The following is a 45,101-nucleotide window of genomic DNA, read 5'->3' as shown; positions in this document are numbered from 1 at the left end:
CCACCCACCACAGCACCACCGACAGTCCCGCCGTATCCCGGACCCACCGGCGAACGCGCCCAATGGAAGTGGTACACCCCCTACCAATCACCACCCACCACAACCAACAACTAGCTGATCAGAGCCCGAGGAACTCCCGGGTCGGTCCTAGTCCGCTGATCTCGATGTCGTTGCGGTGCACTTTCTCCCACCGCGCACGCGTCATCGAGAACGACAGCATGGTGTCGACGTGGTCGCGCCGCGGCTCCTTGCCCGCGCCGTCCTCGGTGTACGGCAACGACCGCGTGACCCGCAGCGAGGCGATGTTGTCGTGCCACGCCCGGGTGGTGGCACGTTCGCCGTCGAGTCCGGCGAAGATCAGATGCAGCGCGGCCTGGCGCATTTCGCGCCCCAGCCCGCGGCCCTGGTAGCGCCGACCGAGCCACGACCCGGTGCCCGCCGTACGGATCGACGGGAACTGCGTGCCGTCGACGGTGCAGGTACCGACGACGTTGCGGTGCTCGTGCACGGCGAAGTTGAGATGCCAACTCTCGAAGGTGGTTTCGGCGCGGCACCGCCAGAAGTAGCGCAACGAGTTCCATTGCAGTTGCGGCGGTGCGACGTCGGTCCAGGGCTCAGAGAACGGCATGGTCGCAGGATCGTGGATGCCCTCGGCGGCGAGCTCGGCGATCTGCTCGGCGAGACCGTCGTCGACGTAGCGCAGCGTCAGACGGGGTGTCGACACCGCGAGTTCGTCGAGCGGCCAGAGTGCAGCGGGCATGGGGCCCATGTCACCGCAGACGCGACGTCAGCTCAACGCATTTTTCTGCTCAAGGCGCCGGGTCGCCAGCACCGATCCGGTCAGGATCAGCGCCAGACCGGCGAGGTGCCAAGGGGTCAGCGGTTCGTTCAGCACGATGACCCCCGCGGCGAGCGCGACCGCCGGGTTGACGTAGGTGAAGACCAACGCCCGCGGCGCACCGACCTCACGGATCAGCGCGAAGAACACGATGAAGGCCAGCGCGGTACAGACCACCGCGAGAAGCGCCACCGCGATCATCACCCGCGGCGCGGGAACGTCGTCGGGCCACGTCACCGCCGCCGGGCCGGCGTAGATGACCGCGGCGAGGCCGAGGCAGGCGGCCGTCAGCGGCATCGTCGGCACGTCACCGAGATAACGCGCGGCGACCAGCGGTGCGATCGCGTAGCAGACCGCCACCATCAGCACCTCCGAGACCGGCCATGCGCTACCGCCGGTCAGCTCGGGGCCGGCGAGCACGGCGACCCCCGACAGCCCGACCCCGAGCCCGGCCAACCGCTTCACCGTCAGCGGCTGACCGCCCCCCGTGAGTCGGTCGAGCAGCGCCGCGACGATGGGCGAGGCCGCAATCAACAGGCCGGTCAACGAGCTGGAGATGAGCCGTTCGGCGTCGGACAGCAGCAGCCAGGCGGCGATGATCTCGAAAAACGCGAACACTGCCACCGGCTTCCAATGTGCCAGCACCGGCGCCCACGCGGAGCGCCGCAGCGTCAGCGGGATCAGCACCAGCGCACCGACCGCAGTACGTGCGAACACCAGCACGGGGGCTGAAAGTCCCTCTACCGCAACCTTGATGAGCAGATATGGGATGCCCCAGATGACGCTCATCGCAGCGAAGAGCAGCCATCCGCGAATGCTCACCCGGCAAGGTTAGCCAGTCGGCACGATGCCCCGGGGCAGCGGTAGTGGCAGATCGTTGTAGGTCGCGATGCCCGGCGCCGCGGCGACCACGGCCGGGATCGCGTGGATCGGGGGTAGCGCGGTCATGATGTGGCCGAGAACAAAGAAGTCCTCGAGCGTCTTGGCGTTCTCGATCATGTCCTGCGGTGGCAGGAAGCCGACCGTCATGTTGACCGTCGGCCGGCCGTCGATGGTGATCTTCCAGCCGTCGCCGTCGAGCTGCCAGTCCGGCTCCAGGGTTTGGCCCTTCTTCCAGCGGACGTTGATGTCGATGACGGTCTTGCCGTCGACGATGCCCTGCCAGCTGGCGAAGACGCCCGCCACACGTCCGGCTTTGATGGTCCAGGACGCCATCGGCAGATCCTCCGTCGTCTGGGCGTACTCGGAGATGCAGGTGATGTCGTCGAGCTCGATGCCCAGCGCGTCCGCGACCAGTTGCACGGCTTCGGCGAACACCGCGGTGCCCTTGGCGGCCATCGGCTGCAGGTCCGGATCATCGATGGCCATGTCGAAGCCGACGGGTCGCTCGGTCTCGGGGGAGTCGTAGAGCGTGGTGTCCGCGGATTCGGCGATGGTGACCTTGTCGATGCGGTCGCACGCGGTGCCGGCCACGATCGCCAGCATTTCGGCGAAGCCGGGGCTGACGCCTGAGCCGAAGAGGGTCGATCCTCCGCGCGAGCACGCGTCGGCGAGCCGGTCCCGGTCGTCACCCAGGTTGTGTCCGGTGATGAACGATGCGGACGCCACGACGTTCACCCCGGCTTCCAGGATCCGCACCAGCTCGTCGACGTTGATCCACATCGGGTTGTAGACGACCACATCGGGCTTGAGCGCCAGTAGGGCGTCCACGTCGTTGGTGGCCGTCACCCCGAGAGGGTCGATGCCGACCAGCTCACCGACATCACGACCGGCTTTGTCGTCGGACCAGGCGTAGCAGCCGACCAATTCCAGGCTCGGGTGCTTCGCTATCGCGGCGACCGAGCTCTTTCCGACGTTTCCCGTCGTCCACTGGATCACCCGGTACGAAACATTGTTGTGCACTCGCTCAGCATAGGGTTCCGTGGGGTCACGCCCGACGGGTTTGAATCAATTCACTCCGGGGGTCAGCACCGCGACGCTGGTGCGCGTCTGTCCCGCGCGGTCGATCCACACCAGCTCCAGCGCGTCTCCCGGGTAGTGCCGGTCGAGCACCGAGGTCAACGTGTTCGTCGAGTCCAGCGTGGTGCCGTCGAGGGCGATCAGGATGTCGCCGTCCAGCAGTCCTGCCAGGTCGGCGGGGCCGCCCCGCATCACCTCCTGGACGAACACACCGGGCTCGTCGCGGGGAGTGGTGCGGACGCCGACACCGAGGAGTACGGGCGGACCGATGTGGACCGTGTCGGAGCGGATTCCGGCGCGGATCTGGTCGGCAACGCCCATCGCGTCGTTGATCGGGATCGCGAACCCCTTGCCGCCGGGACCCATCCGGAAGTTCACCGATGCCGCGGTCGTGAGGCCGACGACCTGACCGGCTCCGTTGACCACCGGGCCGCCGGAGTCGCCGGCGCGCACCGGTGCGGCGATCTCGATGAGGCCGGTCAGCTCGTCGGAGATGCCGGTCAGGGTGTCCTCGGCGTTGACGGTGCGGCCGAATCCGGTCACGGTGCCGACCTCGCGGGTCAGCGGTCGGTCCGTGCCCATGGAGTTGCCGAGCGCCACCACGGGCTCGCCCGGTACCAGCACGTTCGCGTCGCCGATGGCCGCCGCGGGCAGTCCGGCGGCACCGATCAGCTGGATGACCGCGACGTCGCGCCCGCGGTCGTAACCGACCAGGGTGGCCGGGTAGGGCCGTCCGCCGACGGTGCCGGTGATCCGGTCAGCACCCTGGACCACGTGGAAATTGGTGAGTACCTGCCCGCCGGGATCGAGGACGATCCCGGTGCCGAGTCCGATCACGCCCTGGTAATCGACTGCGGTGTCGATGCGGACCACCGACGGCTCGGCCTGTGACGCCGCCGCGAGGACATCGCCCGGTGCGGCGGCCGCGGGTGCCGCGGGTGCCACGAGCGCCAGGACCGCGACGAGCGCGATGAGCAGGCGTCTGAGTGAGGGATACGGGCCCATACCCATCAATAGTGGCTGCGCTGACGGCCGCTGTCGATGTCGTGCCGGTCCCTCAGTCCTCGACAGCAACGCCGCCACGGGTCCGTTTACGTCTACCCGGGGACTTTTCCTTGCCGGTCGGCCGCCGATTCCGGAACGTGCCGTTGGTGCGTTCGGCGTCCACATCGTCGGCATCATCCGAGGTCTGCGGGCTGGTCTGGGCGTCGGCGGCCGGTTCGTCGGATGCCTGACCGGCCGTGACCGGCTCCTCGTCGGGGGTTTGCGGGACCTCAGGAACCTCAGGGGTCTCGACATCGTCCGCGGATTCGGAATCCCCTGACGATTCGGTGACCTCCGAGGCATCCTCGGCCGGCTCGTCGTCGTCCGCGGTGGCCGTGACCGATTCGTCCCCAGCCGATTCGTCCTCGGCCGATTCGTCCTCGGCCGATTCGTCCACCGCCGCGTTCTTGCGGCCCAGCCGGCTTCTGCGTTTCTTGGCCTTCAACGGTTTGGGCGGTGGCGGCGGCAACTCGGCGACGAACGCCAGGTAGAAGGCGAACATGCCCAGCAACGCCATGGCGGCTGCCGCGCCATAGATCCCGAACAGCCACTGTCCGGCGTCGTCGAGGGAGAGCCAGATCTCGCTGATCGCGGTGCCGATGATGAGCAGTCCAGCGGCGGCATGCAGACCGATCGACGCCGTGCGCAGGTTCAGCGCCAGCGCCGGGGTGCCGAATTCCGGCCGTCGGGTGCGCAGCAGCGTGAACACCACGGGCAGCGCCGCCAGGCCGATCAGCGCACCGGTGACGATGCGCAGCACTGTGCCCAGGGTGGGTGAGGTCTGCCCGAGAAGCTCGGGCGTGCGCGGGAGCACGAAGAAGAAATAGAGGACACCGGCGGCGATGCAGAACGACGCGTGCCAGATCACCGCGACGGTGCGACCCATACCCCTCCTCGTTCTTTGTTGTCCGGGGTGCGACCGTGCTCTCGGTGATTGCCGGTCGCACCCCGGACTGAGTGCGGAGGATAGGGGATTTGAACCCCTGAGGGCTATTAACCCAACCCGCGTTCCAGGCGAGCGCCATAGGCCACTAGGCGAATCCTCCGTCGGCCATGGTAGCCGACCCGCATGGTGGCTCCGCAAAGCCGCTCGGCGGTCGCACCCCGGCGGACGACCGCGGCGAGGTACTACACTCTCCGTGGACCCCGCGCGGCGTCCATCCTGTGAACTCCCCCAGGGCCGGAAGGCAGCAAGGGTCAATGGGCTCTGGCGGGTGCGCGGGGTCCCCTTACGTTCCGGAGAATCCACGCACGACGGTGAAAGGCGCGCGGTGTCGTTTCAGTCGCTGGGCCGTGACGAACTGCTCGCAGAGCTTGATCAGCAGCAGCGCAACTATGCCGACCTGCAGGCCCGGGCGCTGCAGCTGGACCTCACCCGCGGGAAGCCGGCTCCGGAGCAACTCGACCTGTCCAACGGGCTGCTCGCGCTGCCGGGCGATGGACCCGACTCGTACCGGGACGGGTCGGGCACCGACACCCGCAACTACGGCGGCCCGCACGGCCTGCCCGAACTGCGGGAGATCTTCGGCGAGTTGCTGGGCATCCCGGTGCCGAATCTGATCGCCGGCAACAACGCCAGCCTCGAGCTGATGCACGACGTCGTCGTGTACTCGTTGCTCCACGGAGGTGTCGACTCGCCGCGCCCGTGGATCGACGAGCTACGGGACGGCCCGGGCGTCAAGTTTCTGTGCCCGGCGCCCGGCTACGACCGCCACTTCGCGATCACCGAGAGCCTGGGCATCGAGATGATCGCTGTGCCGATGCTCGAGGACGGTCCGGACGTCGATCTGATCGAGGAACTCGTCGCCGCCGATCCGGCGATCAAGGGCATGTGGTGTGTTCCGGTCTACTCGAACCCCACAGGTACCACCTATTCGTGGGAGACGGCCCGCCGGCTGGTTCAAATGGGAACGGCGGCAAGCGACTTCCGGCTGATGTGGGACAACGCCTACGCAGTGCACACGCTCACCCACGACACCGTTCGTCAGGTCGACATCCTGGGTCTGGCCGCGGCGGCCAACCACGCGAACCGGCCGCTGGTCTTCGCCTCCACGTCGAAGATCACCTTCGCCGGCGCCGGCGTCAGCTTCCTCGGCGGTTCGCTGGGCAACATCGCCTGGTACCTGCAGCACGCGGGCAAGAAGTCGATCGGCCCGGACAAGGTCAATCAGCTGCGGCATCTGCGGTTCTTCGGCGACGCCGACGGCGTGCGTCTGCACATGCAGCGCCACCAGGAGCTGCTGGCCCCCAAGTTCGCTCTGGTCCTGGAGATTCTCGAGGACCGGTTGGGTGACTCCAAGATCGCGTCCTGGACCGAACCCAAGGGCGGGTACTTCATCAGCCTGGACGTGTTGCCCGGCACGGCCAAGCGGACCGTGGCGCTGGCGAAGGAAGCCGGGATCGCGGTGACCGAGGCCGGTGCGTCGTTCCCGTACCGAAATGACCCCGAAGACAAGAACATCCGCATCGCGCCGACGTTTCCGGCGGCGTCTGATCTGCGGGTGGCGATCGACGGGCTGGCGACGTGCGCCTTGCTTTCGGCCACCGAATCGTTGCTGACCGACAAGTAGTCGGTCGGCCTGGGTAGCCTGCTTCCGTGGCTCTATATCGCAAGTACCGCCCGGCGACTTTCGCAGAAGTCATCGGCCAGGAACATGTCACCGAGCCGTTGTCGACAGCGCTGAACTCCGGCCGGATCAACCATGCCTACCTCTTCTCCGGTCCTCGCGGCTGCGGGAAGACGTCGTCGGCCCGGATCCTCGCGCGGTCGCTGAACTGTGCGCAGGGCCCCACCGCAACCCCGTGCGGGGTGTGTGACTCCTGCGTGGCGCTGGCGCCGAACGGCCCCGGCAACGTCGACGTCGTCGAACTCGACGCGGCCAGCCACGGCGGCGTCGACGACACCCGCGAGCTCCGCGATCGGGCGTTCTACGCCCCCGCCCAATCCCGCTACCGCATCTTCATCGTCGACGAGGCCCACATGGTGACCACGGCGGGGTTCAACGCCCTGCTGAAGATCGTCGAGGAGCCGCCCGAACATCTGATCTTCGTGTTCGCCACCACCGAACCGGAGAAGGTGCTGCCCACCATCCGGTCGCGCACCCACCACTACCCGTTCCGGCTGCTGGCCCCCAAGATCATGCGCACGTTGATCGAGAAGATCATCGCCTCGGAGAACGTCGACGTCGACGACGCGGTGTTCCCGCTGGTCATCCGCGCGGGCGGGGGGTCGCCCCGGGACACGCTCAGCGTGTTGGACCAGCTGCTGGCCGGCTCTGAACCCGGTCCGGCCGGCAACCACGTCGCCTACCAGCGCGCGCTCGCCCTGCTGGGAGCCACCGATCTGGCCCTGATCGACGACGCGATCGACGCGTTGGCCGCCGGTGACGCTGCGGCGCTGTTCGGCGCGGTCGAAGGTGTCATCGACGCCGGGCACGACCCGCGCAGATTCGCCACCGACCTGCTCGAGCGCTTCCGTGACCTGATCGTGCTCCACGCGGTGCCCGATGCGGTCGCGCGCGGCGTCGTCGACGGGCCCGAGGACGTCCTGGACCGGATGCGCGATCAGGCCGCCCGGGTCGGGATGGCGACCCTCACCCGCTACGCGGAGGTGGTGCACGCCGGCCTGGGCGAGATGCGCGGGGCGACCGCGCCGCGGTTGCTTCTGGAAGTGGTGTGCGCCCGGTTGCTGCTGCCGTCGGCCTGCGACACCGAGGCGGCACTGCTGCAACGGGTGGAGCGCATCGAGACCCGGCTCGACATGTCGATCCCGGCCGGCGAGAACGTCGTCGCCGCGCCCGCGCCGCCAAAACAGTTCGTCCGCAAGACCACTGTCACCAACACCAAGTCCGCCCCGGAACCCGAACAACCGGCACCCGAGCCCGCGCCGGCACCCGAGCCTGCGCCCGCACCGAAGGCTGCCCCTCCCACCGCACCGCCCGCACCGAAAGCCGTTGAGCCCGAACCTGCTCCGGCACCGCCCCCGGTACGGCCCCCGGCGGCGCCCGCGGTGGAGGCGCCGGCGGTGACCCCGGCGGCCGCCGTCGCATCCGGTGAACCCACCGCCGCCGCGGTGCGCACGATGTGGACGACGGTGCGGGAGAAGGTCCGGGAACGCAGCCGAACCACCGAGGTGATGCTGGCGGGCGCAATCGTGCGGGCCGTCGACGGGGACACGCTGGTCCTCAGCCACGAATCGGCGCCGCTGGCCAAACGTCTCACCGAGCAGCGCAATGCCGATGTCATCCGGGAAGCGCTGCAGGATGCGCTCGGCGTGAACTGGAAGATCCGGTGTGAGGTCGGCGCTGCCTCCCCGCCGCCGCCGGCTGCGCCGGCGGACTCTGGGAATTCGGGGAGTTCGGGGCCCGCTCCGGTAGAGCGGGAGTCCCCCCGTGATGACGAGGAGAGCATGCTCGCCGAGGCGGGCAACGCGGACCCCGCCGCCCCGCGCCGCGATCCCGAGGAGGCGGCGCTGGAGCTGCTGCAGAGCGAGCTGGGGGCGCGCCGCATCGAGGGGTGAGGCGGGCCGTGTCTGTCGCGACTCAGGCGGGCTTGGGGTCCCGCAGCACCAGCATCGGCAGCACCGCCGTCGCCACCGCGGTGACCAACCACACCACCACCGTGGCCGCGATCCACGATCCGATTCCGCGAATGCTCAGCCCGTTGGACAGCAGTGACGCCAGCAGCAGCGCCACGAAGGTCGACACCAGCCCGATGCCGCCCAGGAAAGCCGAGGCGTAGCGGGTGGCCATCTTGAGGAAGAACGGCGCCAGGATCGCCTGGGCCACAGTGAAGATCACGACCGCGGTGACAAAACCCCACAGCGGTACCGAAACCCCGGGCACCAGGAAGTCGGCCGCGAGCAATCCCAGCGCGGAGGATCCGAGGAACACGGCAATGCGCACCAGCAAGCGCTTCACCGGGACGAGCCTAGTCGCTACGCGTTCCACCAGGGCCGTAATGGCAGTCCGCCATCACCGCCCCGCCGGTCGAGTTTGGCTGCCAGCACCTGATGCAGCTGGATCGCGTTCTGTTCGAAGCCGACTCGGGACCCGGCCATGTACAGGCCCCACACCTTGGCGGTGGGCAGACCCACCTCCGCGACCGCCTCGTCCCAGTGTTCGACGAGGTTGCGGCACCAGTCACGCAGCGTCATCGCGTAGTGGTGCCGCAGGTTCTCCTCGTGCAGCACCTCCAGGTCGACGTTCTGGATCTCGGTGATGATCCGTCCGGAACCGGTGAGTTCGCCGTCGGGGAAGACGTAGCGGTCGATGAAACCTCCGGCGGTCGTACTGTGCCGGTTGTCGTGGCGGGTGATGCAGTGGTTGAGCAGCAACCCACCGGTGCGCAGCTTCGACTTGAGGAAACGGAAGTAGGCGGGGTAGTTGGCCACGCCGATGTGCTCGGTGAGCCCGATCGAGGACACCGCGTCGAACTGCGACTCCCGCACGTCGCGATAGTCACTGTGACGGACCTCGGCGAGGTCACCCAGGCCGTCCTCGGCGATCGCCTTCTGCGCCCAGGTCGCCTGCTCCCGCGACAGCGTCACGCCGATCACATTCACACCGTGCCGGGCCGCGTAGCGCACCATGCCGCCCCAACCGCAGCCGACGTCGAGCAGTCGATCCCCCGGTTTCAGGTGCAGTTTCTCGAAGACCAGCCGGTACTTGTTCTCCTGCGCCTCCTCGAGGGAGGCGTCGGGATGCGGGTAGCAGGCACAGGTGTAGGTCATCGACGGGCCCAGCACCAGTTCGTAGAACTTGTTCGACACGTCGTAGTGGTGGTGGATCGCGTCCGCGTCACGGGTCTTGCTGTGCCGCAAGCCTTCCGCGAACCGACGCCAGCGAGGCAGCGCCTCCTGGGGCGGCGGTGCGATGGGCCGCAGATGCTCGATCCCGATGGACCGGATGACGTTGGCCAACACCCTGGCCGACGGGCGCTTGAACTGCAGCTTCTCGGCCAGCGCGCTGAGCAGGTCATAGGGATCGCCGGGATGGACCCCGTGCGGTTCCAGGTCGCCGGAGACGTAGGCCCGGGCCAGTCCCAGGTCTCCCGGAGCGGTCGCCAGGTAGGTGGTGCCGCGTGGCGTCCGCAGGTCGAGCCCGAGGACCGCGTCCTCGGGTCCGGCGCTGCTGCCGTCGTACGCCGTGAACTTCAACGGCAGCCGGCCGGCGGCGAAGATCTCCAGGATCTCCGCCAGCGTGAGCCTGCCCTCGGAGTTGTCAGCCGCGTCTGTGGCGCGTTCCCGAAATGTCGTCATTGTCTTCGCACCGCCTTCGCATACAGGTCGAGGAAACGTGAGTCAGGGTCGTAGGCCTTCTTCACCGTCTTGTAGAGCTCGCCGCCGTAGAGCTCGTCGAACTCCTCGGGGGAGTAGTACGCGTCGGAATACAGCGACTTGTGCCCGTGCAGCTCGCTCACCCTGCGCTCGATCATCTTGTTGGTGTACCCCTCTTCGGGGCCGACGGGCACCGAGGACCAGAAGCCGATGTTGACGTAGCTCTGATGGGGGTGCAGCGGGTACAGCGGCCAGTTGCCCTCATCGCGGAGCCTCAACGGGCACAACCAGATCGGCTCGATGGGGACGTTGTCCAGGAACCAGGCCAGGAACTCGGCGGTCCGCCCGATCGGCACCTCGACATCCTGGACGACCCGTTCGCGCGGGGGCCGGCCGTTTCGCTTCTCGATCCGGTCTGCGATGTCGAATCGCTGGTCGTAACCGATGAGCTTCCAGTAGAAGCTGCTGCGCCGCAGCCTGCGGGGCCACCAGCGGCGGATCCGCGGGTTCTGCGCGCCGAACGCTCTCGAGCACCAGAACCAGTCGGTGTCCCATCGCCACAGGTAGTCGTGGATGGTGAGCCGGTCGTGCTTTTCACCACCCTCGTGTCGGATCGACTGGTAGTAGATGTCGTTTCCGGTGTAGTCGCTGACCGGTCCGGGGGTCGCCGTTTGGACGCCCAGGCACAGATAGCTCTCGTCGGCGCTGAACACTACACCGTCGAGGTAGTCCACCCGGTCGCCGTGGAATCCGCCGGTTTCGATGATCGTGTCCATCGTGTCGACCAAGTCGGTCAGTGATCCGAACCTGACATGGCGCAGCGCCACGAAGGGCTTGACGGGCTCGAGCTCGATCTTCAGCCGGACCGAGTAGCCAAGGGTGCCATAGGAATTCGGAAACGACCGGAACAGGTCGGGGTGTTCGTCGGCCGACGCCCGCACGATCTCGCCGGTGCCGGTGAGGATGTCCATGTCCAGCACGGACTCGTGGGGCAGTCCGTTGCGGAAGGACGTCGACTCGATACCCAGCCCGGTGACCGCACCGCCGAGCGTGATGGTCTTGAGCTGCGGCACCACCAGCGGCGACAACCCGTACGGCAGGGTGGCCGCCACCAGGTCCTCGTAGGTGCACATCCCGGCCACATCGGCGGTGCGCTCGTCCGGGTCGACGGCGATGACCTGTGTCAATCCCGAGGTGTCCAACCCGGGGGCGGTGTTCTTCGCCCGGGCGCGGAACAGATTGGAGGTCGGCTTGGCCAGCCGGACCGTGGCGTCGGCGGGGATCGCCCGGTAACTGGACATAAGCCGCTGCACGCCGTCACTGTGAGTGGCCCGTGCGTCGGTCGAGGCAACAGACACACATATACGCTAGTCCCCGGTGGCAGCCGATGCGACCCACCGAACCGCTAGTCACCCCCTGTTGACGAGGAGTTTGCACTGATGGGACAGGTCAGCGCGTCCAGCACGGTCCTGATCGACGCCGACCCTGCGACCGTGTTGGGCGCCGTTGCGGACTACCAGGCCATGCGCCCGAAGATCCTCTCCGAGCACTACAGCGGCTACCAGGTGCTCGAGGGCGGCCAGGGTGCCGGCACGGTCGCCGCCTGGAAACTGCAGGCCACCAAGTCACGCTCTCGTGATGTCAAGGCCACCGTCGACGTCGCCGGTCACACCGTCATCGAAAAGGACGCGAACTCGTCGATGGTGACCAACTGGACCGTCGCCCCGGCAGGGCCCGGGTCGTCGGTCACCCTCAAGACGTCCTGGCAGGGCGCCGGGGGTGTCGGAGGGTTCTTCGAGAAGACGTTCGCCCCGATCGGACTGCGCAAGATCCAGGCGCAGGTGCTCGGCAACCTCAAGCGCGAGGTCGAGGGCACCGTGGGCATCGAGGGTGCCGAGGCTTAACGCTGGGAGCCGAGAAATGCGACGATGCCGCGGACGACGGCGTCGGCGTACTTCTGTCGCCCCTGCTCGGTGGTCATCAGCGCCGAGTCCACCGGGTTCTTCATGTTCCCGAGCTCGACGAGGATCGACGGGTACTGCGCGAGGTTGAGCCCGGCGATGTCGGAGCGCGGATTGAGCCCGGACGACCCGATGTAGGTCGCGGGTGGGATACCGGAACCGGCCAGCTGATCCCGCATCACCCGGGCGAACTGCACCGATGGACCGGCCTGCGCCGCGTTGAGCGGAGGCGCGGAGTACAGGATGTGGAACCCGCGCCCGGTGGGCGGACCGCCGTCGCCGTGGATCGAGACCACCGCGTTCGGTTGGACCGAGTTGGCCAGCGCCGCGCGCTCGTCGACGCACGGGCCCGGGCCGGTGTCATCGCCCCGCGACATAGCGGTGCGCACCCCGAGCGCGGTCAGCGCCTGGCGGACCCGCAGCGTGGTGTCCCAGTTGAAGGTGTGCTCGGGGTATCCGTCGTTGGTGGAAGTGCCGCTGGCCTGGCAGTCCTTGGTGCCTCCCCGCCCGGTGGGGACCTGTCTGCTGATCGAGGCGTCGTTGGCGCCGTTGTGGCCGGGGTCCAGGAAGACGATCTTCCCGGCGAGGGTGGCGGGAGCGGCTTGGGCGGGACCGGCGAAAATCGACGCGGCGACGAGCATGACGGCGGCGATCGCCGAAGCTGTTCGCACGCCGACACGGTGGCGGGCTGGCACGTGCACGGCGACACGGTAGCCCGCATGCGGACTACGCTTAAAGACCAAAGCAACGGATCTTGACGAGCGAAACCAAGTCGAGACCGATATGACATCTGTCCGCATACCAACACGCAAGAGGATCAGCCATGCAGCCTGGGGACCAACCCGACATGTCAGCCCTGCTCGCGCAGGCTCAGCAGGTCCAGCAGCAGCTGATGGAAGCGCAGGAGGCTCTCGCCAACGCCGAGGTGCACGGCCAGTCCGGCGGCGGGCTTGTGCAGGTGACCATGCGGGGCAGTGGCGAGGTGGTGGCCGTGTCGATCGACCCGAAGGTGGTGGACCCCTCCGACGTCGACACGCTGCAGGACCTGATCGTCGGCGCGATCTCCGACGCCGCCAAGCAGGTCACCATCCTGGCGCACGACCGGTTGGGGCCGTTGGCCGGCGGGATGGGCGGGCTCGGCCTGCCGGGGCTCTGACTTGTTCGAAGGCCCGGTCCAGGATCTGATCGACGAGCTGGGCAAACTGCCCGGTATCGGGCCGAAGAGTGCGCAGCGCATCGCGTTCCATCTGCTGTCTGTGGAGCCGCCGGACATCGACAGGCTGACGGCGGTGCTGGGCAAGGTGCGCGACGGCGTGAAGTTCTGCGCGGTGTGCGGCAACGTCAGCGACGAGGACCGGTGCCGCATCTGCAGTGACCCGCGCCGCGACGCCTCGCTGGTGTGCGTCGTCGAAGAACCCAAGGATGTGCAGGCCGTCGAGCGCACCAGGGAGTTCCGCGGGCGCTACCACGTGCTCGGCGGCGCACTCGACCCGCTGTCGGGCATCGGCCCGGACCAGTTGCGCATCCGCGAGCTGCTCAACCGGATCGGTGAGCGCGTGGACGGCGTCGACGTCTCCGAGGTCATCATCGCGACCGATCCGAACACCGAAGGCGAGGCCACGGCCACCTATCTGGTGCGGATGCTGCGCGACATCCCGGGCCTCACCGTGACCCGGATCGCCTCCGGTCTGCCGATGGGCGGTGACCTGGAGTTCGCCGACGAGCTGACACTGGGTCGCGCGCTGGTGGGCCGCCGCGCGATGGCCTGACCCGCGGCCTGAGACGCCTGATGTCGGCGGTCTCTGCCACGCCGAGATCCGAGTTTTGCAGAAGTCTTCTCGCACTTTCGTGACAGAACTCGGATCTCGAGAATTGTCGGTGGCTGGTGACACCATACGGGCCATGGGCAGGGTCATTCTCGGCGGTGAAGCGGTCAGGGCCGGTGTGGTCACCCGGCACGAACTCCGGCGGTCCTACACCAGCCTCTACCGCGGTGTTTTCATCCGGAACGACGTGGCGGTCACGTTGCGGGATCGAGCGATAGGGGCCTGGCTCGCGACAGGCCGCAAAGGAGTGATCGCGGGGGCGGTGGCGTCGGCCCTGCACGGTGCACCGTGGGTGGACCCGGCTGAACCTGTCGAGGTCGCCAGCGTGAAGAGCCTGCCTCAGGACGGCCTGATTCCACGAGCCGAACGTATCCGCGACGACGAGGTCACGCGGATCGGCGGATTACCGGTCACCACCCGGCTGCGCACGGCTTTCGATCTGGGCCGTCACCTGGACCGGGGCGAGGCGCTCGCGCGCCTAGACGCGCTGATGTGGAACCAGCGCTTCGACGTAGATGACGTGGCGCGGCTGGCCGATCGGCACCCACGCGCCCGCGGAGTGACGCAGCTGCGGGAACTGTTGCCACTGATCGACGCTGGCGCTGCCTCGCCACGGGAAAGTGCGATGCGACTCCGGTTGCTGGACTGCGGGTTTCCCCGTGCCGAAACCCAGATACCGGTCGTCGTGGGTTCCCGGCCGGTCGCGTTTCTGGACTTGGGGTGGTCGCAGTACGGGGTCGCGGTCGAATACGACGGTGATCACCACCGCAAGGACAGGCGCCAGTACGTCAAGGACATCGAGCGGCTGCGGATGCTCGAGCAGATGGGTTGGATCGTGATTCGCGTGATCGCCGAGGACAAGCCCGATCAGTGGCTTGCCCGGGCGGAAGCGGCGCTGCGACAGCGGGGTTGTCCGCTCGACCTCCGCGATGTGCAGCGCGCGGTCAGGACCGCTGCCGCCTAGACTCGCCGCGGCGCCGCGAACCGCTCCCGGCGCAGCAGCGTGACCTCCGGCAGGTCCAGCGACGCCAGCGGGCCGACGACCCTGGCCAGCAGATGGTCGGCGAGTTCCGGGTTACGGGCCAGGGCGCAGCCGTGCAGATAGGTGGCGACGACGCTGCCCTGCACCGCGCCGTCAAAGCCGTCCCCGGCGCGGTTGCCCGCGCCCTTGGTCACCGCCGCCAGCGGTCGTGCCTCGGTGCCCAGTACGGTTCCGCCGCGGTGGTTCTCGAATCCGGTCAACGGTTGGGTCAGCCCGTCGACGAGCGGGTTCGCCGCGACCTCGCCGATGGTGCGCTCCGGCTGTGGCGACGTCGTCAGGTCCAGCACGCCCACCCCGTCGACGCGTTCCCCCGCAGACGTCTCGTACCAGTGGCCCAGCACCTGGATGGCCGCGCAGATCGCCAGTACCGGCGCGCCCCGCGAAATCGCCTGCTGCAGACCGGGGTAGCGGATCAGGTGCCTGGTGGCCAGCCGCTGCGCGTAGTCCTCGGCGCCGCCGAGCGTGTAGAGGTCGAGGTCGGCGGGCACGGGGTCATCGAGGGTGATCGGCACGATCTCGGCTTGGAAGCCGCGCAGCCGCAACCGCTGTCGCAACACCACCGAGTTCCCGCCGTCGCCGTAGGTGCCCATGACATCGGGCAACACCAGCCCGATCCGCACCGTCGACTCGTTCACTTCACCCGCTCCAGAACCCGGTTCAGCTGCAGGAAGGCGGTGTAGTTCGCGATCACCTCGACATGGCCGGGCGGGCACGACTCGATGGCACGCACGGTGTCGTGCACCAGCGTGTGTCCGACGCCGGCGTAGCCCAGCCGCACCGCGAGGTCGGTGCCACGCTCACCGGCTGCCACCACCGGCACCGTCTCGAAATGCTCGAAGCGCACATCCCACAGCCAGGACAGGTCCTCGCCGTCGGGCACCTGCCCGTTGACCGCGATCACCACACCGGCGGCATCCCGGTCCACCATCGACAGCGCCTCCTGCCAGCCGGCCGGGTTCTTGGCCAGCAGCACCCGCGCGGTGTGCGAGCCGATCTGCACGGTCCGATACCGCCCGGCGACCTCATCGACCAGTGACACCGCCGCCACCGCGGCTGCGGGGTCGGCGCCCAGGGTCACCGCCGCGGCCACCGCCTGCGTCGCGTTGCCCCGGTTGACCGCGCCGGGCAGCGCCAGCGTCATCGGCAGCGACAGCCCGTTCGGCCCGTGGATGTGGGTGTCGTCGAACCACCAGTCCGGGTCCGGCCGCTTGAAGTCGCTGCCTGTCGAGTACCAGTGCGCCTGTTCGCGGACGATGATCTCGCCGGAGCGTGGGCAGCTCACTGAGTCGCCGGCCCACCCGCCACCGGCGGCCACCCACACCACGTTCGGGCTGTCGTAGGCCGCCGAGGTCATCAGCACGTCGTCGCAGTTGGCGACGACCACCGCCGAGGGGTGGCGGGCGAGCCCGCCGCGCAGGGTGCGTTCGATGTGGTTGATCTCGCCGACCCGGTCGAGTTGGTCGCGCGATAGGTTCAGCAACACGACGACCGACGGGTCGACGGCATCGCTGACGTGCGGGACGTGCATCTCGTCGACCTCAAGGGCGGCCAGGGACGCGTCCGGCGCGGCGGCCAGGGCCGCCACCAGGCCGGCGTCCATGTTGGCGCCTTCGGCGTTGGTCGCCACCGGTCCGAGAGTGGCCAGCGCGGCGGCTGTCATCCGGGTGGTCGTCGACTTGCCGTTGGTTCCCGTGATCACCACGGTGCGACGGTCGTGACCCAGCTGACCGAGGATGGAGCGGTCCAGCGTCATCGCGACCAGACCACCGATCATCGCGCCGGCCCCCCGGCCGGTGACCCGCGACGCCCACCGCGCACCCGCCCCTGCGGCGAGCGCGATCCGTCCACGTCCGGTGACCATCCCGGCAGTCTAAAAGAGACCGAACTGCAGCGACCGACACGCGGCGTGTGGCACGGGGCTTGTCGGCGGTGCGTGCCATTCTCGTGAGGTGAGCTCATCCGCCGGAAGTCTCTGGGGCAGGCCTGCCGAGGCGCCCGGTGCCGGGTGGGCCGTAGTCGATGTCGAGACGTCGGGATTCCATCCCGGACAGGCCCGGATCGTGAGCGTCGCCGCGCTGGCTCTCAGCGACGACGGCAATGTCGAGAAGAGCCTCTACAGCCTGTTGGACCCCGGCGTCGACCCGGGCCCCACGCACGTCCACGGGCTGACGGCTGAGATGCTCGACGGCCAGCCCACCTTTGGGGACATTGTCGACGATCTCCTGGAACTGCTGCGGGGACGCACCCTGGTGGCCCACAACGTCGGCTTCGACTACGGGTTCCTCGCCGCCGAGGCCGAGCTGGTGGAGGCCGCCCTGCCCATCGAGTCCGTGATGTGCACCGTCGAGCTGGCCCGTCGCCTCGACCTGGGCACCGAGAACCTGAGGCTGGAGACGCTCGCCGGCCACTGGGGCATCACCCAGATGAAGCCCCACGACGCGCTCGACGACGCGATGGTGCTCGCCCAGATCCTCAAACCCGTGCTGGCCCGGGCCCGGGAGCGCAGCGCATGGCTGCCGGTGCGGTCGGTCACCCGACGCACCTGGCCGAACGGCCGGGTCACGCACGACCAGTTGCGCCCGCTGAAGGTGCTGGCGGCCCGGATGCCGTGCCCGTACGCCAACCCCGGACGGTTCGTGGCCGGCCGGCCGCTGGTGCAGGGAATGCGGGTGGCGCTGGCGGCCGAGGTGAGCCACACCCACGAGGAGCTCATCGAGCGCATCCTGCACGCCGGGCTGGCCTACACCGATGCGGTGGACCCGCACACGTCGTTGGTGGTCTGCGACCACATCTCCACCGACCAGGGCAAGGGCTACCAGGCCAGCGAGCTCGGGGTGCCGGTGGTGCCCGGCGCCGAGTTCATCAGGTCACTGGACTCGGTGATCGGTGGTGCCGCGATCGACGAGTTCGTCGACCCCGCCGCCCGCGACGACCAGCTCGCGTTGTTCTGAGCGCCGGTCAGGCCAGCGCTCTGGCCTTCAGCGCGTCGAACTCCGCCGGGGTGATCGTGCCCGCTTCCAGCAGCACCTTGGCGTCGGCGATTTCCTGCGCAGGCGAACGTCCCGCGGCCTGCTTGATGTACTCGTCGGTCTGCGCCTTGGCCTGCACAGCCTGATCCCGCGCCCGCTCGGCCATGCCCTTGCCGCGGACGATCAGGTAGACCAGTGCTGTCAGATACGGGATAGCGATCAGGAAGATGACCCAGATCGCCTTCACCAGCCCCGAGGTCTTGTGATCACGCCAGAACAGGTCGGCCAAGATGTTGAACAGGATCATCAGGTACGCGATGAACGCGAAGATGACGACGGCTGACCACAGATAGTCCCAAAATGAATCCCACACGACGGCTGCTCCTTAACCGAGGTTCGCGCACTTCCTGCGCGACCGTCAGTTAATCACGCGCGGCGCGGTTGACGGCCGACACGACGGCACGCAGCGACGCAGTGGTGATCGACGTCGCGATCCCGACGCCCCACACCGTCTTTCCGTCGATCGAGGCTTCGACGTAGGCCGCGGCCTTCGCCTCTTCACCCGCCGACATCGCGTGCTCGGAGTAGTCCAGCACGTTGACGTCGTAGCCGACAGCCCCGAGCGCATCGCAGAACGCCGCCAGCGGGCCGTTGCCCGCGCCCACGATCTCGCGTTCGGCGCCGTCGATCTTGACGATCGCGGTGATGGTGTCGGTGCCCCCATCGACCTCCGCGGCCACGACCTTCTGGCGCATCCGCTCCAGCGGCGTGATCGGCGCCAGGTACTCGTCGTAGAACGCGTCCCACATCTCCTTGGGCGACACCTCGCCGCCCTCGCCGCCTGAGCCCTCCGCGAGCTGCTGGATGACCTGCGAGAACTCGATCTGCAGCCGCCGGGGCAGGGCCAGGCCGTGGTCGGCCTTCATAATGTAGGCGACGCCGCCCTTGCCCGACTGGGAGTTCACCCGGATGACGGCCTCGTAGGTGCGGCCGACATCCTTGGGGTCGATCGGCAGGTAGGGGACCTGCCACAGGAGGTCATCAACGTCCGAGCCGACGTCATCCGCTTGGACCTTCATCGCGTCCAGGCCCTTGTTGATGGCATCCTGATGGCTTCCGGAGAACGCGGTGTAGACCAAGTCGCCGCCGTAGGGATGGCGCTCGGGTACCGGCAGCTGGTTGCAGTATTCGACGGTGCGGCGGATCTCGTCGATGTTGGAGAAGTCGATCTGGGGGTCGACGCCGCGGGAGAACAGGTTCAAGCCCAGCGTCACCAGGCAGACGTTGCCGGTGCGTTCGCCGTTGCCGAACAGGCAGCCCTCGATGCGGTCCGCGCCGGCGGCGTATCCCAATTCGGCTGCGGCGACCGCGGTTCCGCGATCGTTGTGCGGGTGCAAAGAGAGGATGATGGACTCTCTTCGATTCAAGTTGCGGCTCATCCACTCGATCGAGTCCGCGTAGACGTTGGGGGTGGCCATCTCGACGGTGGCAGGCAGGTTGACGATCAGCGGAGTTTCGGGGCTCGGCTGGATCACGTCGGCGACGGCGTCGCAGACCTCGACCGCGTACTCCAGCTCGGTGCCGGTGTAGGACTCGGGGGAGTACTCGAAGCGCCACCGGGTGCCGGGGTACTTCTTGGCTTCCTCGACGCACAGCCGGGCACCGTCGGTGGCGATCTTCTTGACAGCGTCGCGGTCGGCGCGGAATACCACGCGGCGCTGCAGGATCGACGTCGAGTTGTAGAAGTGCACGATGGCCCGCGGGGCGCCCTCACACGCTTGGAAGGTGCGCTCGATCAGCTCCGGGCGGCACTGAGTCAGCACCTGGATGGTGACGTCGTCGGGGATCGCGCCCTCGGTGATGATCTCGCGGACGAAGTCGAAGTCGGTCTGGCTGGCAGACGGGAAGCCGACCTCGATCTCCTTGTAGCCCATCCGCACCAGCAGGTCGAACATCCGGCGCTTGCGGACCGGGCTCATCGGGTCGATCAGCGCCTGGTTGCCGTCGCGCAGATCCACCGCACACCACATCGGCGCGGTGCTGATCACCTTGTCGGGCCAGGTGCGGTCCGGCAGCCGGATGGCCTCCACTTCCTCATCGAAGCTGCGGTAGCGGCTGACCGGCATCGACGACCCGCGCTGGGTGTTCCAGGCGGGCTGGCCGGGGTGGGGCGCACCGGCGGGGGTGCTGATGGTGCGAACTGACGAATAGGCGTCAGCGGAGTTGAAGCTGGTGGACGAGAAGGTTGTCATGATCTGTGCTCCGGAGGGTCTCGAGGGATTTCAGACCGGCGCGTCGCGAAACACCCGCGACGGGAAGCCAGTCTGGATCAGACCCCGTCGCGGCGTCCGAGAAGGAGCACCCGCTGCACGGGCATCACTGTACTCCGGGCCCACGAGATGCCCAAACGCAGTCCCGAACCCCGTTGACAATGCGTTCAGGGTGCCGCCCACTCGCACTTCTGCGCCCTGGTCGCAGTCTCAACGTACGGGGGTTGTCAGACCTGGGAGTCGGGGAAGGCGATCACCGACAGGAACCGGATCGGCAGTGACACCAGGTCGATGGGTCCGTGCGCGCCCTCCCCGTCGATCTGCAGCGAGTCCCCCGGGTGCAGCCGGTACACCGAGCGACTGTGGCTGTAGTCCATGACGCCTTCGAGCATGTAGATGAACTCGGTGCCGGGGTGCTGGAACAGCGGGTAAGTCTGGCTCTTCTCCGACAATGTGACGTGCAGGCACTCCAGGCGTTTGTGCTCACCGCGCAGCGAGCCCAGCAGCTGGTATTCGTGGCCCTCCCTGGTGCCGTTGCGCACGATCGCCGCCCCGGTGCCGGCTTTGACGAAGGCGGCGGGCCGCTCCACGTCGGCGCCGCGGAACAGGCTGGTCACGGGCACATCGAAACCCTTCGCCAGCAGTGCGAGCGTCGACAGGCTGCAGGAGGTCTGGGCGTTCTCGATCTTGGACATCATCGCCTTGGAGATGCCGATGCGGGCGGCGGTCTCGGCGACCGTGAGCCCCTGCTGCAGGCGCAGCAGGCGCACGTTGTGCCCGATCGCGGCCTCGATCTCGAGTTCTTCGACCGGCTCGGCCGGGTCCCGGTCGCGCGCGGTGCCGGACTTGTTGCGGAGCAGCGGATCGTGATCGTCGAGGGGGGCCACAAGACTCCTGTCTAGCGCATCTGTCCCGCCCCGACGTAGGGGAAGGGTGTCTTGAGCGGCTCTCCCTCGGCGAAACGCGCGAACCGGAAGTCCGAATCCGGGATGCGTGGGTCGCTGCTGCGGCCGTCGACGACGATGTCGGCGACGAGCCTGCCGACGGCCGGCGCGATCTTGAAGCCGTGGCCGCTGAACCCGGCGGCGATCACCAAACCGTCCAGCGGGGCGTTCGAGATGATCGGGTTCCAGTCGGGGGTGACGTCGTAGCAGCCGGCGTAGCTGCTGGAGATCGCCGCATCGGCGAAGCCGGGGAACCGGGTGCCGACCTTGTCGACGGTGACGTCGACGAAGTCGTCGGTGGCGCGGTTGAGGTAGCCGTCGGGATCGGCCGGCACGATGGCGTCGTATCCGGGCAGGTCGCTGTTGCCGAACAGGATGTCGCCGCCGACCTCGGCGCGCACGTACTGCAGCGACACCAGGTCGGAGAAGACGGGCACCGGACCCGTATCGACCCCGGGGCTGATCATCACGATCTGTTCCCGGATCACCCGGATGGGAACGTCGATGCCGTATCGCTCGAGCAGCGGCCGCGTCCAGACCCCGGTGGCGACGACGACGGTGCCCGCTGAGATCGCCGAGCCGTCGGCCAACTGCACGCCGGTGACCCGGTCGCCGTCGACGAGCAGGCCGGTTACCGCGCAACCCTGCCGCACCCGGACCCCGGCGGCGCGCGCCGACGCGGCGAACGCCTGGGCGGTCTGGTAGCCGTCGCCGTACCCGCCGCGCGCCTCCCACCCGAACGCGGCGAACGGCGTCAGGTCGGCGAACGGCCACAGCCGCGCCACCTCGGCGTGGTCGATCTCCTCGGTCTGGACCCCGACGGAGCGCTGCGCGGCCAGGCTCTTGCGCAGCGAATCGACGTTGGCTTCCCCCACACCCACCACGTAGCCGGTCTGCCGGAAACCGATGTCGGTGGCGTGTTCTCCGAGGAATTCCTGCGGCCGCTCGAACACCTCGAGCCCGTCGGCGGCCATCGCGGCCAGCGAGCTGACACCGTAGTGGCAGCGTACGATGCCGCTGGACTTGCCGGTCATCCCGGCTCCGACGGTGTTGCGTTCGGCGACAACAACATCGGTGACGCCACGCTGGCTCAGTGCCCACGCCGCCGCGGCACCCTCGATGCCGCCGCCGACGATGACGACGTCTGCGGTCTCGCTCACTTCTGGCCCGGAATCCAGTCGGTGCCCGCCAACGGCACCCGCGCCATCGCGGCGGCCTCGATGCTGACCGCGACGAGGTCGTCGGGTTCGAGGTGGCACACGTGCGACTTGCCGCACGCTCTGGCGATGGTCTGGGCCTCCATCGTCAGCACCCGCAGGTAGTTCGCCAGCCGATGGCCCCCGGCGACCGGGTCGAATCGGGCCGCGAGCTCGGGATCTTGGGTACTGATCCCCGCGGGGTCTCTGCCGTCCTGGTAGTCGTCGTAGAAACCCGCTGCGCTGCCGATCTTCTGGTACTCGGCGGCGTAGCGGGGGTGGTTGTCACCCAGTGCGATCAGCGCCGCGGTGCCGATGGCCACGGCATCGGCGCCCAGGGCGAGCGCCTTGGCGACGTCGGCGCCGTTGCGGATGCCGCCCGAGACGATCAGCTGCACTCGTCTGTGCACCCCGAGTTCCTGCAGCGCCTGCACGGCCTGCGGGATCGCTGCGAGCGTCGGGATCCCGACGTGCTCGATGAAGACGTCCTGGGTCGCCGCGGTGCCGCCCTGCATGCCGTCGACGACCACCACGTCCGCGCCGGCGTGCACCGCGAGTTTCACGTCGTAGTACGTGCGGGTGGCGCCGACCTTGACGTAGATCGGCTTGCGCCAGTCGGTGATCTCCCGCAGTTCGTTGATCTTGATGGTCAGATCGTCGGGGCCGGTCCAGTCGGGGTGCCGGCACGCCGACCGCTGATCGATGCCTTCGGGCAGGGTGCGCATGCTCGCGACCCGCTCGGAGATCTTCTGGCCCAACAACATTCCACCGCCGCCCGGTTTCGCGCCCTGGCCCAGGACGATCTCGATGGCGTCGGCCTTGCGCAGGTCGTCGGGGTTCATCCCGTACCGCGACGGCAGGTACTGGTAGACGAGGTACTTGCTCTGCCCGCGTTCCTCGGGGGTCATCCCCCCGTCGCCCGTGGTGGTTGAGGTCCCGACCTCGCTGGCTCCGCGGCCGAGCGCCTCCTTGGCGGGCCCGGACAGCGCGCCAAAGCTCATCCCGGCGATGGTGACCGGGATATCCAGGTGCAGAGGGTTTTTGGCGAACCGACTACCGAGAACGACGTCCGTGGCGCACCGTTCGCGGTAGCCCTCGAGCGGGTAGCGGGACATGGAGGCGCCAAGGAACAGCAGATCGTCGAAATGCGGCAGTGCCCGTTTGGCGCCCCACCCGCGGATGTCGTAGATGCCGGTGTCGGCGGCGCGCTGGATGGCCGCGATGGTGGGCCGGTCGAACGTCGCCGACTCACGCAGGCCGAGGCGGGCGCGGTCGTCGCTGGTGTAGGTCATCGGATCCGTCCTAGTACGCGGCGGCGTTGTCGACGTGGAAGTGATACAGCGACCGCGCCGACCCGTAGCGGGTATAGGAGCCTGTGTCGTCGTCGTCGAAACCTGCTGCCTTCAAGAGTTGTTCGAGCTCCCGGTGATGCTCGGGGCGCATCGGCTTGGCCACGCAGTCGGCGCCGAGGGAGGCGACGTCACCGCGCACGTAGAGCCTTGCCTCGTAGATCGAGTCACCCAGTGCCTCACCGGCGTCGCCGCGGATCACCAGGCGCCCGGCCTGCGCCATGAACGCGCTCATGTGGCCGACATCGCCACCGACGACGATGTCGACGCCTTTCATCGAGATCCCGCACCGCGCCGCGGCACTGCCCTCGATGACGAGCAGCCCGCCGTGTGCGGTCGCGCCGGCCGACTGCGACGCGTTGCCCTTCACCCACACCGAGCCGCTCATCATGTTCTCGGCCACGCCGGTGCCGGCGTTGCCGTTGACGATCACCTCGGCGTGCTTGTTCATCCCGGCCGCGTAGTAGCCGACGTGACCGTCGATCGTCACCTTGATCGGCGCGTCGAGGCCGACGGCGACGTTGTGTGCGCCCGCTGGATTCGCGATGACGAACTCGCCGGCCAGGTCGGGTGCGTGCAGTGCCGTGTTGACGTCGCGCAGTCCGGTGACGCGCAGGTCGAAAGCCGTGATACCGATCACCTGCTCCATGCGTAGACGATCTCTGGTTCGGGTTCCCAGATCCGTGCCTTTGCGACGCCGGGAAGCGCTGCCAGGGCCCGGTATTCGCTGCCCATCGCCACCCAGTCGTCGGTTTCGGCGATGACCGCCGGCTTGCAGGCGATGGCGTCGCGGACCACGGCGAAGGAGTCGCGGTTGGAGACCAGCAGCGTGTAGAAGCCGTCGAAGGTGGCGCACAGTGTTTTCAGCGCCGTCTCGACGTCGCGGCCCGCGGCGAGCTGCTCGGCGATGAACCGGGCGCCCACCTCGGTGTCGTTCTCGCTGTCGAAATGCACGCCCGCCGCCTGGAGTTCGCGGCGGATGGTGGCGTGGTTGGCGAAGGAGCCGTTGTGCACCAGGCATTGCCCGGGCCCGACCGCGTAGGGGTGGCAGCCCGACGGGGTCACCGCCGACTCGGTCGCCATCCGGGTGTGGCCGACGCCCTGCCAACCCTGCGCCTTCTCCAGCCCCCACCCCTCGGTGAGGGTCCGCGGATGTCCCACACCCTTGAGAACCGCCATGTCCGAGCCGAATCCGGCGATCAGCGCCTGCGGGTAGGCCGACCGGACTGCGGCGAGCAACGCCTCGGAGTCGGTGTCGGCCGACAGCAGGTGACTGCTCTGCACCGCGACGCCGTCGACGTCGCTGCCGAGAGCCGCGCCGACCGAGGACCGCACCCGCGCGATGTCCTCGGTGCCGCCGGTGCCGGTGTCGACCATCGAGACACATCCCGCGCCGGGCGGCGACCAGGTCGGATCTCCGTAGACGGCGACCCCGGCGGAGTCGCTGCCGCGATCACCCATCTCGCACAGCATCCCGGTGAGCAGCTCCCCGAGCTGGGGGTAGAGCTCGGGGGTGCGCAGGTGCAAACCCACGATCCCGCACATTCGGTGTTGTTCCCTTCGTTTTCCGGCTCAGAAGGCCGTCAGGTAGTTGTCGATCTCCCACGGGCTGACGGCGCTGTGGTAGGCGAAGAACTCGTCGCGCTTGACGTTGGCGAAGTAGCCGGACACCCCCTCGCCGGCGGCGTCGAGCACCCCGGTCACCACCGGGTCACCCTCAAAATCCTCGACGGCGTGCAACAACGTGGGCGGCAACGCTCTGGTGCTGAGACCGCCGCCGACGGCACCCGGATCGGTGCTGCGCTTGATGCCGTCCATCCCGGCGCCCAGGGCAGCCGCGATGGCCAGGTACGGGTTGGCGGCGCCGTCCCCGCCGCGCAGTTCGATCCGGTCGCCGTCGGGAACGCGGATGTAGTGCGTCCGGTCGTTGCCGCCGTAGGTGGGCAGCCGCGGCGCCCAGGACGCCCCGGAAGCCGTCGACAGCGCCCCGGTCCGCTTGTAGGAGTTGACCGTCGGGGCGATCACCGCCTGCAGCGCACAGGCGTGCTCGAGGAGGCCGCCGATGAACCCGTAGGCGGTGTCCGACAGGCCGAGGCCGCGGGCGTCCGGGTCATCGGGTCCGACCGGGAAGACCGGCTCGCCGCCGCTGGTCAGCGACAGGTGCAGGTGCAGGCCGCTGCCGGTCTTGTCGGAGAACGGCTTCGGCATGAAGGTGGCGACCATTCCGCGCTCGGCTGCGATCATCGACAGCAGATAGCGCAGCGTGACGACGCGGTCGGCGGTGGTCAGCGCCTCGGCGAACTTGAAGTTCTGTTCGAACTGGCCGTTGCCGTCCTCGTGGTCGTTGGCGTAGTTGGACCAGCCGAGCTGGTTCATCGCCGTCGACACCGCGGTGAGGTGGTCGTACATCCGGGTGACCCCGCGGGCGTCATAACACGGCTGGGCGGCGGTGTCGGCCGAGTCGGCGACCGACACGGTGCCGTCGTCGTCGCGGCGCAGCAGGAAGTACTCGACCTCCGCGCCCACCCACGGTTCGAAGCCGGCGTCGGCGCACTGGTCGATCAGTGCGCGCAGGATGACCCGCGGCGCGTACGGCCATGGCCGGCCGTTGACGTGAGGGTCGCAGTGCACGATCGCCAGGCCGTCCTTGATGAACGGGATCGGGGTGAACGACGCAGGGTCCGGGATGGCCATCAGGTCCGGATCCTTGGGCTCCTGGCCCATCGCCCCGACCGCGTAACCGGCGAAGCCGACGCCCTCGGTGGCGAGCATCTCGACTGCCTCGACCGGCACCAGCTTGGCGCAGGGTTTACCCCGCAGGTCCACGAACAGCGCCAGGATGAACTTCGTTCCGGACTTGTCGGCCATCGTGGCCAGGTCGGCGGTCCCAGGGGTCACGGGGGTCACGGTTATCACCTCTGTCTCTTAACGGGAATCAAAGTATCACGGAGTGAAACAGAGTGCAGCGCGAGCGGCCGCGGCCTGTCGGGTCCTGCACCGACAGTCGGGCGTCGGTGTTACGGGCACGGTCGCGAGTCGTTTCGGGGCGGTAACCACCCGGGCAGATACGGTGCAACGCGTGTGCACACGTGTGGTCTATCTAGGGACAGGCGATCGAGTCGTCACCGGCCGCTCCATGGACTGGAGCGTCGAGATCGGAACGAACCTCTGGGCGTTCCCGCGGGGGGTGCGCCGCACCGGGCAGGCCGGGCCGGACTCCGCGGAGTGGACCTCGAAGTACGGCAGCGTGGTGGCCAGCGGCTACGACATCTCCACCACCGACGGGGTCAACGAAGCGGGTCTGGTCACCAATCTGCTGTGGCTGGCGGAATCGCAGTATCCCGCCAACGCCGGCGACCGGCCGGCGGTGTCGCTGGCGCTGTGGGCGCAGTACCTGCTCGACAACTTCGCCACGGTGAGCGATGCCGTCACGGCGCTCACCGCCACCCCGCTGCGGGTGGTCACCGCGGAGGTGCCCGGCCAGGAGCGGCTCGCCACCGTCCATCTGGCACTGTCGGATGCCGGCGGAGACAGCGCCATCATCGAGTACATCGACGGCGAACAGGTGATCCACCACGGACGCCAGTACCAGGTGATGACGAACTCGCCGATCTTCGACAAGCAACTCGCGATCACCGAGTACTGGGACGAGATCGGCGGCACCGTGATGCTGCCCGGCACCAACCGCGCCGCCGACCGGTTCGTGCGCGCGTCGTTTTATGTCAACGCCGTGCCCAAGACCGCCGACCCGTTGCTCGCGGCGGCCGCGGTGTTCAGCGTGATGCGCAACGTGTCGGTGCCGTTCGGGATCACGACGCCGGATCAGCCCAACATCTCCTCCACCCGCTGGCGCACCGTCGTCGACCACGCGTCGCTGCGCTACTTCTTCGAGTCGGCGCTCTCGCCCAACACGTTCTGGGTGGAGTTGAAGAACCTCGACTTCTCCGAGGGAGCGCCCACACTGCGGCTGATTCTCGGCGAGGGGGAGAAGACCATCTACGCCGGTGACGCCAGCGGGCAGTTCGAACCAGCCGAACCTTTCACGTTCCTGGCTGCGCCGTAGTCAGAGCCGGGCGGCGAGGATGGCGTGCCCGGCGCCGCTCAGTTCGCCCAGGACGGCGGGCCGTCCCGCCATCGCCATCAGCAGTGCCTCGCCCGTCCCCACCACTTCCGGCCCGCGGCCGTGTGCCCAGTCCACGTCGTCGGCGCACAACCGCAGACCTCTGATCCGCCACGGCACGCCCAGCCTCGGGTTGCGCGGCATCAGTCCGAGCACCCGGAGCAGCCGATCGGAGGGGATCCGGCGCGGCAGTGCGAGCGGGCGGCGGATGTCCTGGTGGTGGATGGTCCCGTCGAGCAACGCGATCATCCCGCCGAACCCGGCCGTCAGACCGCGTGGTTGCAGGTGATCACCGAGGAAGGCGACGAGCTGTTGCGGCGTCAGTGCGGAGTATTCGTCGACACCGACCTGGTTCGCGTCACGAATCCGCCCTCTGGCGAACCGCTTCACCAGACCCCCGGCACCGAGCTCCTCGTAGCTGATCATGTGCGCGACGACGTGCTTGACGCTCCAGCCGGCGCACAGGCTGGCCGATTCCCACTGTTGTGGACTCAGGGTCTGCAGGAACTCGGCGAGCTCGGCTCGTTCGGCCCGAGCCATGGCCATCAGTGCGGCGCTCATCGGGCGACCAGGAGCTCGGCGTATCTCCGCAGGTACAGCGGCCATCCGCCGTCCCCGTCCACGCCGCCGGCCACCGAGCGCCACCCCGGGCCGTGCCGGTCCAGGTGGCGATGCTCGAGTTCGACGCGGGTGCGGGTCTCGGACTCGGAGATGAACCGGACCTCCACCTCGCTGGTCCTGTCCGGATCGGGCTCGACCTGCCAGGTCGGGCTGATGTCCCAGGTGAACACCACCCGCGAGGGCGGCTCGAAGACCAGAATCCGTGACCATTCGCAGCGGCTGCCGTCGCTGCCGACGTCGTAGATGCGGCCACCCACTTCCGGCTCGAACACCGTCTCGACGATCGGCACGGCAAGCAGATTGTGTTCGCGTGGCTTGAAGTCCCCGAACTGAGCGGTGAACACCGCGAATGCCCGCTCCACGGGCGCGTTGACGACGATCTGGTGCCGGATGCTCTCGGTCACGGGACCTCCTCGGTGTGTTCTTCAGGTGCCTCGGCGGCCTGCTTGAAGCGGGCGAGCGCCTGGGTCCAGTAGCGGTCGAGGTCAGCGCGCAGCGCCCCGATGCCGCCGGGGTCGAGTTGGTAGACGCGGCGGGTGCCGGCGGCGCGGTCGGTGACCAGGCCTGCGCACTTGAGCACCTTGAGGTGCTGGGACACCGCGGGGCGGCTGACCGGCAGATCACGTGCCAGTTCCCCGACCGCGCAGGGGGCCTGCGCGAGCCGCTCGACGATCGCGCGCCGGGTGCCGTCGGCAAGTGCGTGCCAGGGATCACCCGATGCTTGGTAAGTAGTCACTAACGGTAAGTTATCACTTACCAGTTGAGGACGACGTCGTTCAGCGGAAGACGTTCACGGGGCCGCCGGTCGCGTTCGGCGATCTCCGGTGCCACCTCGGAGTAGTCGCCCAGCCTGCCGCCAGCGATCACCATCAGCGGGCGGAGTCCGTCGGGCAAGCCGAACGCCTCGATGGCCTGCTCCGGATAGAAGCCGGCCATCGGGTGCACGACCAACCCGCGCGCGACCGCCTCGATCGACAGGTTGGCCATCGCGGCACCGGCGTCGACTGCGGAGTACAGCGCGGTCTTGGAGTCCTCGCCTTCGTCGGCGCACAGCACGATCAGCGCGCCGGCGACCTTGGCGTAGCTGTTGCCTCGCCTGAGCGAGCCGGCGATCGTGACGAACACCTCGTCGCCGCGACGTCCGACGACAAACCGCACAGGTTGGCGGCCACCCCAGGTGGCGGCCCAGCGAGCCGCCTCGAGCAGGGCTCTCAGATCACCGTCGGACAGCTCGGCATGCTGGTCGAATGCGCGCGGACTCCACCGCTGCGCAATGGCGGGTTGAACCGGGATCGAGGTGTCGGCGGACCGGTCCGAAGGGGCGTCGGGCACGGTCGTGACGCTACCGGCGGGATAAACCGGATGCGCGCAACCTTTATCCTTTACGGGATCCCCTGGTTTCCCGAAGTGTTTTTGAAACGGTACTGAAAGGCTTTGTAGTGGCGCTCGTCGTACAGAAGTACGGCGGATCCTCGGTGGCCGACGCCGAGCGCATCCGCCGTGTGGCCGAGCGCATCGTCGAGACCAAGAAGGCGGGCAACGACGTCGTCGTGGTCGTCTCGGCGATGGGCGACAGCACCGACGAACTCCTCGACCTCGCCAAACAGGTGTGCCCGGCGCCGCCCGCGCGTGAGCTCGACATGCTGCTGACCGCCGGTGAGCGCATCTCCAACGCGCTCGTGGCGATGGCGATCGAGTCGCTCGGCGCGCAGGCCCGCTCGTTCACCGGCTCGCAGGCCGGGGTGATCACCACCGGGACCCACGGCAACGCCAAGATCATCGACGTCACCCCGGGCCGGCTGCGTCAGGCACTCGACGACGGCCAGATCGTGCTGGTGGCCGGGTTCCAGGGCGTCAGTCAGGACACCAAGGACGTCACCACACTGGGCCGCGGCGGGTCGGACACCACCGCGGTGGCCGTGGCGGCGGCGCTGAACGCCGACGTGTGCGAGATCTACACCGACGTCGACGGGATCTTCACCGCCGACCCGCGCATCGTCCCCGATGCCCGGCGCCTGGACACCGTCTCCTTCGAGGAGATGCTGGAGATGGCGGCCGCAGGCGCCAAGGTGCTGATGCTGCGCTGCGTGGAATACGCCCGTCGGTTCAACCTGCCCATCCACGTGCGGTCGTCGTATTCCGACAGGCCCGGCACGCTCGTCAAAGGATCGATGGAGGACATCCCCATGGAAGACGCCATCCTCACCGGGGTCGCGCACGACCGCGGCGAAGCCAAAGTGACCGTCGTCGGGCTGCCCGACGTCCCGGGCTACGCCGCGCAGGTGTTCCGCGCGGTCGCCGACACCGACGTCAACATCGACATGGTGCTGCAGAACATCTCGAAGGTCGAGGACGGCAAGACCGACATCACGTTCACCTGCTCACGAGAGAGCGGGCCCGGCGCCGTGGAGAAGCTGGTCTCGCTGCAGAACGAGATCGGTTTCACCCGGGTGCTCTATGACGACCACATCGGCAAGGTCTCGCTGATCGGCGCCGGGATGCGCAGTCACCCCGGCGTGACCGCGACATTCTGTGAGGCGCTGGCCAAGGCGGGCATCAACATCGACCTGATCTCCACCTCGGAGATCCGGATCTCGGTGCTGATCAAGGACACCGAGCTCGACCGGGCCGTCGCCGCGCTGCACGACGCGTTCGGACTCGGCGGCGACGAGGAAGCCGTCGTCTACGCGGGGACGGGGCGCTGAAATGGTGAACATCGGTGTTGTAGGGGCGACCGGCCAGGTCGGCCAGGTGATGCGAAAACTGTTGGCCGAACGCGACTTTCCGGCCACCGAGGTGAGGTTCTTCGCCTCCGCCCGCTCGGCTGGGCGCAAGCTGGAGTTCCGCGGCCGGGAGATCGAGGTCGAGGACTCCGAAACCGCCGATCCGTCCGGGCTGGACATCGCGCTGTTCTCCGCAGGTGCGACGATGTCGCGGGTGCAGGCGCCGCGGTTCGCCGCCGCCGGTGCGGTGGTGGTGGACAACTCCTCGGCGTGGCGCAAGGATCCCGACGTCCCGCTGGTGGTCTCCGAGGTGAACTTCACCCGAGACGTCGGCGATCGCGCCCGGTCTCTTCCGAAGGGCATCATCGCCAACCCCAACTGCACCACCATGGCCGCGATGCCGGTCCTGATGCCGCTGCACGCCGAGGCCGGGCTGGTGCGGCTGATCGTGTCGAGCTACCAGGCGGTTTCGGGAAGCGGACTCGCCGGCGTGGAAGAACTGGCCGGCCAGGTGCGGGCGGTCATCGACGACGCCGAGCAACTGGTGCACGACGGCGGGGCGGTGGATTTCCCGGCGCCCGACAAGTACGTCGCGCCGATCGCGTTCAACGTGGTGCCGCTGGCGGGCTCGCTGGTCGACGACGGGTCCGGGGAGACCGACGAGGATCAGAAACTGCGCAACGAGAGCCGCAAGATCCTGGGCATCCCCGACCTGGCTGTGTCCGGAACCTGTGTGCGGGTACCGGTTTTCACCGGGCACTCACTGTCGATCAACGCGGAGTTCTCCGAGCCGCTGTCGGTGGCGCGGGCCACCGAGATCCTGGCCGCAGCGCCGGGGGTGACGCTGGTGGACGTGCCGACTCCGTTGGCCGCCGCCGGCGCGGACGAGTCGCTGGTCGGCCGGATCCGGCAGGATCCCGGCGTGGCAGACGGTCGCGGGTTGGCGCTGTTCGTGTCCGGCGACAACCTGCGCAAGGGCGCAGCGCTGAACACCATCCAGATCGCAGAGTTGCTCGCAGCGCAGCTGTAACTCCATTGCGCCGGAACGGTATTCCAGCAGGGGTTTTGGCGGCTTTTCTCGCGTGGAATACAGTTCCGGCGGCGAGCGCGACGCCCCCTGAATTGCCTCCGCTGCTGCCCGGGCAGGTCACCCGCATCGGTCCGGCGGCGGGGACGGGCACGCCGACCGGTGAGTACGGCATCGGCGCGACCGATCTGTGCGAGTTCATGCAGTTCCCCGAGCAGATCCTGCAGGTGTGTGGCGACAGCTTCCGCGGCCAGGGCGTGGGCTTCGGGGGATGGTTCTCGCCGATCGCCCTGCACGTCAAGGACGGTTCTCTCGACGACCCGGGTGGGGTGCGCTACGACGGGGTGACCGGAGTCGATCGCCCATTGCTGGCCGATCCCACACCGCCGGGCGCCTCGCAGTTACCCGCGGGAATCGTCGAGATCAACCGCGAGAACTACCTGCTCGTCACCACCACCGAGAACCTCCGGCCCCAGAGTTCACGGCTGGTGAAAGCCGTTCCGGGACAGGGTGAGTGGGCCACGATTCCGGATTCGGTACGCGACGCCGACCACGCCGACGGGCGCCAGTCCCAGATCAGTGGGTACTACGATCCGATCCCCACGTCCGACTCCGAGCGCGGCTGGGTCTACATCGTGGCCAACAACTTCGACCGCAGCGGTCCGGTGGTGCTCTACCGGGTCTCGCCGCAGTCCTTCACCGACCGGGCCTCGTGGCAGGGCTGGTCGGACTCCCGGGGCTGGGGGTTCGAGCCCACCCCGCTGTGGGGGGATGCGGTGGGGGAGATGAGCGTGCGCCAGATCGACGGCAGGACTGTGCTGTCCTACTTCAACGCCAGCACCGGGAACATGGAAATCCGGGTGGCGAACAACCCGACGGGGCTGGGCACCGCGCCCGTGACGACGGTGGTGTTCGCCGCGGAGTGGCCCGATCCGGTCGAGGTTCTCCCGCCGCCGGAGGTCAACCGGCTGGCGCAGCCGTACGGCGGCTACATCTCCCCGGGGTCGACGCTGGATGCGGTGCGGGTTTTTGTCAGCCAATGGAACACCACGCCTCGCGGTGGCACCCCGTATCGGGTGATCCAGTTCGCGGTGAACCCGATCAAGCCCTAGTCAGACCCGGCCCCGAGGACCGCATCGACGGCCGTGTAGAGCGTCTCGGTCTCGGCGTGCAGGACCGACTCTCCGGACGGCATCGCGCGTTGTACCGACAGGCCGTTCACCACGGTGATCAGGAAGTGCACCTTGCGCGCGAAGCCCTCGCGGGGGAGCGCTCCTTCGTCAGCCAGCACACCGAGCCAGTATTCGACACGGCCTGCCGACGCCCGTTCGTGGGCCAGATATGCGTCACGGGCCTTGTCGCTGGGTTCGGGCGCGATGAAGGTTTGATACGCAGCGCCCCAGGACTTTCGGGCTTCGTCACCGACTCCGGCGGCCGCGAGCACCTGCCGAAGGCAGTCCACCAACCGGTCCCGCGCGGCACGGGACGAATCGCGGATCGGGTCGTCGGGGATGAAGTGCTGGTAGATCCTCGTCAGCACCTCGTCCTGCAGGGCGCGTTGGGTCGGAAAGTGAAATCGCAGCGATCCGGTGCTGATGCCCGCGCGCGCTGCGACTGCGCGGACGCTGAGTGTGGTCGTCGCGTCCTCGGCGATCATCTCGGCCGCGGCCTTGAGAATCCGCTCCCTGGTGTGCATGGGGCAGTTCTCCTTCGGCGGCGATCCGGTGCGCACAGCCACCCTACTAGCACAGCGTGTTAGTGTCGGCGACTAACACGGCGTACTAGTACACGCCGTCTGAAGAGAGAGGCCGGTATGACCCTCCGTGAATGGCGTCCGTTCCGCATCATCGCCGAGAACGCCAAGGTCTATCTGGTGGCGAATCTGGCCGCCTACGGCGTGTTCCTCGCGGGTTTCGGCCTCGGGCTGGCGTTCCCGCAGCTCAGTGCGGTGCAGTACACGCGGCTGGAGGATGACGGCACAGCAGATCTCGTCCAGTCGCTGATCGCCCACCCGTGGTTGTTCGCGTTGACGATTCTCGGGGTGAACACGCTCAAGATGGGTGTGCTGACCATCGTGGCGCCGTCGATGATCGTGCCGTTCGCCGGTATCGCGCTGTTCGCCTACTGGGCGTTGACGACGGGCATGACGCTCGTCCCCGGGAGCGACATCGGCTGGGTGGCACTGATACCGCACTCACTCACACTGATCGTCGAGTTCCAGGCCTACCTGCTGTTGTTGCTGGGTGTCTATCTGCTCGGCAAGAACTGGGTTCGTCCCCGGACCGTCGGAGCCGAAACCCGCGGACAGGGCTACCTGCGAGGGCTGCGGGATCTCGGCTGGCTGGTGCTGCCCGCTCTGGCACTGTTCGTCGTCGGCGCGGTCTACGAAGCGTTCTCGCTGCGCTACCTCGTGCACCCGCTGGCCGAATGGCTGTTGTAGGAGAGTTCTGTCGGCGAAGCCTCATAGCCGATTCACAGCTGGTACCTAACCGGCACAGGGCAGCGCGGCGCACCATCGAGGTCATGAGCAATCCGACACCACCCGCAGACAACCCCGAGCTCGCCACCGGTCCGGTGCAGACTCCACCGCATGCCGAGACGCCACCCCAGCCGGTCCACGTGCAGGAATCCAATCGGCTCAACAAGGCCGCCGCGTGGGTCGGCGTCGTGGCCGGATCGGTGATCATCGTCGCGGTGATCTTCGGCACCGGTTTTTTCGTCGGCAAGGAGGTTGGAGAAGGTTCCCGCGGCAGTCACCCGGGCTACGACCGGGGCCATCACATGATGGTGCGCCCGGCGATGCCGATGTTCCCGATGGGCCCGCAAGGTCAGTTCGAGCGCGGCCCCGGATCCCCGGGGTCGTTCGGTCCCAGCGGTCCGATGACCGAGATGCCGCGGTCGCCGGGCGGCTCGGACGCCACCCCTGGCCCCGCTCGGCCCTGACCCCGATTTCCTCGGGTGGATCGCGGGGCTTTCGGGTACACCGCCCAGAGGACGGCGGCTCAGCCCGGACGCCGCCGCGTCCCCGAGGAGAAAAGGCATATGACTGAGAAGTACGCGACGACCGACGCCGGCGCACCCATCCCCAGCGTCGAGCACTCGTTGACCGTCGGCCCGGATGGCCCGATCCTGCTGCAGGACCACTACCTGATCGAGCAGATGGCCAACTTCAACCGGGAGCGTATTCCGGAGCGCCAACCCCACGCCAAGGGTGGCGGCGCGTTCGGCCACTTCGAGGTGACCCAGGATGTCAGCGCCTACACGAAGGCTGCGTTCCTGCAGCCGGGCGTCAAGACCGAGATGGTCGCCCGGTTCTCCACCGTTGCCGGTGAGCGTGGTAGCCCAGACACCTGGCGTGATCCGCGTGGCTTCTCGCTGAAGTTCTACACCAGCGACGGCAACTTCGACATGGTCGGCAACAACACGCCGGTGTTCTTCGTGCGCGACCCGATGAAGTTCCAGAACTTCATCCGCAGCCAGAAGCGGATGGCGGCCAACAACCTGCGCGACCACAACATGCAGTGGGACTTCTGGACTCTGTCACCGGAATCCGCGCACCAGGTCACCTGGCTGATGGGGGACCGGGGCATCCCGAAGACGTGGCGCCACATGAACGGCTACTCCAGCCACACCTACAGCTGGCTCAACGCCGCGGGGGAGATGTTCTGGGTCAAGTACCACTTCAAGACCGACCAGGGCATCGACTTCCTCACCCAGGAGGACGCCGACCGGTTGGCCGGTGAGGACGCCGATTACCACCAGCGCGATCTGTACAACTCGATCGAGGAGGGCAACCACCCGAGTTGGACGCTGCACGTGCAGATCATGCCGTTCGAGGATGCCAAGACCTACCGGTTCAACCCGTTCGACCTGACCAAGGTGTGGCCGCACAGCGACTACCCGCTGCACGAGGTCGGCAAGATGACGCTGAACCGCAACGTCGAGGACTACCACGCCCAGATCGAGCAGGCCGCGTTCGAACCGAACAACATCGTGCCCGGCACCGGATTGAGCCCGGACAAGATGTTGTTGGCCCGCGGGTTCTCCTACGCCGACGCCCACCGGGCCCGGCTCGGGGTGAACTACAAGCAGATCCCGGTCAACGAACCGCACACCGAGGTCCGTGCCTACAGCAAGGACGGCGCGATGCGGATTCGTAATGCGCCGGATCCGGTGTACACACCGAACTCGATGGGCGGGCCGGAGGCGGACGCCAAGCGGGCCTCCGAAGTGCACTGGACGTCCGACGGCGACATGGTCCGCACTGCCTACGCGCTGCGTGCCGAGGACGACGACTGGGGCCAAGCCGGCACCCTGGTGCGCGAAGTCCTCGACGACGAGGCGCGGGATCGACTGGCGCACAACATCATCGGACACGTGTCCGATGGGGTGAAGGAGCCTGTGCTGTCGCGGGTGTTCGAGTACTGGCGCAACGTCGACCCCGATCTCGGCAAGAAGGTCGAGGAGGGCGTGCGCAACGGCGGCTGACGCGCGATCCGGCGCGGATGCGCGGTTTGTGACTGGTCGCCAACCTCATCAGCTCGGCGGAACGAGTAGCGACTGCCATGTCTTGTTCTGCTCCGCGCCGGGTGCCAGATCGGCCTGGGTGTACCGCTTTCCATCGGGCCCGATGTATGAGCCTGTGGCCGGGTCATACGGCACAACCGCAACCGGCGCTGCCGGTGCGGGGGGCAGCTGGGGGATGTCCTGGCCGGAGAGCGTCGCGTTGGGGTCGCCCTTCCAGTTGAAACCGTCGTTGAGCGGCACGTAGTTCTCCTCGCTTTCGCATATCGCCGCCGTGGGGGCGCGCTTGCCGGGCTTGGCGGCGCAGGGGATGTTGCGGACGCCGCGCACATTGATGGGCGAGTCCTGGGGCACCCGGCAGTACAGGTTCCCTGCCGGCCGGTCCGGCGTGTCCACCGCGGCGGGCGGCCGCAGCTGTTGGGGCGGCAGATAGCCGGTCAGGCACGGTGGTGGCAGGTTCAGGTTCAACGCGAGGTTCATGTTCAGGCCCGCGAGTGAACTGCCGATGTCGGCTTCGGCCACCGCGGTGCCCTGCAGCACCTGAACGGCCATCGGGAGCAGCACCAGCAGCTGCTCGAGACCTGCGTGGTACTTGAACAGGACGGGGGCGGTGGTGGCGAGATTCGCCAGAACGACCGGCAGCGTCGGCTGCATTCGGCTCAGGAGCGCGCGGCTCTGGTCAAAGGCTGCTGGGCCATTGTTCAGAATCCCTGCGAAATCTTGGTCATGGCTTTGCATCTGGCTGGTGATGGTGGCCAGGTTCGCAGCCCAGGCGCGGACTGCGTCCGCGGTGTCGGTCTGGGTGTCGAGCACTGCGGCCGAGTGGTCGACCAAGTTGGTCAAGTCGTCCAGGTGTTCTCGCGCGTCGGTGGCCAGTGTGGTCGATCCCTTGACGATCCGCGCAATCTCCGGGCCCAGTCCGCCGAAGGCGATGTAGGACTCGTCGATCACTGTTCTCAGGTTGTCTTCAGGGACTGCCTGCAGGCCGCGGTTGGTCGCGTCCAGTAGCGAGTTGATGTCCGGGGGCACCGAGCCGTGGGTGATGACGTCGCCGTTCTCCAGCGGCGGCGACGTGTTGTTGCGCGGCAACAGATCCACGTACTGTTCGCCGAGGGCGGTCTGGCTGTGGACCTCGGCGGCGAGATCTGACGGGATCGGGACGCTCGACTTCAGCGACAGATCGGCCCGAACACCGCCGTCGCTCAGCCGGATGGCCGTGACCTGACCCACCTTGGTGCCGCGGTAGGTGACATTGGCCTGTGGGTAGAGTCCGCCGGCGCTGGGCAGGTCGAGCACAACCTGGTATCTGCCGACGCCGAACAACAGTTCCGGTAGACGCATGTAGCCCACCGTCATCACTACAGTGGACACGGCCGTGATCGCTGCCAAGGCCGCCAGACGGATCACGGTCCGTCTCGTCACGTGCAGTATCGGCACGTCAACGCCCCTGATCGAGTCGATAGGGCGACACCAACGGGTTTCCCGCGGTGTAAGGGCTGGGGATCTGGCCGATCGTGCGGCCCCATTGCATCTCCAACTCGGTGAGGTCACCTTCCCACCGGGTGCCGGTGAACAGGGCGTTGTCCAGTCGGCTGAGCGTGAGGTCGAAGATCAGCACGCTGTTCGCGTAGTCACCGCGCATCCACTTGTGCAGACCGTCTTTGTACCAGGGGTAAGTGGACAAGACGCTGAGCGAACGAGTCAGCGCCTGACCTGAGTCGGCCAGCGATTGGGCGACCGGACCGAGCTGTTGGAGTTCGCTGACGATGCCGTCTTTGGTCTTTTGCACCGAGTCTGCCGACAGGGCGCTGAACGTGCCGAGTGTGTCGAACGCGTCGACCAGGTGCTGTCGCTGGTCTTTCAGCACAGCGAGCGCGTCCGGGATCACCTCGACGGCCTTGTCGAGCAGAGGTTTCTGGTCGGCGATCTGGGCTGTCAAACCGTTCATGCTCTCGGTGGCGGCGATGATGTCATCGATTTGGTCATTGAGGTGGGCGATGAACACGCCGAGCTGCTCGATCAAACTGCGAAGGTCGTTCTCGCGGCCGTTGAACGCAGTGCTCAACGCCTGGGTGATCTCCTGCACCTGACCAATCCCTCCGCCGTTGAACAGCATTGCGAGCGCGGCGAGAGTCTTCTCGATGGTCGGGTAAGAGCCCGAGGAGGACAGCGGGATGATCGAGCCGTCGTGCAGGCTTCCTCGTGGAGGGACCGCGGTGGGCGACGAAAGCTCGATGTGACGGGTTCCGAACACACTGGTCTGACCGACGGTGGCGGTGGCGTTGGCGGGCAAACGGACGTCGCCGTTGACCGTCATGGTGACCAGCGCGTGCCAGCTCTGTCGTTGGATGTCGGTCACCGTGCCGACGGTGACATCGTCGACACGCACCCTGGAATTGCGCTCGACATTGGCGACATCGGGCAGCTGTGCTTGGACGGTGTAGGCACCGGGACCCCGACCTTCGGTGCCCGGCAACGGTAAGGAGTTGGCGCCCTGCCAGCCGCATGAGGTCAACAGCATCACGATCGCGGTTCCAGCGACCGCCGCCCCGAAGGCGACCCGCCCCGTCACGAACCCGCCCCGGCCGGGATCATCATCGCCGGCAACCCTTGCTTCGGGTCGGGGTTGCGCGCCTCTGCCGCACGTGGCTGTTGCGGCGGAACGTAGTCGGGCCGCAGCCAGTCCTCGCTGTAGGTCAGTTCGTTTGGTCTGGCCATCGCACCGCGGAACGGGTTGATGCCCAATGGCGGAAAGTTGTATTGGCGGTTCTTGAAGATCGGCGCTAGATACTGGACACACAGCTTCGCTGATTGCTCGGCGCCCAGACGGGAGGCGGCCTCGACAGCACCGCAGATGAACGCGACGGGATTCTCGAAACCATTGAGCTCGAGTGCGCCCACCAGTGCCGCCTTGGCCGGATGGTAGATATTGACGAAGTTCTGCAACGTGTTCGGTGCCATGTGCAGCGTCTCTTCGAGGTCGCCGAGGCTCTGCACGAGGGCGGTGCTGATCGAGGCCACCTTGTCCGAGGCAGTACCAAGGGTCTCCTGGTTCGCGGCCACGAACGTCTGCACGTCGCCGACGACGGAGTTGACATCGCGCACCGCGTCGCCGATCTCGGTGGGATCGTTGGCGAGCATTTCGGTTGCCGTGGACAGCTGCTGGTTCAGCAGACGGATGGCCGTGGTGCTGTCTTGCAGCGCGCTCACCAGGATCGACAGGTTGTGCACGGTGCTGAAGATGTCGTCGCTGTGGTCGCCCAGGGCTGAAAACGCCTGTGACATCGAGGTGATGGACTGTCTGATCGCCTCACCTTGACCGCGCAGGTTGTCGGCGGCGGTGTTGATCAGGGCACCTGCGGTGCTCACACCGCCGGCTTCGGTGGGCTCCAGAGCGGTGGTGAGCTTCTGGAGTTGGTCTCGCAGATCGTCGAACTCCACCGGGACAGCGGTGCGCGCCTGCGGGATCACGGCCTCGTCTGCCATCGACGGCCCGCCGGCGTAGGCCGGCGTGAGTTGGATGGCCCGCACCGGGACCAGCGTCGGCGACAGAATGGCGGCATTGGCGTCGGCCGGCACCGTGAACGAACTGTCGAACCAGAAACTGATCTTCACACGCGCACCATCGGGTTCGATGCGTTCGATCCTGCCGACAGGCACCCCGAGGATCTGGACGTCGTCGCCGACGAACACCCCGTTGCTGTTGGCGAAGTACCCGACCACATTGGTGCGGTTGACCTGGTCGTTGACCCGCACCGCTGCCAGGATTCCCCCCACCAGCGTGACCGACAGCGCTGCGGCCAGAAGAACCCTCAAACCCGGCCTGTTCACCGTGCGCCCTCCTCGGTGGGTCCGGGTGGGGCGAGCGCAGGTGGCCCCGGCGGCGGACCGCCAGGCTCCGGCGCCGGCAGCGGGGGACGGTAGGGGTACCGGGGATCTCCGGGGGTGCCGGTGATCGCGTCGGGCAGCGTCTGATGGGGTGGCCCGCCTTGCCCGGTGCGTGGATAGGGCACGGGCAACGCCGGAGTGCCCGGTTGCCCGACCTGGGGGTCGTTGAGCTGCGAAGGCAGCAGGGTGTTGGGATCCAGCCCGAGATCGGAGAACGCAGCGTCGATGAACGGCGTCATCAGCTGGCCGGGAGGCAGATTCGAGATGTATGCCTTGAAAAACGGCGCAGCAGAAACACTTTCACCTAGCGACATCAGGTACGCGTTGAGCATCTTGACAGTTTTCTGCACCACCTCTTTGCGATTGTCGATGATGGTGAGGACTCCGTTGAGTTTGTCCAGCGCGGGCTTGAAGGTGTCGCGGTTGTCGGCGATGAAGCCCTTGACCTGGACGGCGAGCGCCGAGATGTTGTGCGCAACCTGATCCAGTGACGAGCTCTGCGCCAGCAACTGCGCGAGCAGTCCGTTGAGATCGGCGATGATACTGACCACTTGGTCGCTGCGTTCAGCCAGAACGGCCGTCGCCTTGTTGGCGCTTGCGAGCAGTTGGCGCAGTTGATCGTCGCGGGCGTTGAGGGTATCTGAGTACCGGGTGACTCCCTCCAGTGCGATCTTCAGCGCCGGAGGGGTGTCTTTGAAGGTCTCCGAGAGCGTGGCCAGCGATGCCGAGAGCTGGTCGGTGTTGAGTCCGCTGATGGTCATGGTCAGTTCACCCAGCGCGTCGGGCAGCTGATACGCCGAATGCGTTCGGTCCAGCGGTATCGGATCGAACTGGCGGCCGTTTCCGCGGGGCGTGAGTTCGAGGATCTTGGCGCCGAGGATCGTCTTGGTCTTCACCGCCGCCTCCGTGCGGTCACCGAGGTCGACGTCGCCATCAACCTTGAAGGTGACCAACACTTGTTGTCCATCCAAACCCAGGCTCTGCACCTGGCCCACCTTGAAGCCCGAAACCTCGACTGCAGCGCCGGGAATCAGGCCTCCGGCTTCGGCGAAATATGCCGTGTACTGCGCGCTGTGGTCGAACAGGGGCAGTTTGTCGTAGTTCAGCGCGGTCGCAGTGAGCGCTGCGGTCAGGCCGATTCCGATCGCGCCGATGAGGACTGGGTTGTGCTCGGCGAAGGACTTCATCTCGGCGCGCACCGTCCGCTGGGCTGGCCTGTCATCTTGACGTACACCGGCTGGCCCCCCTTGCCGTTGACCTTGAGCAGCACCTGGCAGGCGTAGAAACTGAAGAAGTCACCGTAAATCCCTTGTCTGCTGAGGATCTGGTAGGCATCGGGCAGGGTGGCGATGAGGTTGTCGACATAGTCGTGGTCGGCCAACACGGTCGCGGATGTCCGGTCGATCTCGTGCACCACCTTCTTCAGCGGCGGACGTGCCTGTGACAGTAGATCTGCGATCGAGCCCGCGGCGGCGTTGGAGTAGGCGACCGAGTTGGCGAGGTCCTCCCTGCGCTCGGCCAGTGTCGAGACCAGCTGTGCCAATGAATCAACAGCCTTGGCAAACTGCGTGTTCTGGTCTCCGAGGGACGTCAGGACCGTATTGAGGTTGACGATCACCTCGCCGATCAACTGGTCACGATCGGCGATCACGTTGGTCAGCGCAGCGGTCTGTTGAAAGAAGCCGGCGATGGTGTCGCCCTGGCCCTCGAAGGCTGAGATCAGTTGACCGGAAAGCGCATTGACCTCATCGGGGTCGAGCGCCCGGAACAGCGGACGAAAACCACCGATCAACGCGTCGAGGTCGAGCGCAGGCGAGGTGTTCGACGCCGGGATCGTCTCGCCCGGACGCAGCGGCGCCGCTGGGCCCGTGCCGTCTTCGAGTGCCACATATCGTCCGCCGACGAGATCGGAATAGCGGATGACCGCCCTGCTGCCCTCGGTCAGCACCACCGACTTGTCGGTCGAGAACTGCACTTTGACCGACGCGTCCCGCTGCAGGCCGATGTGTTGGACCTTACCGACTTCGACGCCGGCGACCCGCACGAACTGTCCTTGCTCCAGTCCGGAGACATTCGTGAAGATGGCGTTGTAGACGTTGGTTCGCTGCATCCGCACCTGCGCGAAGATCGCGAACATCGCGCCGGTGAAGAACAGGCAAACAGCGACGAAAACGGCTAGGCGCCAGAGGATGCCACGCATGTTGCCCGTCATGGTTGCTGCTCGCTGCCGGTATCGGCGGGCTCCGCTCCGGGAGGTGCGTGGGCCGGGTCGGGTGGTGGTGTGTCGGAGGGAATGCCTGGAGGGAGCCCCGGATACAACGGAGTGCCGTCCGCTGCGTACCACGGCGCGCCGTAGGGCGGCCCGCCTGGATAGGCCGGGGCCGGACCCGGCGCCGGGCCGGCAGGCGCGCCGTAGCGGATACTGGGTGGCTCGGGTACCGCGCGGGTGACCGGAAAGAGGTTCATCCAACCGGGGAACCCGATGCCGAGGTTCGGTGTCCAGTCCATGCCGGTGCCCCATCCGGTGTTGGTGACGATCTGGCGAACTGGGAAGTTCTGCGAGACATCCGGCAGCGATCCACATCCTGGTTTGCCACCAGGACCGCCTTTGGCGCCGATGATCGGCAGGTCATCCGGGTAGCGGTAGGGGTCAACACCCCAGTCGAGGGCGGTCGACAGGATGCCCGAGAAGCCGTTGCCGCCGCCGATCTGGTCCCAGCCGTACTTGTCGATCAACACCTGAGTTCCCACGATCGAACAGGTCAACGACGGGTTGTAGGTGAGCAGCAGCTCGGTGGTGGGTTCGAGTTCGTTGACGGCCCGCACCAGGTTGTCCTTGCTCGGGGCCAGCAGATCGATGCCACTGCGGGAGAAGCCGATGACGCTGAGCAGCAACGAATCCAGCGCTTGGGCCTGGCCGGTGATGGTGGTGCTGGTGGTGCTGAACGCGTCCAGAGTCGCGAGGATGTCCCCTGCGGCGTTTCCGTAGGTGTCGGTGAAGCCCTTCAACGACCGCCAGTCCCGCCGCATCGCCTCGGCGCGTGGATTCAGCTGGAGGAGAACCTCGTTCGCATCGGTGAGGGCGTTGCCAATCGCCGGCCCCTGGCCACCGAGACCCTGCGCGAAGGCGGCGAGGACACTGTTGAGCTTGTCCGGATCGATCTGATCCAACAGGCTGACGAGGTTCTCGAACACGGTGTTGACCTCGGTGGCCACGTTGAGAGAGGCGATGACGGCGCCCGCGGCGAGGCGCCGCGAGGTCGGGTCGGCCGGGTAGACCAGATCGACGTACTTGGCGCCGAAGATCGTGCTGGCGCGGATCTGTGCGGCGACGTTGGCCGGAATGTGCTGGAGTTGGTCGGGGTCGATCGAGAGGCCGAGTTGGACGGAGTCAGGCCCGCTTCGGACGTCGGTCACGTGCCCGACGGGCACCCCTCTGAGCTTGACCTTCGCCCCCGGCTCCATCACCAGGCCGGAGCGTTGCGAGGTGAGCAGCACCGGCGCCGACGGGGTGAATGTGCCCCGGAACTGACCGACGGTCGCCAGCACGAAGGCCACGACGAGCACGACGAAGGCCAGCGCCCACCACCCAGGGCGGAGCTTGAAGCGAGAGCCTGGTTCCACGTCTCTATCCCGAGAAGTTGAAGTGACCGCCGGGGCCGTAGATGGCCAGCGAAATGAGCAGGGTGAGGACAACCAACGTCACCAGTGAGGTACGCACGGCGCGTCCGACGGCTTCTCCGACGCCGGCCGGACCGCCGGTGGCGGTGAACCCGTAGTAGGTGTGCACCAGCATGACAACCGCCCCGATGACCAGCGCCTGCAGGAACGACCACAGCAGGTCTGTCGGATTGAGGAAGGTGTAGAAGTAGTGGTCGTACACCCCGGAGGATTGGCCGTAGAGCGTGGTGGTTCCCACCCTGGTGGCGATGTAGGCCATCAGAATCGCCACGGTGTAGAGCGGGATCACCACGATTACACCGGCGATCAACCGGGTCGAGCACAGGTAGGCGACGGCACGGATGCTCATCGCCTCGAGAGCGTCGATCTCTTCGCTGATCCGCATGGCACCCAGCTGAGCGGTCGATCCGGCGCCGATGGTCGAGGCCAGCCCGATGCCGGCGATGAGCGGCCCCAGGAACCGGGTATTGAGGATGGCGCTGGTGAATCCGGCGAGAGCGTCGACGCCGACTTGCTGAAGTTGCGGGTAGAGCTGAATGGCGATCACCGATCCGGCTGTCGCCGTGAGGAACCCGATGACACAAACGGCGCCGCCGATCAGCGCGAGGGCGCCGACGCCGAGGCTCATGTCGGCGATCAGTCGTAACAACTCACTGGGGTAGCGGGTGATCGCCTGCGCGCTGCCCCGGATCGTCTCAACGCAGAATTGGATCTGCCGACCGAGTCGGTCCCAGCCGTTGAGCGTGTTGTCGGCGACCTGCCGCAGCCGGGGATGCAGGCGGCTCGGCGCTGCAGCCGGGTAGGTCTTCGGGTGGGTCGTCGTCGCAGGGTGGGTCGCCGGG

At 67.5% G+C, this 45,101-nt stretch carries 45 protein-coding genes, 1 tRNA gene and 1 other RNA gene; 15 read left to right on the top strand and 32 right to left on the bottom strand.

The window, feature by feature from the left end; all coding sequences use genetic code 11:
- Positions 1–118: 118 nt before the first annotated feature.
- The 6 genes from BEMPMBAN_RS27240 to BEMPMBAN_RS27215 all read right to left on the bottom strand — a co-directional run bounded on the left by BEMPMBAN_RS27240 (position 119) and on the right by BEMPMBAN_RS27215 (position 4,887).
- Entirely contained in the window at positions 119–760 is a 642-nt protein-coding gene (locus BEMPMBAN_RS27240; RefSeq protein WP_159234668.1) for a GNAT family N-acetyltransferase, read from the bottom strand.
- Between the two features lie 27 nt (positions 761–787).
- Entirely contained in the window at positions 788–1,660 is an 873-nt protein-coding gene (locus tag BEMPMBAN_RS27235; protein WP_200846141.1) for a DMT family transporter, read from the bottom strand.
- Between the two features lie 9 nt (positions 1,661–1,669).
- The gene (locus tag BEMPMBAN_RS27230; protein WP_159234667.1) at positions 1,670–2,740 is read right to left on the bottom strand and encodes an NAD(P)H-dependent amine dehydrogenase family protein; all 1,071 of its coding nucleotides are present in this window, start codon (positions 2,738–2,740) and stop codon (positions 1,670–1,672) included.
- A gap of 45 nt (positions 2,741–2,785) precedes the next feature.
- Positions 2,786–3,808, bottom strand: a complete 1,023-nt coding sequence (locus BEMPMBAN_RS27225) for a S1C family serine protease (RefSeq protein WP_159234666.1) — start codon at positions 3,806–3,808, stop codon at positions 2,786–2,788.
- A gap of 46 nt (positions 3,809–3,854) precedes the next feature.
- Positions 3,855–4,727: a lipid uptake coordinator LucA gene (lucA, locus tag BEMPMBAN_RS27220; protein ID WP_159234665.1), complete on the bottom strand. Its 873-nt coding sequence runs from the start codon at positions 4,725–4,727 to the stop codon at positions 3,855–3,857.
- Between the two features lie 74 nt (positions 4,728–4,801).
- Positions 4,802–4,887: transfer RNA gene (locus tag BEMPMBAN_RS27215), tRNA-Ser, on the bottom strand.
- 92 nt (positions 4,888–4,979) lie between these two features.
- On the opposite strand from BEMPMBAN_RS27215, the gene ffs reads away from it, so the two are divergent.
- The 3 genes from ffs (at position 4,980) to BEMPMBAN_RS27200 (ending at position 8,360) form a co-directional block, all read left to right on the top strand.
- Positions 4,980–5,074: signal recognition particle sRNA small type (gene ffs / locus BEMPMBAN_RS27210), an RNA gene on the top strand.
- Between the two features lie 38 nt (positions 5,075–5,112).
- On the top strand, positions 5,113–6,411 hold the full coding sequence (locus BEMPMBAN_RS27205; protein ID WP_159234664.1) for an aspartate aminotransferase type Ic: 1,299 nt from the start codon (positions 5,113–5,115) through the stop codon (positions 6,409–6,411).
- Between the two features lie 26 nt (positions 6,412–6,437).
- Positions 6,438–8,360, top strand: coding sequence for a DNA polymerase III subunits gamma/tau (locus tag BEMPMBAN_RS27200; protein ID WP_159234663.1), 1,923 nt, complete (start codon positions 6,438–6,440; stop codon positions 8,358–8,360).
- A gap of 22 nt (positions 8,361–8,382) precedes the next feature.
- Here the strand turns inward: BEMPMBAN_RS27200 and BEMPMBAN_RS27195 are convergent, their stop codons facing one another.
- Genes BEMPMBAN_RS27195 through BEMPMBAN_RS27185 form a run of 3 tightly spaced genes read right to left on the bottom strand, consistent with a single transcriptional unit; the run spans position 8,383 to position 11,476 of the window.
- Positions 8,383–8,760, bottom strand: a complete 378-nt coding sequence (locus tag BEMPMBAN_RS27195) for a phage holin family protein (protein ID WP_159234662.1) — start codon at positions 8,758–8,760, stop codon at positions 8,383–8,385.
- A gap of 17 nt (positions 8,761–8,777) precedes the next feature.
- Positions 8,778–10,100 (bottom strand): class I SAM-dependent methyltransferase, encoded by a 1,323-nt coding sequence (locus BEMPMBAN_RS27190; RefSeq protein WP_159234661.1) that lies wholly within the window; start codon positions 10,098–10,100, stop codon positions 8,778–8,780.
- A complete protein-coding gene (locus tag BEMPMBAN_RS27185; RefSeq protein WP_159234660.1) occupies positions 10,097–11,476 on the bottom strand; it encodes an FAD-binding oxidoreductase in 1,380 nt (459 codons plus the stop codon). The genes BEMPMBAN_RS27190 and BEMPMBAN_RS27185 overlap by 4 nt, the downstream gene beginning before the upstream one ends.
- A gap of 81 nt (positions 11,477–11,557) precedes the next feature.
- Between BEMPMBAN_RS27185 and BEMPMBAN_RS27180 the strand changes: the two genes are divergently transcribed.
- Complete coding sequence (locus BEMPMBAN_RS27180; RefSeq protein WP_159234659.1) at positions 11,558–12,022, top strand: SRPBCC family protein; 465 nt, start codon at positions 11,558–11,560, stop codon at positions 12,020–12,022.
- On the opposite strand, the gene BEMPMBAN_RS27175 is transcribed toward BEMPMBAN_RS27180, so the two are convergent.
- Positions 12,019–12,774 (bottom strand): Rv3717 family N-acetylmuramoyl-L-alanine amidase, encoded by a 756-nt coding sequence (locus tag BEMPMBAN_RS27175; RefSeq protein ID WP_200846142.1) that lies wholly within the window; start codon positions 12,772–12,774, stop codon positions 12,019–12,021. The two genes, BEMPMBAN_RS27180 and BEMPMBAN_RS27175, sit on opposite strands and share 4 nt — an antisense overlap.
- 128 nt (positions 12,775–12,902) lie before the next feature.
- On the opposite strand from BEMPMBAN_RS27175, the gene BEMPMBAN_RS27170 reads away from it, so the two are divergent.
- The 3 genes from BEMPMBAN_RS27170 to BEMPMBAN_RS27160 all read left to right on the top strand — a co-directional run bounded on the left by BEMPMBAN_RS27170 (position 12,903) and on the right by BEMPMBAN_RS27160 (position 14,869).
- Positions 12,903–13,235, top strand: a complete 333-nt coding sequence (locus BEMPMBAN_RS27170) for a YbaB/EbfC family nucleoid-associated protein (RefSeq protein WP_159234657.1) — start codon at positions 12,903–12,905, stop codon at positions 13,233–13,235.
- Position 13,236: 1 nt separating this feature from the next.
- Positions 13,237–13,848: a recombination mediator RecR gene (gene recR / locus BEMPMBAN_RS27165; protein WP_159234656.1), complete on the top strand. Its 612-nt coding sequence runs from the start codon at positions 13,237–13,239 to the stop codon at positions 13,846–13,848.
- Between the two features lie 133 nt (positions 13,849–13,981).
- The gene (locus BEMPMBAN_RS27160) at positions 13,982–14,869 is read left to right on the top strand and encodes a type IV toxin-antitoxin system AbiEi family antitoxin (RefSeq protein WP_159234655.1); all 888 of its coding nucleotides are present in this window, start codon (positions 13,982–13,984) and stop codon (positions 14,867–14,869) included.
- Here BEMPMBAN_RS27160 and BEMPMBAN_RS27155 read toward each other — a convergent pair.
- Both BEMPMBAN_RS27155 and BEMPMBAN_RS27150 read right to left on the bottom strand, forming a co-directional pair.
- A complete protein-coding gene (locus tag BEMPMBAN_RS27155) occupies positions 14,866–15,582 on the bottom strand; it encodes a type 1 glutamine amidotransferase (protein WP_159234654.1) in 717 nt (238 codons plus the stop codon). The two genes, BEMPMBAN_RS27160 and BEMPMBAN_RS27155, sit on opposite strands and share 4 nt — an antisense overlap.
- Positions 15,579–16,808 carry a Mur ligase family protein gene (locus tag BEMPMBAN_RS27150; RefSeq protein ID WP_159234653.1) on the bottom strand — a complete coding sequence of 410 codons (1,230 nt, stop codon included), beginning with the start codon at positions 16,806–16,808 and terminating at the stop codon, positions 15,579–15,581. Before BEMPMBAN_RS27150 ends, BEMPMBAN_RS27155 begins: the two co-directional genes overlap by 4 nt.
- Positions 16,809–16,896: 88 nt before the next feature.
- On the opposite strand from BEMPMBAN_RS27150, the gene BEMPMBAN_RS27145 reads away from it, so the two are divergent.
- A complete protein-coding gene (locus BEMPMBAN_RS27145) occupies positions 16,897–17,898 on the top strand; it encodes a DEDDh family exonuclease (RefSeq protein ID WP_159234652.1) in 1,002 nt (333 codons plus the stop codon).
- A gap of 7 nt (positions 17,899–17,905) precedes the next feature.
- Here the strand turns inward: BEMPMBAN_RS27145 and BEMPMBAN_RS27140 are convergent, their stop codons facing one another.
- The 8 genes from BEMPMBAN_RS27140 to glnT form a co-directional block, all read right to left on the bottom strand.
- On the bottom strand, positions 17,906–18,289 hold the full coding sequence (locus BEMPMBAN_RS27140) for a hypothetical protein (RefSeq protein ID WP_159234651.1): 384 nt from the start codon (positions 18,287–18,289) through the stop codon (positions 17,906–17,908).
- A 49-nt stretch (positions 18,290–18,338) separates the two neighbouring features.
- Positions 18,339–20,168: a 2-isopropylmalate synthase gene (leuA, locus tag BEMPMBAN_RS27135; RefSeq protein WP_159234650.1), complete on the bottom strand. Its 1,830-nt coding sequence runs from the start codon at positions 20,166–20,168 to the stop codon at positions 18,339–18,341.
- A 245-nt stretch (positions 20,169–20,413) separates the two neighbouring features.
- Positions 20,414–21,073, bottom strand: coding sequence for a helix-turn-helix domain-containing protein (locus tag BEMPMBAN_RS27130; RefSeq protein ID WP_159234649.1), 660 nt, complete (start codon positions 21,071–21,073; stop codon positions 20,414–20,416).
- An 11-nt stretch (positions 21,074–21,084) separates the two neighbouring features.
- Positions 21,085–22,290: an NAD(P)/FAD-dependent oxidoreductase gene (locus BEMPMBAN_RS27125; RefSeq protein ID WP_159234648.1), complete on the bottom strand. Its 1,206-nt coding sequence runs from the start codon at positions 22,288–22,290 to the stop codon at positions 21,085–21,087.
- On the bottom strand, positions 22,287–23,618 hold the full coding sequence (locus tag BEMPMBAN_RS27120) for an FMN-binding glutamate synthase family protein (RefSeq protein ID WP_159234647.1): 1,332 nt from the start codon (positions 23,616–23,618) through the stop codon (positions 22,287–22,289). The genes BEMPMBAN_RS27125 and BEMPMBAN_RS27120 overlap by 4 nt, the downstream gene beginning before the upstream one ends.
- Positions 23,619–23,628: 10 nt before the next feature.
- On the bottom strand, positions 23,629–24,324 hold the full coding sequence (locus tag BEMPMBAN_RS27115) for a GltB/FmdC/FwdC-like GXGXG domain-containing protein (RefSeq protein ID WP_159234646.1): 696 nt from the start codon (positions 24,322–24,324) through the stop codon (positions 23,629–23,631).
- Positions 24,312–25,220, bottom strand: a complete 909-nt coding sequence (locus BEMPMBAN_RS27110; RefSeq protein WP_159234645.1) for a class II glutamine amidotransferase domain-containing protein — start codon at positions 25,218–25,220, stop codon at positions 24,312–24,314. Before BEMPMBAN_RS27110 ends, BEMPMBAN_RS27115 begins: the two co-directional genes overlap by 13 nt.
- 27 nt (positions 25,221–25,247) lie before the next feature.
- A complete protein-coding gene (gene glnT, locus BEMPMBAN_RS27105) occupies positions 25,248–26,543 on the bottom strand; it encodes a type III glutamate--ammonia ligase (protein WP_159234673.1) in 1,296 nt (431 codons plus the stop codon).
- Positions 26,544–26,754: 211 nt separating this feature from the next.
- On the opposite strand from glnT, the gene BEMPMBAN_RS27100 reads away from it, so the two are divergent.
- Positions 26,755–27,738, top strand: coding sequence for a bile salt hydrolase (locus BEMPMBAN_RS27100; RefSeq protein ID WP_159234644.1), 984 nt, complete (start codon positions 26,755–26,757; stop codon positions 27,736–27,738).
- Here BEMPMBAN_RS27100 and BEMPMBAN_RS27095 read toward each other — a convergent pair whose 3' ends face one another.
- The 4 genes from BEMPMBAN_RS27095 to BEMPMBAN_RS27080 are packed head-to-tail and all read right to left on the bottom strand — an operon-like array spanning position 27,739 to position 29,748.
- Positions 27,739–28,356, bottom strand: a complete 618-nt coding sequence (locus BEMPMBAN_RS27095) for a maleylpyruvate isomerase family mycothiol-dependent enzyme (protein ID WP_159234643.1) — start codon at positions 28,354–28,356, stop codon at positions 27,739–27,741.
- Positions 28,353–28,820 (bottom strand): SRPBCC family protein, encoded by a 468-nt coding sequence (locus tag BEMPMBAN_RS27090; protein WP_159234642.1) that lies wholly within the window; start codon positions 28,818–28,820, stop codon positions 28,353–28,355. Before BEMPMBAN_RS27090 ends, BEMPMBAN_RS27095 begins: the two co-directional genes overlap by 4 nt.
- Positions 28,817–29,152 (bottom strand): ArsR/SmtB family transcription factor, encoded by a 336-nt coding sequence (locus BEMPMBAN_RS27085; RefSeq protein WP_159234641.1) that lies wholly within the window; start codon positions 29,150–29,152, stop codon positions 28,817–28,819. The genes BEMPMBAN_RS27090 and BEMPMBAN_RS27085 overlap by 4 nt, the downstream gene beginning before the upstream one ends.
- Before the next feature lie 17 nt (positions 29,153–29,169).
- Positions 29,170–29,748 carry a nitroreductase family protein gene (locus BEMPMBAN_RS27080; RefSeq protein WP_159234640.1) on the bottom strand — a complete coding sequence of 193 codons (579 nt, stop codon included), beginning with the start codon at positions 29,746–29,748 and terminating at the stop codon, positions 29,170–29,172.
- A 107-nt stretch (positions 29,749–29,855) separates the two neighbouring features.
- On the opposite strand from BEMPMBAN_RS27080, the gene BEMPMBAN_RS27075 reads away from it, so the two are divergent.
- The 3 genes from BEMPMBAN_RS27075 to BEMPMBAN_RS27065 are packed head-to-tail and all read left to right on the top strand — an operon-like array spanning position 29,856 to position 33,278.
- Positions 29,856–31,121: an aspartate kinase gene (locus BEMPMBAN_RS27075; protein ID WP_159234639.1), complete on the top strand. Its 1,266-nt coding sequence runs from the start codon at positions 29,856–29,858 to the stop codon at positions 31,119–31,121.
- A 1-nt stretch (position 31,122) separates the two neighbouring features.
- A complete protein-coding gene (locus tag BEMPMBAN_RS27070; RefSeq protein WP_159234638.1) occupies positions 31,123–32,169 on the top strand; it encodes an aspartate-semialdehyde dehydrogenase in 1,047 nt (348 codons plus the stop codon).
- A 5-nt stretch (positions 32,170–32,174) separates the two neighbouring features.
- The gene (locus BEMPMBAN_RS27065) at positions 32,175–33,278 is read left to right on the top strand and encodes a DUF4185 domain-containing protein (protein WP_159234637.1); all 1,104 of its coding nucleotides are present in this window, start codon (positions 32,175–32,177) and stop codon (positions 33,276–33,278) included.
- Here the strand turns inward: BEMPMBAN_RS27065 and BEMPMBAN_RS27060 are convergent.
- Entirely contained in the window at positions 33,275–33,862 is a 588-nt protein-coding gene (locus BEMPMBAN_RS27060) for a TetR family transcriptional regulator (protein ID WP_159234636.1), read from the bottom strand. The genes BEMPMBAN_RS27065 and BEMPMBAN_RS27060 overlap by 4 nt on opposite strands.
- Before the next feature lie 117 nt (positions 33,863–33,979).
- On the opposite strand from BEMPMBAN_RS27060, the gene BEMPMBAN_RS27055 reads away from it, so the two are divergent.
- From BEMPMBAN_RS27055 to BEMPMBAN_RS27045, 3 genes are all read left to right on the top strand, one after another.
- Positions 33,980–34,606, top strand: a complete 627-nt coding sequence (locus tag BEMPMBAN_RS27055; protein WP_159234635.1) for a stage II sporulation protein M — start codon at positions 33,980–33,982, stop codon at positions 34,604–34,606.
- A gap of 83 nt (positions 34,607–34,689) precedes the next feature.
- Complete coding sequence (locus BEMPMBAN_RS27050; protein ID WP_159234634.1) at positions 34,690–35,109, top strand: hypothetical protein; 420 nt, start codon at positions 34,690–34,692, stop codon at positions 35,107–35,109.
- A gap of 99 nt (positions 35,110–35,208) precedes the next feature.
- Positions 35,209–36,654 (top strand): catalase, encoded by a 1,446-nt coding sequence (locus BEMPMBAN_RS27045; protein WP_159234633.1) that lies wholly within the window; start codon positions 35,209–35,211, stop codon positions 36,652–36,654.
- Positions 36,655–36,702: 48 nt separating this feature from the next.
- On the opposite strand, the gene BEMPMBAN_RS27040 is transcribed toward BEMPMBAN_RS27045, so the two are convergent.
- The 7 genes from BEMPMBAN_RS27040 to BEMPMBAN_RS27010 are packed head-to-tail and all read right to left on the bottom strand — an operon-like array spanning position 36,703 to position 45,037.
- On the bottom strand, positions 36,703–38,118 hold the full coding sequence (locus BEMPMBAN_RS27040; RefSeq protein WP_159234672.1) for an MCE family protein: 1,416 nt from the start codon (positions 38,116–38,118) through the stop codon (positions 36,703–36,705).
- A 10-nt stretch (positions 38,119–38,128) separates the two neighbouring features.
- The gene (locus BEMPMBAN_RS27035; protein ID WP_272952255.1) at positions 38,129–39,262 is read right to left on the bottom strand and encodes an MCE family protein; all 1,134 of its coding nucleotides are present in this window, start codon (positions 39,260–39,262) and stop codon (positions 38,129–38,131) included.
- On the bottom strand, positions 39,259–40,521 hold the full coding sequence (locus BEMPMBAN_RS27030) for an MCE family protein (protein ID WP_234897729.1): 1,263 nt from the start codon (positions 40,519–40,521) through the stop codon (positions 39,259–39,261). Before BEMPMBAN_RS27030 ends, BEMPMBAN_RS27035 begins: the two co-directional genes overlap by 4 nt.
- Positions 40,518–41,765, bottom strand: a complete 1,248-nt coding sequence (locus BEMPMBAN_RS27025) for an MCE family protein (RefSeq protein ID WP_159234632.1) — start codon at positions 41,763–41,765, stop codon at positions 40,518–40,520. The genes BEMPMBAN_RS27030 and BEMPMBAN_RS27025 overlap by 4 nt, the downstream gene beginning before the upstream one ends.
- A complete protein-coding gene (locus tag BEMPMBAN_RS27020) occupies positions 41,762–42,790 on the bottom strand; it encodes an MCE family protein (protein ID WP_159234631.1) in 1,029 nt (342 codons plus the stop codon). The genes BEMPMBAN_RS27025 and BEMPMBAN_RS27020 overlap by 4 nt, the downstream gene beginning before the upstream one ends.
- Complete coding sequence (locus BEMPMBAN_RS27015; protein WP_159234630.1) at positions 42,787–44,202, bottom strand: MCE family protein; 1,416 nt, start codon at positions 44,200–44,202, stop codon at positions 42,787–42,789. Before BEMPMBAN_RS27015 ends, BEMPMBAN_RS27020 begins: the two co-directional genes overlap by 4 nt.
- Before the next feature lie 4 nt (positions 44,203–44,206).
- Positions 44,207–45,037 (bottom strand): MlaE family ABC transporter permease, encoded by an 831-nt coding sequence (locus BEMPMBAN_RS27010; protein ID WP_159234669.1) that lies wholly within the window; start codon positions 45,035–45,037, stop codon positions 44,207–44,209.
- Between the last annotated feature and the right edge of the window lie 64 nt (positions 45,038–45,101).

Source organism: Mycolicibacterium austroafricanum (assembly GCF_902705885.1).
Classification (GTDB): Bacteria; Actinomycetota; Actinomycetes; order Mycobacteriales; family Mycobacteriaceae; genus Mycobacterium; species Mycobacterium vanbaalenii_A.
This window is presented reverse-complemented; position numbering and strand designations above follow the sequence as displayed.

Bases quoted from the DNA above. Each gene is read 5' to 3' on its own strand.
- BEMPMBAN_RS27240 (WP_159234668.1), bottom strand. From the start codon at position 760: ATGCCCGCTGCACTCTGGCCGCTCGACGAACTCGCGGTGTCGACACCC.
- BEMPMBAN_RS27225 (WP_159234666.1), bottom strand. From the start codon at position 3,808: ATGGGTATGGGCCCGTATCCCTCACTCAGACGCCTGCTCATCGCGCTC.
- lucA (WP_159234665.1), bottom strand. From the start codon at position 4,727: ATGGGTCGCACCGTCGCGGTGATCTGGCACGCGTCGTTCTGCATCGCC.
- BEMPMBAN_RS27190 (WP_159234661.1), bottom strand. From the start codon at position 10,100: ATGACGACATTTCGGGAACGCGCCACAGACGCGGCTGACAACTCCGAG.
- BEMPMBAN_RS27180 (WP_159234659.1), top strand. From the start codon at position 11,558: ATGGGACAGGTCAGCGCGTCCAGCACGGTCCTGATCGACGCCGACCCT.
- BEMPMBAN_RS27170 (WP_159234657.1), top strand. From the start codon at position 12,903: ATGCAGCCTGGGGACCAACCCGACATGTCAGCCCTGCTCGCGCAGGCT.
- BEMPMBAN_RS27160 (WP_159234655.1), top strand. From the start codon at position 13,982: ATGGGCAGGGTCATTCTCGGCGGTGAAGCGGTCAGGGCCGGTGTGGTC.
- BEMPMBAN_RS27150 (WP_159234653.1), bottom strand. From the start codon at position 16,808: ATGGTCACCGGACGTGGACGGATCGCGCTCGCCGCAGGGGCGGGTGCG.
- leuA (WP_159234650.1), bottom strand. From the start codon at position 20,168: ATGACAACCTTCTCGTCCACCAGCTTCAACTCCGCTGACGCCTATTCG.
- BEMPMBAN_RS27120 (WP_159234647.1), bottom strand. From the start codon at position 23,618: ATGACCTACACCAGCGACGACCGCGCCCGCCTCGGCCTGCGTGAGTCG.
- BEMPMBAN_RS27115 (WP_159234646.1), bottom strand. From the start codon at position 24,324: ATGGAGCAGGTGATCGGTATCACGGCTTTCGACCTGCGCGTCACCGGA.
- BEMPMBAN_RS27110 (WP_159234645.1), bottom strand. From the start codon at position 25,220: ATGTGCGGGATCGTGGGTTTGCACCTGCGCACCCCCGAGCTCTACCCC.
- glnT (WP_159234673.1), bottom strand. From the start codon at position 26,543: ATGGCCGACAAGTCCGGAACGAAGTTCATCCTGGCGCTGTTCGTGGAC.
- BEMPMBAN_RS27095 (WP_159234643.1), bottom strand. From the start codon at position 28,356: ATGAGCGCCGCACTGATGGCCATGGCTCGGGCCGAACGAGCCGAGCTC.
- BEMPMBAN_RS27070 (WP_159234638.1), top strand. From the start codon at position 31,123: ATGGTGAACATCGGTGTTGTAGGGGCGACCGGCCAGGTCGGCCAGGTG.
- BEMPMBAN_RS27060 (WP_159234636.1), bottom strand. From the start codon at position 33,862: ATGCACACCAGGGAGCGGATTCTCAAGGCCGCGGCCGAGATGATCGCC.
- BEMPMBAN_RS27055 (WP_159234635.1), top strand. From the start codon at position 33,980: ATGACCCTCCGTGAATGGCGTCCGTTCCGCATCATCGCCGAGAACGCC.
- BEMPMBAN_RS27050 (WP_159234634.1), top strand. From the start codon at position 34,690: ATGAGCAATCCGACACCACCCGCAGACAACCCCGAGCTCGCCACCGGT.
- BEMPMBAN_RS27045 (WP_159234633.1), top strand. From the start codon at position 35,209: ATGACTGAGAAGTACGCGACGACCGACGCCGGCGCACCCATCCCCAGC.
- BEMPMBAN_RS27025 (WP_159234632.1), bottom strand. From the start codon at position 41,765: ATGAAGTCCTTCGCCGAGCACAACCCAGTCCTCATCGGCGCGATCGGA.
- BEMPMBAN_RS27020 (WP_159234631.1), bottom strand. From the start codon at position 42,790: ATGACGGGCAACATGCGTGGCATCCTCTGGCGCCTAGCCGTTTTCGTC.